44 protein-coding genes and 2 pseudogenes are annotated in these 50,655 nt (G+C 36.7%); 26 read left to right on the top strand and 20 right to left on the bottom strand.

Annotated elements, in window-relative coordinates; all coding sequences use genetic code 11:
* Positions 1-368: 368 nt before the first annotated feature.
* A complete protein-coding gene (locus tag IQ237_RS20110; RefSeq protein ID WP_194058405.1) occupies positions 369-2,573 on the top strand; it encodes a DNA phosphorothioation-associated putative methyltransferase in 2,205 nt (734 codons plus the stop codon).
* A 174-nt stretch (positions 2,574-2,747) separates the two neighbouring features.
* Here the strand turns inward: IQ237_RS20110 and IQ237_RS20105 are convergent, their stop codons facing one another.
* From IQ237_RS20105 to IQ237_RS20090, 4 genes are all read right to left on the bottom strand, one after another.
* Positions 2,748-3,164 (bottom strand): type II toxin-antitoxin system VapC family toxin, encoded by a 417-nt coding sequence (locus IQ237_RS20105; RefSeq protein WP_194058396.1) that lies wholly within the window; start codon positions 3,162-3,164, stop codon positions 2,748-2,750.
* Positions 3,161-3,418 (bottom strand): hypothetical protein, encoded by a 258-nt coding sequence (locus IQ237_RS20100; protein ID WP_194058394.1) that lies wholly within the window; start codon positions 3,416-3,418, stop codon positions 3,161-3,163. The genes IQ237_RS20105 and IQ237_RS20100 overlap by 4 nt, the downstream gene beginning before the upstream one ends.
* A 329-nt stretch (positions 3,419-3,747) precedes the next feature.
* Positions 3,748-4,347: a Uma2 family endonuclease gene (locus tag IQ237_RS20095; protein WP_194058392.1), complete on the bottom strand. Its 600-nt coding sequence runs from the start codon at positions 4,345-4,347 to the stop codon at positions 3,748-3,750.
* Positions 4,348-4,557: 210 nt separating this feature from the next.
* Positions 4,558-5,136: a hypothetical protein gene (locus tag IQ237_RS20090; RefSeq protein WP_194058390.1), complete on the bottom strand. Its 579-nt coding sequence runs from the start codon at positions 5,134-5,136 to the stop codon at positions 4,558-4,560.
* Positions 5,137-5,366: 230 nt separating this feature from the next.
* On the opposite strand from IQ237_RS20090, the gene IQ237_RS20085 reads away from it, so the two are divergent.
* From IQ237_RS20085 to murI, 4 genes are all read left to right on the top strand, one after another.
* Complete coding sequence (locus IQ237_RS20085; RefSeq protein WP_194058388.1) at positions 5,367-6,770, top strand: cation:proton antiporter; 1,404 nt, start codon at positions 5,367-5,369, stop codon at positions 6,768-6,770.
* A 783-nt stretch (positions 6,771-7,553) separates the two neighbouring features.
* The gene (locus tag IQ237_RS20080) at positions 7,554-9,413 is read left to right on the top strand and encodes an N-acetylmuramoyl-L-alanine amidase (protein ID WP_194058386.1); all 1,860 of its coding nucleotides are present in this window, start codon (positions 7,554-7,556) and stop codon (positions 9,411-9,413) included.
* Positions 9,414-9,904: 491 nt separating this feature from the next.
* Positions 9,905-11,827: an N-acetylmuramoyl-L-alanine amidase gene (locus IQ237_RS20075; protein WP_194058384.1), complete on the top strand. Its 1,923-nt coding sequence runs from the start codon at positions 9,905-9,907 to the stop codon at positions 11,825-11,827.
* Between the two features lie 145 nt (positions 11,828-11,972).
* Positions 11,973-12,830: a glutamate racemase gene (murI, locus tag IQ237_RS20070; protein WP_194058382.1), complete on the top strand. Its 858-nt coding sequence runs from the start codon at positions 11,973-11,975 to the stop codon at positions 12,828-12,830.
* A 220-nt stretch (positions 12,831-13,050) separates the two neighbouring features.
* Here murI and IQ237_RS20065 read toward each other — a convergent pair whose 3' ends face one another.
* Positions 13,051-13,248, bottom strand: coding sequence for a hypothetical protein (locus IQ237_RS20065; RefSeq protein WP_194058380.1), 198 nt, complete (start codon positions 13,246-13,248; stop codon positions 13,051-13,053).
* A gap of 878 nt (positions 13,249-14,126) precedes the next feature.
* Between IQ237_RS20065 and sds the strand changes: the two genes are divergently transcribed.
* Positions 14,127-15,098, top strand: a complete 972-nt coding sequence (sds, locus tag IQ237_RS20060; RefSeq protein ID WP_194058378.1) for a solanesyl diphosphate synthase — start codon at positions 14,127-14,129, stop codon at positions 15,096-15,098.
* 69 nt (positions 15,099-15,167) lie between these two features.
* Here sds and IQ237_RS20055 read toward each other — a convergent pair whose 3' ends face one another.
* Positions 15,168-15,659: a hypothetical protein gene (locus tag IQ237_RS20055; protein ID WP_194058376.1), complete on the bottom strand. Its 492-nt coding sequence runs from the start codon at positions 15,657-15,659 to the stop codon at positions 15,168-15,170.
* 198 nt (positions 15,660-15,857) lie between these two features.
* Between IQ237_RS20055 and hetZ the strand changes: the two genes are divergently transcribed.
* The 3 genes and pseudogenes from hetZ (at position 15,858) to IQ237_RS20040 (ending at position 20,635) form a co-directional block, all read left to right on the top strand.
* Positions 15,858-17,048 (top strand): heterocyst differentiation protein HetZ, encoded by a 1,191-nt coding sequence (hetZ, locus tag IQ237_RS20050; RefSeq protein ID WP_194058374.1) that lies wholly within the window; start codon positions 15,858-15,860, stop codon positions 17,046-17,048.
* 37 nt (positions 17,049-17,085) lie between these two features.
* A pseudogene (locus tag IQ237_RS20045) lies at positions 17,086-18,020 on the top strand (PatU).
* Between the two features lie 284 nt (positions 18,021-18,304).
* Positions 18,305-20,635 carry a DUF3488 and DUF4129 domain-containing transglutaminase family protein gene (locus tag IQ237_RS20040; RefSeq protein WP_194058363.1) on the top strand — a complete coding sequence of 777 codons (2,331 nt, stop codon included), beginning with the start codon at positions 18,305-18,307 and terminating at the stop codon, positions 20,633-20,635.
* A gap of 452 nt (positions 20,636-21,087) precedes the next feature.
* Here IQ237_RS20040 and IQ237_RS20035 read toward each other — a convergent pair whose 3' ends face one another.
* Positions 21,088-21,657 carry a Uma2 family endonuclease gene (locus IQ237_RS20035; protein ID WP_194058362.1) on the bottom strand — a complete coding sequence of 190 codons (570 nt, stop codon included), beginning with the start codon at positions 21,655-21,657 and terminating at the stop codon, positions 21,088-21,090.
* Positions 21,658-21,827: 170 nt separating this feature from the next.
* Between IQ237_RS20035 and IQ237_RS20030 the strand changes: the two genes are divergently transcribed.
* On the top strand, positions 21,828-22,406 hold the full coding sequence (locus IQ237_RS20030) for a Uma2 family endonuclease (RefSeq protein ID WP_194058359.1): 579 nt from the start codon (positions 21,828-21,830) through the stop codon (positions 22,404-22,406).
* 35 nt (positions 22,407-22,441) lie between these two features.
* Here the strand turns inward: IQ237_RS20030 and IQ237_RS20025 are convergent, their stop codons facing one another.
* From IQ237_RS20025 to fdxB, 4 genes are all read right to left on the bottom strand, one after another.
* Positions 22,442-23,038, bottom strand: a complete 597-nt coding sequence (locus tag IQ237_RS20025) for a heme-copper oxidase subunit III (RefSeq protein ID WP_228020519.1) — start codon at positions 23,036-23,038, stop codon at positions 22,442-22,444.
* Between the two features lie 124 nt (positions 23,039-23,162).
* Positions 23,163-24,815, bottom strand: a complete 1,653-nt coding sequence (gene ctaD, locus IQ237_RS20020) for a cytochrome c oxidase subunit I (protein ID WP_194058357.1) — start codon at positions 24,813-24,815, stop codon at positions 23,163-23,165.
* A 156-nt stretch (positions 24,816-24,971) separates the two neighbouring features.
* On the bottom strand, positions 24,972-25,946 hold the full coding sequence (locus IQ237_RS20015; protein ID WP_194058355.1) for a cytochrome c oxidase subunit II: 975 nt from the start codon (positions 25,944-25,946) through the stop codon (positions 24,972-24,974).
* A gap of 625 nt (positions 25,947-26,571) precedes the next feature.
* Positions 26,572-26,865, bottom strand: coding sequence for a ferredoxin III, nif-specific (gene fdxB / locus IQ237_RS20010; RefSeq protein ID WP_096565798.1), 294 nt, complete (start codon positions 26,863-26,865; stop codon positions 26,572-26,574).
* A gap of 766 nt (positions 26,866-27,631) precedes the next feature.
* Here fdxB and IQ237_RS20005 point away from each other — a divergent pair.
* On the top strand, positions 27,632-29,221 hold the full coding sequence (locus IQ237_RS20005; protein ID WP_194058353.1) for a helix-turn-helix domain-containing protein: 1,590 nt from the start codon (positions 27,632-27,634) through the stop codon (positions 29,219-29,221).
* A gap of 617 nt (positions 29,222-29,838) precedes the next feature.
* On the opposite strand, the gene IQ237_RS20000 is transcribed toward IQ237_RS20005, so the two are convergent.
* Both IQ237_RS20000 and IQ237_RS19995 read right to left on the bottom strand, forming a co-directional pair.
* Positions 29,839-30,201 carry a four-helix bundle copper-binding protein gene (locus tag IQ237_RS20000; protein WP_194058351.1) on the bottom strand — a complete coding sequence of 121 codons (363 nt, stop codon included), beginning with the start codon at positions 30,199-30,201 and terminating at the stop codon, positions 29,839-29,841.
* 269 nt (positions 30,202-30,470) lie between these two features.
* Positions 30,471-30,698 carry a photosystem II protein, Psb35-related gene (locus IQ237_RS19995; protein WP_194058349.1) on the bottom strand — a complete coding sequence of 76 codons (228 nt, stop codon included), beginning with the start codon at positions 30,696-30,698 and terminating at the stop codon, positions 30,471-30,473.
* 538 nt (positions 30,699-31,236) lie between these two features.
* Here IQ237_RS19995 and modD point away from each other — a divergent pair.
* The gene (gene modD, locus IQ237_RS19990; protein WP_194058347.1) at positions 31,237-32,079 is read left to right on the top strand and encodes a ModD protein; all 843 of its coding nucleotides are present in this window, start codon (positions 31,237-31,239) and stop codon (positions 32,077-32,079) included.
* Between the two features lie 194 nt (positions 32,080-32,273).
* On the opposite strand, the gene IQ237_RS19985 is transcribed toward modD, so the two are convergent.
* The gene (locus IQ237_RS19985) at positions 32,274-32,657 is read right to left on the bottom strand and encodes a type II toxin-antitoxin system VapC family toxin (protein ID WP_194058345.1); all 384 of its coding nucleotides are present in this window, start codon (positions 32,655-32,657) and stop codon (positions 32,274-32,276) included.
* On the bottom strand, positions 32,654-32,851 hold the full coding sequence (locus IQ237_RS19980) for a hypothetical protein (protein ID WP_194058343.1): 198 nt from the start codon (positions 32,849-32,851) through the stop codon (positions 32,654-32,656). Before IQ237_RS19980 ends, IQ237_RS19985 begins: the two co-directional genes overlap by 4 nt.
* Before the next feature lie 468 nt (positions 32,852-33,319).
* On the opposite strand from IQ237_RS19980, the gene IQ237_RS19975 reads away from it, so the two are divergent.
* Positions 33,320-33,643 (top strand): nucleotidyltransferase domain-containing protein, encoded by a 324-nt coding sequence (locus tag IQ237_RS19975; protein WP_194058341.1) that lies wholly within the window; start codon positions 33,320-33,322, stop codon positions 33,641-33,643.
* Positions 33,640-34,020: a HEPN domain-containing protein gene (locus IQ237_RS19970; RefSeq protein ID WP_194058339.1), complete on the top strand. Its 381-nt coding sequence runs from the start codon at positions 33,640-33,642 to the stop codon at positions 34,018-34,020. Before IQ237_RS19975 ends, IQ237_RS19970 begins: the two co-directional genes overlap by 4 nt.
* Positions 34,021-34,387: 367 nt before the next feature.
* Here IQ237_RS19970 and IQ237_RS19965 read toward each other — a convergent pair whose 3' ends face one another.
* Both IQ237_RS19965 and IQ237_RS19960 read right to left on the bottom strand, forming a co-directional pair.
* Entirely contained in the window at positions 34,388-34,834 is a 447-nt protein-coding gene (locus IQ237_RS19965) for a type II toxin-antitoxin system VapC family toxin (protein ID WP_194058337.1), read from the bottom strand.
* Positions 34,831-35,073 (bottom strand): hypothetical protein, encoded by a 243-nt coding sequence (locus IQ237_RS19960; protein WP_194058335.1) that lies wholly within the window; start codon positions 35,071-35,073, stop codon positions 34,831-34,833. Before IQ237_RS19960 ends, IQ237_RS19965 begins: the two co-directional genes overlap by 4 nt.
* Positions 35,074-35,580: 507 nt before the next feature.
* Between IQ237_RS19960 and IQ237_RS19955 the strand changes: the two genes are divergently transcribed.
* The 3 genes from IQ237_RS19955 (at position 35,581) to IQ237_RS19945 (ending at position 38,184) form a co-directional block, all read left to right on the top strand.
* On the top strand, positions 35,581-35,937 hold the full coding sequence (locus tag IQ237_RS19955; protein ID WP_194058333.1) for a type II toxin-antitoxin system RelE/ParE family toxin: 357 nt from the start codon (positions 35,581-35,583) through the stop codon (positions 35,935-35,937).
* Positions 35,934-36,263 carry an XRE family transcriptional regulator gene (locus tag IQ237_RS19950; RefSeq protein ID WP_194058331.1) on the top strand — a complete coding sequence of 110 codons (330 nt, stop codon included), beginning with the start codon at positions 35,934-35,936 and terminating at the stop codon, positions 36,261-36,263. Before IQ237_RS19955 ends, IQ237_RS19950 begins: the two co-directional genes overlap by 4 nt.
* A gap of 796 nt (positions 36,264-37,059) precedes the next feature.
* Complete coding sequence (locus IQ237_RS19945) at positions 37,060-38,184, top strand: SUMF1/EgtB/PvdO family nonheme iron enzyme (protein WP_194058329.1); 1,125 nt, start codon at positions 37,060-37,062, stop codon at positions 38,182-38,184.
* A 63-nt stretch (positions 38,185-38,247) separates the two neighbouring features.
* Here IQ237_RS19945 and IQ237_RS19940 read toward each other — a convergent pair whose 3' ends face one another.
* Positions 38,248-38,943 carry a DUF4145 domain-containing protein gene (locus IQ237_RS19940; protein WP_194058327.1) on the bottom strand — a complete coding sequence of 232 codons (696 nt, stop codon included), beginning with the start codon at positions 38,941-38,943 and terminating at the stop codon, positions 38,248-38,250.
* Positions 38,944-39,053: 110 nt separating this feature from the next.
* Here IQ237_RS19940 and IQ237_RS19935 point away from each other — a divergent pair, with 110 nt between their 5' ends.
* From IQ237_RS19935 to IQ237_RS19900, 8 genes are all read left to right on the top strand, one after another.
* On the top strand, positions 39,054-40,643 hold the full coding sequence (locus IQ237_RS19935) for an AAA family ATPase (protein ID WP_194058325.1): 1,590 nt from the start codon (positions 39,054-39,056) through the stop codon (positions 40,641-40,643).
* Between the two features lie 62 nt (positions 40,644-40,705).
* Complete coding sequence (locus IQ237_RS19930; RefSeq protein WP_194058323.1) at positions 40,706-41,080, top strand: DUF1257 domain-containing protein; 375 nt, start codon at positions 40,706-40,708, stop codon at positions 41,078-41,080.
* Positions 41,081-41,153: 73 nt separating this feature from the next.
* Positions 41,154-41,366, top strand: a complete 213-nt coding sequence (locus IQ237_RS19925) for a DUF2997 domain-containing protein (protein WP_194058321.1) — start codon at positions 41,154-41,156, stop codon at positions 41,364-41,366.
* Positions 41,367-41,425: 59 nt separating this feature from the next.
* The gene (locus IQ237_RS19920) at positions 41,426-42,646 is read left to right on the top strand and encodes an AAA family ATPase (RefSeq protein ID WP_228020510.1); all 1,221 of its coding nucleotides are present in this window, start codon (positions 41,426-41,428) and stop codon (positions 42,644-42,646) included.
* Positions 42,643-42,870 (top strand): hypothetical protein, encoded by a 228-nt coding sequence (locus IQ237_RS19915; protein WP_194058319.1) that lies wholly within the window; start codon positions 42,643-42,645, stop codon positions 42,868-42,870. Before IQ237_RS19920 ends, IQ237_RS19915 begins: the two co-directional genes overlap by 4 nt.
* A 119-nt stretch (positions 42,871-42,989) precedes the next feature.
* Entirely contained in the window at positions 42,990-43,268 is a 279-nt protein-coding gene (locus IQ237_RS19910; RefSeq protein ID WP_228020508.1) for a hypothetical protein, read from the top strand.
* 15 nt (positions 43,269-43,283) lie between these two features.
* Positions 43,284-43,835 carry a nucleotide exchange factor GrpE gene (locus IQ237_RS19905; RefSeq protein ID WP_194058317.1) on the top strand — a complete coding sequence of 184 codons (552 nt, stop codon included), beginning with the start codon at positions 43,284-43,286 and terminating at the stop codon, positions 43,833-43,835.
* A gap of 96 nt (positions 43,836-43,931) precedes the next feature.
* Positions 43,932-45,518, top strand: coding sequence for an Hsp70 family protein (locus IQ237_RS19900; protein ID WP_194058315.1), 1,587 nt, complete (start codon positions 43,932-43,934; stop codon positions 45,516-45,518).
* A gap of 196 nt (positions 45,519-45,714) precedes the next feature.
* Here the strand turns inward: IQ237_RS19900 and pcrA are convergent, their stop codons facing one another.
* Both pcrA and IQ237_RS19890 read right to left on the bottom strand, forming a co-directional pair.
* Positions 45,715-48,060 (bottom strand): DNA helicase PcrA, encoded by a 2,346-nt coding sequence (gene pcrA / locus IQ237_RS19895; protein WP_194058313.1) that lies wholly within the window; start codon positions 48,058-48,060, stop codon positions 45,715-45,717.
* Between the two features lie 209 nt (positions 48,061-48,269).
* On the bottom strand, positions 48,270-49,997 hold the full coding sequence (locus tag IQ237_RS19890; protein WP_194058398.1) for an ATP-binding protein: 1,728 nt from the start codon (positions 49,995-49,997) through the stop codon (positions 48,270-48,272).
* A 337-nt stretch (positions 49,998-50,334) separates the two neighbouring features.
* Between IQ237_RS19890 and IQ237_RS26395 the strand changes: the two are divergent.
* Positions 50,335-50,655: pseudogene (locus tag IQ237_RS26395) on the top strand (hypothetical protein); the annotation flags it as partial.

Raw genomic sequence — 50,655 nt, 5'->3', positions numbered from 1 at the left:
TTCTAGAGATTATCGGTTTCATCTAATACTTTTCAAACAACCTCTCAGTTCAGACTCACTTGGTTAATAATAAATCTTATTATTGACACAAAAGACAAAATCATAATTTATTATGGGAGAATTACTCAGGACTTACGCAAAAAGGAACGAAAGTAGGGGTAATTCATGAATTACCCCTACGCAAGAATAAGGTTTTCAGTCACATCTTGCGTAAGTCCTATTACTATCAAAACTAGGTTAATAATTATTTTTGACCAATAATTTCCATAATTTCTGGATTGTCAAAAGCCTACTTAAAATTCCGGCTAATCAATCTAAAATCTAAAATCTAAAATCGAATCACTGGCAGTTTTCTGCTAATGAGTACAATGGTTAAGCCTGAGAACAACTTTAACACCTTTAAAGAAATTTGCCAAACGTCCAAGCAGATAGAATTTAGCACCATCGCTGCTTGTTGCTATAACAGTCAATATGGCAAACTTCTCCCAGATGCTTTTTACATTCATCTTTCTGCGCTGCATACACTGGATGTCCAACTTCAGCAATATGAAAGTCTAGCTCGCAGTGTCGCACCCCAAGCGGAACTGGCAACAATTGTTAAATTTAGCACGAATAAACCCAAGGTTTCTTACTTATTTTATCCTGATTTTGATACCGATGCTCATCCAGCTTTACATTCTAGTATTCAAGTTGATGTAGAAACTCTGACTTTTAATTTCAGAGATTATACAGATACAGATAATCCGCCTATTCTTCACCGTAAGGAGACTTTTGTTGCTCCTGATTATCCTTTGTATGAAGAGTTTGCCAGTTTAACTCGCGCTCAAGTAGCGTTAGGTTTACTCTACAATACTAGGGGTATTGGTACTCGGTTGGGTTGGGAAGAAAAGTTAAAAAGATACGGAGTAGAAATACAGGGACATACTTTAGTTATAAGAAAAAATAACAACACAAATAATAATTCAGCAGATTCAATCCCAACAATACCAAAAATTGAAAGACATAAAGCTGCTATTATCCGTCATGATTTTTCTCGACCTTTACGTTTAGCTTTAGATGCAGGTTTGTTTGGTTCAGAAACCACCTTTTTTGATTATGGTTGTGGCCATGGTGGAGATATGCAGCGCATCGCAGATCAAGGTTATGTCAGTAATGGTTGGGACCCTTATTATTTACCAGACGCTCCGCCCATACCTGCGGATATTGTGAATATTGGTTTTGTGATTAATGTTATTGAAGATCAAGGTGAACGTAGGGAAGCATTAATAAAAGCTTGGGAACTGACGCAAAGAGTTCTGTTGGTATCTGCTCAGGTGTTAATATCAGACTCTCAGAAAGGTGTAATGGCTTATGGTGATGGGGTTATCACTAAGCGTAACACATTTCAAAAATATTATGAACAAGAAGAATTAAAAGTTTACATTGATCAGGTTTTAGGAGTTGATAGTATTCCTATAGCTTTGGGGGTTTATTTTGTTTTTAGAGATCCTGCGGAAACAGAGTTATTTCGCGCTTCTCGTTATCGTTCTCGCGCTACTACTCCGAAAGTGAGAGCTTGTATTCAAAAGTTTGAAGAACATCGAGAATTGTTAACACCTTTGATGGATTTTATGACGGAACGGGGTAGAATACCTGGTAAGGGAGAGTTAGCCCAAGAAGAGGAAATTTGTCAACATTTTAGTAGTTTAAGACGAGCTTTTCAAGTGATTATTAAAGCGACAGACTCAGAAGAATGGGAAGCGATCGCAGATAAACGTCGTCAAGATTTATTGGTTTATTTAGCATTAACAAAATTTAGTCATCGTCCCAGATTATCAAAACTACCGCCAGCAGTTCAAGAGGATGTTTTAGGATTATATAGTAGTTATAAACAGGCGTGTTTAGATGCGGATCAAATGTTAAGGAGTGTGGGAAATACAGAGTTAATTATTAAACGTTGTCAGGAAAGTAAAATTGGGAAAAAATTACCTAATTCTTTGTGGGTTCATATTTCTGCATTACAAGCACTTGATCCTTTATTACGATTATATGAAGGTTGCGCTAGTCGGACTATTGGGAGATTAGAAGAAGCAAATGTGATTAAATTTCACTTGCAAACACCAAAGATTTCCTATTTGTTTTATCCTGATTTTGATCATGAACCTCACCCGACATTATATAGATCAATGAAGGTTGATTTACGGGATTTACAAGTTACATATAAAGAATATGATGTTGATGATGATCCGCCGCTATTGCATCAATTAGAAACTTTAGTAACTCCTGATTATCCATTATATGATAAATTGGTAAAATTAACGCTTCAGGAAGAGGAAAGAGGACTGTTAGAAGATTGGCAAAGTATTAGTCATCTTTCGGGATGGCAGAAATGTTTAAAGGAACATTTTACTGTGATTAAAGGATATAAATTACATTGGTGCAAGGATGCTGATCCTTATAAGTTGAAGTTGTTTAAAAATGCCCTGATTAATCGGAAGAAGGAGCGAGAAAAGGAAATAGAAGTGGTGGAAAACGGTGATGTTGCAGAATCAGATTCACGACTTATTAAAGAAGTCGAGGATCTATCCACGTAGTAGTTGTAGAGTGTGTTAGCGACAGAGTAACGCACCGAATTGATGATATAATTGGGTCGTTACTGTGGGTTTATAGCTTGTTTTATGAAAAATTATCATTTCCTAATATACTCTACAGGTTTTCAAATTTCATGTCTGAATTTAGACAATAATTTTTATTCCTCCATACATCAACTAAATAAACCAATTCTCAATTACCAAACCCTGAAAATCTTGAAAATCTGCCACATTATTGGTTACTAAAATCAAATCATTGCCAAAAGCAATACTAGCAATTTGTCCATCAATAAAAGCAGGTGTTTTACCAATTTTCGATAATCTAACTCTTTCCTGGGCGTGCCATTTTGCAGCATTTAGATCATAATCGAAAACAGGCAAATCTAACACAGAATCTTCAATATATTTCCATAAAGCATCTTTGCGTTTAGAAGGTGGTAAACGCCAACATCCATACAGAATTTCATGAACAACAACACTCGCTACTCCCACCTCTGAACGATAGAGATTTAATTGATCTAAAACCTGAGTATTAGGAATTGGCCGACTCGGTTCTGAGATAATATTAGAGTCTAATAAAAAGCGAATTGTCATAAATCAATCTCCCGTCCGGGACTGCGATCTCTTAAATTAGCAAAATCTTCATCTGTAAATTCTATACCCTCTCTTTCAATTGTTTCTCGAAATGTTAAAACTCCTTGCCAAAAACTATCTCCTTTATTCTGTAATTCCTTTTCCTGTGGTTTTTCTTTTGTTTGTGATAACTGAGATTTAAGTACATTAAAAAGAGAGGTTTTATCTTCTACAGATAAATTATCCAGAGATTTAATTATTTCTTGTAATGTCATTGTCAAACCTCCTCTAAAGGTGATATCAATATTTTACAGCAATTTTCATTTTGAAACCAGTTTGCGCTATTTCAGCGAACTGCTTGCAGCAGCGCTTCGCTATCGCTACAATCTTTAAAAATTGTAAATTGATTGTTTTACAAAAGTTTTTATCTCATGAAATATTAAGATGAGAATTGCTGGCTTTTGAGATTTTAAGTTACTAAATATCTAAATTTATGTTATAATCTCAAATAATCTAAATAAATTAGCGGAGACTTTTATTATGATTCAACTATTAGATGAAGCTATCAATAAGGTTAAAACTTTACCTTCGGTAAGTGCTATATCTAAAAAGACAATTCTTGAAATAAATCTGTCAAAGGAAGATGAAAATTAGGAATTACATCTTCTCCATTAAGACTATCTTCTAATTGTAAAAGCTGTGATGGTTTAGGTTTGCGATAAACTAATACACATTCTTCATCTGGCAATATTACCCATGCTAAACGAGTACCATTTTCAAAATATTCTACTAATTTATTATGAATTTCCTCAAAAGTATTATTAGGAGATATAATTTCTACAGCTAAATCAGGAGCGCCATCAAAAAAACCTTTAGGTAATCGTTTTAAACCTTGTAATCTTGCTTTATCAATAAAAGCCAGATCAGGGGATCTTTTGTTACCATTTTTCATTTTAAACGCAGTGCTAGAATCACAAGTTATCCCAAGTTTATGTTCGCGTACAAATCCTGTTAGAAAATATCCGAGAGTTAGAGCTAAATAACCATGTTCTAAACCTGAATTTGCCACAATTATTAGTTCTCCATCCACATATTCATAAAGATTTCCGTCTTCCTTTAATAACATAAATTGCTCATCTGTCAAAGTTTGATTATTAGCTGAAGGTTGAATTAATTCTATATTTGTGGTTGTAATTTGTGTCATGAGATTTAACTTCACAGTTAATTATTATATCCTTGACTTCTAATTGAGACTATTTCGTAGTAAGGACTTTAGTCCTCAAATGAGGAATAAATTCCTCACTACAAACTAATAAGTCTGTGATTTTACACCATTATTACACTATTTATGCACTAATTCCATTATACTTCACCGAGCGATCGCCCCAAATAATTCCCCTAATTCCCAAAAACATCATATATCCTTCGCCAACTTCACCCAATGTTCAATTCCCTTCTTCGTCGGTTGTCTCACATTCCCAAAAGTCCAAATATCCCGTTTATGCTGCGGTCCATAACTAACATGAATCGGACGATCACTACCATAAAAATACAAAGAATCAAAAGGTAACTTATGCTGTAAAATCCAATCTACCAAACATTCACTAGGTAAATCTGCAATCATAAAATCACAAGCAGCACCTAACCTTTCACAATAATATTTACCATTCTTGTTAATTTCATAACTGATATGCTGATCTAACTTAGGTGCAACCCGACCATTTTTTTCACCCGTTAATGGGTCTTTCTTCTCCAAAAACTTCTTTAAATCAAAAGAACAAAAACCATAAGTTAAAATAAACTTGTTCCTGCCGTAATTATCAATAACAGGATCAATGATCAACTTATTTAAATCTTGTAAAGCCGGAATAGTCTCTAGAATATTCTGAGGGAAAGGGTTGATATATTGAGCATATTTTTGATAAGTCTGAGTACAGGTACAAAAATCTTCTAAAGTCAGGTATTTACCTAGTTTCAGTTCTTTCTCATTCATTCCTAGCACCCTTTAGCAAGTAACATCATCATTGTTTACAGCCACACCCTACATAGACCTATCTAATCTATACAACACAATTTACCCTCTACTGAATTTATATGTTGTATTAGCAGAGTAAATATATTAAATAACTTATCGTTTGTGTTAGGACTGCCAATACATGAAGACCTATGAAATAGTTTCCATAACAAGGTACAAATAACTAAAGAAGGATATTCACAGAACCAATGCAGTTTTTGAACACAATCAACTTTACAGTTCCCCTATTGGCTAATGCCACAGCCACAGAACCCGTAGACAGTTCAATGGTAGTAGCAGCCGTGCTACTGAGTTTAGTAGTAATTTATTTCGCCAGCAAACTGGGAGGCGAACTATCCAACAAAATCGGTTTACCACCCGTTTTAGGCGAACTCGTTGGTGGTGTGCTAGTCGGTACATCGGTTTTGCATCTGTTGGTATTTCCAGAAGGAGGTACAGACAGTTCCAACTCCTTAATTATGACATTCCTGCAAATCACCGCTGGGTTAACTCCAGAAGCAACTCCCCAGGTTTTTGCAGCACAGTCAGAGGTAATTTCAGTTTTAGCCGAACTGGGTGTAATTATCCTGCTGTTTGAAATTGGCTTGGAATCTAATTTAAAAGACTTAATGGAAGTCGGTATCCAAGCTTTTGTAGTCGCAGTAGTGGGCGTAGTAGTACCCTTTGCCGCAGGTACAGCAGGTTTAATGATCATCTTTGGTATCAATGCAGTACCCGCAATTTTTGCCGGTGCAGCTTTGACAGCTACCAGTATCGGTATTACCTCCAAAGTGCTATCAGAAATAGGAAGATTAAATTCCAAAGAAGGCCAGATAATTCTCGGTGCAGCGGTAATAGATGACGTATTGGGAATCATCGTTTTAGCCGTAGTTGCTAGTTTGGCCAAAGATGGCGCAGTAGATGTAAGCAACGTCATTTATTTGATCGTGAGCGCCACAGCTTTTCTTATTGGTGCAGTCATCCTGGGTAACGTTTTCAATAAAACCTTTGTAGCGATCGCCGATCTACTCAAAACACGCGGTGGAGTAGTTATCCCAGCATTCATTTTCGCCTTCATCATGGCCTACATTGCTGATGTCATCAACTTAGAAGCAATTCTGGGAGCATTTGCAGCAGGTTTAGTTCTTGAAGAAACCGATAAACGCAAAGAACTACAAAATCAAGTTCTACCTATTGCGGATATGCTAGTTCCAGTTTTCTTCGTCGCCGTCGGCGCAAAAACCGACTTAGGAGTATTAAACCCAGCAATTCCCACCAACAGAGAAGGTTTAATTATGGCAATCTTCCTGATCACAGTCGCCATTATTGGTAAAGTGATCACAGGTTTAGCCGTATTTGGTCAACCAGGTATTAACCGTTTAGCCATCGGTGTGGGTATGATTCCCAGAGGTGAAGTAGGTTTGGTATTTGCCGGTGTTGGTACAGCTAGTGGCGCTCTCTCAAAATCACTAGGAGCAGCAATCATTATGATGGTAATTCTTACTACCTTCTTAGCTCCTCCTTTGTTAAGATTCGTTTTCCCCGAACCAAAAACCGCTGCTACCGTAGATGGTGCTACAGATCCATCATTAATCGGGAGCAACAGCAAATGATGGCAGAATGGAACTCACCTCAAATTCTCAGGAGAGTCTGAATAAGTAAAAGCAGTCTTTGTCCGGTTTGTACTTGTCCATAATTACCTATGGACAAGTATATTTTGGCCAATTTTTTCCATGACGGAAATTTCCATAACTGGTTCTTTTTGGGAACTCTACCTATATATAGCAGTCTGATTTAATTCATGAACACAGCTTCTTTTCAAACCGCACACACAAAACCTGTATTTAGAGTATTAATACTTAACAGAAACTTATATTTCTCGATCACCGTCTTCTGCGATAGTCAAATTTCTTTGGTATTTCGGTTTTTATAATCTTGCTGATGATGTTGGTTTCTACTTGTCCTTCACTCACCTGTTATATTCTCAATATTTATCCAGTAATTATGGATGAGCATCCGGCAACTTAACTTCATCACTTGATAATATTGGGTATTTTCCAAGATGAGGATTCAATAACACACTTAAATATGATTGTTATTTCCAGAAGCACAGAGAAGAGATCACCGGGAACTAGGTACAATTAAGAACCAGCAAAGTCCAGGGAGAGGTTAATCATCTCATGACCACAGACAACTAACTGACCATTGACTAAAAAAAAATTTTAATATCAAATATTAGCGGCTGAGAATAACCTGGTATTAGAGAATAGTAATCGAAAAATCCCCAATTAAAAACCAAATTATTATCAGTGGTGACAGTATGCAGATTTGCCAAAATTGTGGAATTGAGATATTGATGACTTTACTTTTATAAATGTAACTCAGGAGAAATAACTTTGAAACTACACTACTTATTGCCCGGTACTGTTGGCACAGTTCTTTTACTATCTTCCCCCACCTTAGCCGCCAAATTAGAATCTTGGCGATTTGATAAAAATCTCAACCGCCTAGAAATTAATACTTCTGGTGCTGTACAACCCCAAGCAAAACTAATTTTTAACCCCACACGCTTGGTCATTGATTTACCAAACACTCAATTTGGGCGATCGCAAACCCAAGCCATAGGCGGAGCTATTAGATCAGTACGGATTGGACAGTTTGATCCACAAACAACCCGCCTAGTTATAGAACTCACCCCCGGTTATACCCTCAACCCCCAAGAAGTTAAATTTGTTGGCATAAATCCCCGACGCTGGACAGTACAACTACCCAAGCCAGAAATTGAACAACTACCGCTCACTGCTAGTAATAATACATATAATTTAGCCACCATCGATTCCCAAAGTTCCCCAACTCAACCGGAATTTTCCACAGCAGCCAATATCACACCAGGAACTACTCAAATTCAGAGAGTACAAACAACAGGAGATGGGTTTTTTATTCGTACCAGTGGCGGTAATCCTCAGGTTAAGGCCAATCGTAGCCTTGATCGCACCACCATATTTATGGATATTGCCAACGCTACCCTATCACCAGAACTGACACAAAAAAATTTAGCCATCAATAAGCATGGTGTCAGCCGCATTGAATTTACCCAACTGCGAACCACTCCCAGCAGTGTCCGCATGACATTACGGTTAGACAAAAATAGTTCCGATTGGGAAGTAATAAGCAGTAGTGCTGGCGGCTTGGTTCTATTACCAACTAAAGGTGCTGTTCGCTTACCTCAAAGCATTGAACCATCAACACCTGTTTCCACCCCTAACAAACCTATAGTTGCTAATAACTCCCCAGCCACTATCGAGTCTGTAGAATTAGCTGGTAATGGCACACAATTACTAATTAGAGCCGATCAAAATTTATCCGCTACTGGTGGCTGGGATAGAAGCTCTGGACTATATCGCATCACCATCGAAAATGCTAAATTAGCTCCCAGAGTCCAAGGACCATCCCTAGAAGCCAATAGCCCTGTTCTGAGAGTCAGGTTGCAACCCCAAGCCCCCAACACCGTAGTTATTTTTGTCCAACCAGCATCAGGAGTCAGAATTGGCGAACTAAACCAAGTCGGTAACGAACTTTTAGCTTTACAATTAGAAAGATATCGTCAAGTTAGACCCCCCATTAGCCTACCCCCCTTACCATCTCCCAACAGCGGGCAATTACCAGATCCAAATATCAAGAATCCCCAGCCACGTCCCCGTCCCTCCGTTCCCAAAGGCAAATTATTAGTGGTTATTGACCCTGGACATGGTGGTAAAGACCCCGGAGCAATTGGTATTGGTGGAACACGAGAGAAAGATATAATTTTACCTATTAGCCTGAGAGTAGCAGAAGTTTTACAGGAAAACGGAGTACAAGTAGTATTAACAAGGGATTCTGATTATTTCGTCAGCCTCCCCGGACGAGTACAAATGGCAGAAAGAGCCAATGCTGATGTATTTGTCAGCATTCACGCTAATTCAGTCGGTCTCAGTCGTCCCGAAGTTAGTGGTTTGGAAACTTATTATTATGACAATGGCTTGGGCTTGGCTCGTGCCGTTCATAATAGAATTCTCCAAAGTGTCAATGTTAGAGACAGGAGAGTGCGAAAAGCTAGATTTTATGTACTGAGAAAAAGCTCGATGCCATCAATTTTAGTAGAAACAGGTTATCTCACTGGTAGGGAAGATATTGCTAAACTGAGAAATCCAACTTATCAAAGGCAAATGGGTGAGGCGATCGCTCAAGGTATTCTTCAGTACCTGAGACAAAGATAAGTAGGGGTTGCTGAGAAAGTCTTGTCGTGATGACAGGTGACAGGTGACAGTTTCAAGAGTTGGATAGGAACAATTTTTCCTTTGAGTAGGAATTAAATGCAAGGTTTTTAAGTTTCCACCCCGTAAAAGCTTGCACTTTTTTAACTTCCAGCAGGCTAAGACCCTTTACCTGTAATCTCTTCATGTTTATTCAGCAAACCCTAAGTAATTTTTCAGAATTCAGTAGGGGTTTAGCATGACGCTTTACCTTACAGATTCGACATATTAACAACAATATCAAGCACGATACTCAAAGTCTGATTTCTTCCGCATTCTCTTTTCTCCTGTATCAGTTGAGTATCTCTTTTTACATCTGAAATTGATTAGCCTCACCATATGACACAATCAAGCTCCCATGCTCCCGTTGAAGTAGAAAGTAAAGTCTAGTTTTGTCTAGGTTTTATATAGCAGATATTTACAGCTTCCATGAATGCAAATCAGGAGAAAGGACTTTGAAACTACAGTGGTTAATACCCAGCACTGTTGGCACTATCTTATTAGTATCATCGCCAGCAACGGCCGCAAGATTAGAATCTTGGCGATTTGATACCAATCAAAACAGACTAGAAATCAACACATCTAGTCCTGTACAACCCCAAGCGCAACTTATTTTTAACCCTACTCGGTTAGTAATAGATTTACCAGGGACTAGCTTTGGTCGTCCCCAATTAACCCAACAAATAGGCGGAGCAATTCGCGCTATCCGCATTGGACAGTTTGACCAACAAACAACACGGGTAGTTGTAGAACTGAATCCTGGTTATACTATTGACCCCAACCTAGTCAAATTTACACCCTCTACTGGTAGTCGCTGGATAGTACAATTACCAAATCTAGAAGCTGATGTAGTCCCTGTCACCGCTTCTGCCAATCAACCCCCAGGAGAAACACCTACACTCCTATCCCCTTCATCTCCATTTACTCCCACACTCGCCCCTATAAATACTTACAATGTTGTGACAAAAACTGCTGCCAGCATACCTAATCAAGACATAGCAGTCAACACCACTGGGGGAATAGTTCAGATCGAAAACTTACGAATTACAGGAGATGGTTTTTTTGTTGATACCAGTGGTGGTAATCCCCCCCCAAAAATCTTTAAAATTCAAGTTAATCGCAGCGAAGATAACCGCACTATAAATGTTGACATTGCTGGTGCAGCTTTATCACCAAATCTAGAACAACGAGATTTGTTAATTAATCGCTATGGTGTCAAACGCATCCAACTGACCCAACTGCCAAATAAACCGCCTACTGTCCGCATGATCTTACAGGTGGATAGTAACAGCCCCGACTGGCGGGTAACAACCGGCAGTAATGGTGATTTTGTGGTATTACCTGATCGTCTTGCCGATCTGGCCAAAATTAAAGAAAATCAATCCCCTGTACAAAATGTTAGCAATTCCCCAGCCACTATTGAGTCTGTGGAATTAGCGGCTAATGGTACACAATTACTCATTAGAGCCGATCAAACTATATCCGCTACCAGTGCTTGGGATAGAAGTTCTGGTTTATTTCGGATCACTATTCCTAATGCTAAATTAGCTGGTAAGGTAAAAGGACCTGCTTTTGATGCTAATAGTCCTGTGCTGAGGATACGCCTACAAACACAAGCGCCTAACAATGTAGTTGTCTTGGTTCAACCTGCATCCGGTATACAAATCGGCGAACTTAACCAAGTGGGAGAGCAAATTATAGCTTTGCAATTACAAAGCTCTCGTCAGTTACAACCGTCTATTACTCTACCTCCTTTACCTAGAAACCAAGGACAGCTACCAGACCCAGTTATCGAAAATCCTCAACCACAACCTCAGCCACGCTTCTCAGTTCCCAAAGGGAAAGTTATAGTAGTGATTGACCCCGGACATGGCGGTAAAGATTCGGGCGCTCCCGGTTTGGGCGGTTTGTTAGAAAAGGATGTCATTCTGCCAATTGGTAAGAGAATAGCAGCAATTTTGGAGCAAAATGGCGTACAAGCTGTAATGACGCGAGATGCTGACTTTTTCGTAGAACTACAAGGAAGGGTAGATATAGCCAATAGGGTAAATGCGAATTTATTTGTGAGTATTCACGCCAATGCAGTTGATAATCGTCCCGATGTCAATGGCTTAGAAGTATATTATTACGACAGTGGTTATGGTCTGGCGGAATCTGTTCGCACGACTATTCTGCAAGATATTAGTACCATCAAAGATAGAGGCACACGTAAAGCCAGATTCTATGTGCTTAGGAAAAATTCTATGCCCGCAATTTTAGTTGAAACAGGTTACATGACTGGTCGTGAGGACAATCCCCGTCTAGGATCACCAGTATACCAAAATCGCATGGCTGATGCGATCGCTCGTGGTATCCTCAAATATCTGCAACAAAGATGAGGTGATTGGTAATTGGTGATTGGTGATTGGTGATTCTGGGTAAAATTATTCCCCATTCCCTATTCCCAATCATTAGTAGTCAATAAGCAAATTGTCTGCTAAATTCTGTATTTTAAAATAGCAACATCTAAATCAATATTTGCCTGTGTTTTCATCTTCCATTTTTGAAGGTAATCTTGACGATTTTTCAGAGCAGGAAGCTCAACGCTCTCCCATTGGGGTGTTTGACAGTGGTGTAGGTGGGCTGACGGTACTGCGACAATTCTATAAGCAACTTCCCAATGAATCAATTATTTATTTTGGGGATACTGCTCATCTTCCCTATGGTATTCGTTCACAAGCAGAGATTTTACAATATGTGAGGGCAATACTGAACTGGATGCAGCAGCAACGGGTGAAAATGGTGATTATGGCTTGTAACACTAGTTCTGCTCTAGCACTAGAAAATGTCCGTCAGGAATTTAACTTTCCTATCCTGGGTGTAGTCCTACCAGGAGCAAAGGCCGCAGTACAAATGGGTAAGCGAATAGGTGTTATTGCTACCCCTGCTACTGCTAAAAGCAATGCGTATCGTCAGGCAATGATGGAAATTAAACCTGATGTCCAAGTCTGGCAAGTTAGTTGTCCAGAATTTGTCCCCCTAATTGAACAAAATCGGATTCACGATCCTTACACCGCTGAAGTTGCTAGTGCTTATCTTGAACCTTTACTTAAACAGGAAATTGATACTTTAATTTATGGCTGTACTCATTATCCACTTCTAGCACCTGTATTACGATCGCTCCTCCCTGCTCACGTCAAGTTAGTTGACCCTGCTGTTCATGTTGTTACAGCTTGCGCTCAAGACTTAGACTTATTAAACATCAGGAATAATCACCTACCAATGCCTACTCGCTTTGCTGTCAGTGGTTGTCCTCAACAATTTGCTCAGTCTGGATTACAGTGGTTAGGTTATACCCCTCTGGTAGAACAGGTATATTTGACTGATGCTACTGTCTCCTAAGTCATTAGTCATTAGTCATTAATCATTAGTCATTAGTCATTAGTCAAATAATTTTAGATTTTAGATTTGTGTTAGCGAAGCCCAGGCCGCGCATATATTATTTTAGATTAATTGTTGTGTATTTCTTCTTTTTATAACAAGCTTGCTTGTGAATTAGGAATACCAAACAACTTTCATCCAAAATCCAAAATCCAAAATCTAAAATCCAAAATCTAAAATTTCATTGACTATTGACTACCTCACTCACTTTTGTTCTTAATCCTCTTTCCTGCTGGTGTTGCTCCTGAATAACCGCAGTCCCACTTTTAATAACACTATTTCTACCTGTTCGCTTTGCTAGTGCTAATAATAAGTAGACTGTAAATAAATATCCAGCAGCTAAAATAAAGATCATCATAGGCATATTTCCATAAATCATTGTTCTACCAACTCAACTTTCAAAGGACTATAAAATTGCATACACAAATAGTAGAACTTCAGCAAATCAAGCACATCCTTGATTGCTGTAGTAGGCTATGCAAAGCCGACCAGTAGAGTTTTACTTCTCTCTGGTTAAACAATTTATTATTTGATTAAGCTTTTCACATACCACACATCGAACAGCAGTTAATTTGCTACATAGCAACTTAAAACTGCGCTCCTCAGCAGTCTACCTAGTCTGCCTTATTCACCCTCACACCAATCAAGCAAGAGCTACACTTATGATCAACGTTAGCTGAGGATGTGTAGTGGCTTTCATAAGAGAAAGCATATCATCTAACTCAATAGGATTGCTGCCGCACAGCAAATTGTTAGGAATCATTTCCTTCATTCTGTCGGCGACTTGTTATTTTAGACTCACAAATCCAATGAGTAAAATCACCTATTAATGAGTAAAATCACTTATTGATGATTAACTGTTTTTTGGAAGTGAATATCTGAAAAATTTAAAATTCCTACACATTAGCGTAACACAACAGACCCGGATTTTCAGCTACCTTCTGGACTAAATTTCAAATTTTCTCAATGTTGACAGACAAGTTTTGCTGAATTTTCCTATCAAGGATAATTATAGTATGATTTTTGACAATTGAAATATGTAAAAAATGCGTTTTACTGAGTATTGCTTCATTCTCCTGTTTTCGCATCTTCCTTGACTCCTGGGCTTTTTTCCAGGATATAAGAAAAGCTACTTGTGCTGATCCGAAAAGTATGGTTTGGGATTCCTGGATGAAAACTTGGCGCTGGATATGGTTTATCTTAAAATGAGTAAAGGATATGTAAACTTTCGTAACCAAAGTCAGAGTCCGCCCATCCATGACCCCAGCCACCTCCCTGTTTACCCCTGTGGAAGCAGACCTGCAAATACTAGCAGATAACCTCACACAGCTAGTTGGAAACCGCCACCCCATCCTCTATGCAGCAGCCGAACATCTATTCGGTGCTGGGGGCAAGCGCATTAGGCCAGCCATTGTGCTGCTGATATCGCGGGCAACCATGCTAGAACAAGACATTACGCCGCGTCATCGACGATTAGCAGAGATTACGGAAATGATCCACACAGCCAGCTTGGTACATGATGATGTAGTGGATGAGTCAAATGTACGCCGTGGCGTTCCTACGGTTCATAGCTTGTTTGGCAATCGTATTGCCGTACTGGCAGGAGATTTCCTCTTTGCTCAATCTTCCTGGTATTTGGCAAATCTGGATAATTTGGATGTAGTTAAACTGCTTTCAGAAGTAATCATGGATTTGGCCGCTGGGGAGATTCAACAAGGGCTAAATCGTTTTGATACTAATCTTTCTACGGAAACTTACCTCAAAAAGAGTTATTACAAAACAGCCTCATTAATTGCTAACAGTTCTAAAGCTGCGGGAATATTGAGTAACGTTTCCCCAGAGACTGCTGAAAACTTGTATAACTACGGTAAGCATCTGGGTTTAGCCTTCCAAATAGTAGATGATATTCTAGATTTCACTGGTTCAACAGATACTTTGGGTAAACCAGCGGCATCGGATCTTAAAAGTGGTAATCTAACTGCACCAGTGTTATTTGCTCTAGAAGAACAACCTTGCCTGGAAGCGCTAATTGACAGAGAGTTTGCCCAAGAAGGGGATTTAGAGCAGGCACTGAAGCTGATTGCTGATAGCCAAGGCATACAACGGGCTAGAGAATTAGCCGCTCATCATGCCAAGGTATCATCTGAACATATTGCCATCTTAGAACCCTCAGAATCACGGCAAGCATTAATCAACATGACCGATTATGTATTAAGTCGGCTTTATTAGGCATTTTGGATTTGAGATTTTAGATTTTAGATTCTATCCAAAATCCAAAATCCAAAATCCAAAATTGATTCAGGCGATATCTGGAGGTACTTGCTTGATAGGTATATGTTCTTGCAGTTTCTGTTCAATCATCTTTTGCAGGTCAGTGCGCTCCACTTCCATAGCGTTGGTAGTAGTGCCGGGAGTCTCAAAAAAAACTATACTATCTACTGGTTCTAATGCTACCAGTTGAAACAAAATATGAATTACAGGCATAGGTTTAGCCACTGTTTGAGGGTCTAGCCCAACAGATGAAACCAGGGAAACATCCTGTAATCTAGGAAAGGCGTAAACTACTCGCTTTTCCCCTGTTGTTCCTTTTGGGGCTGCATTAGCCTTGTGCTTCAATGTAGTTAAAACCCAGCGTTCCTGCAAATTTTGGAGAATATAGTATTGAGAGTGTTGTAACTTTTGAGCGATCGCTCTCAAAACAGGCGCAATATTCGCCACAAGTTGTGGTGTCACACCATCTTGGGGTGCATTATCAATTAACAGTTGAATTTGTGCTTCTAAATTTTTCATGGCCTATAAATGGTTCCTGATTAATGTCCAAAATATTCAAGCAGGGAACTGGGGACTAGGTTATTAACTGCTCCCCTGGCTCCTTCTTTGTCACCTGTCACCAATAACTGGTAGCTTATAAATAACATCTATCAAACTAACAGCCACGGCCTTACAGGTTGTGTTTAAGTATGTTAGGTTATTTTGAAAATTCCGACTATGAATTCGCCCGCAACCGCAACTACTCAGGGAGATAAGTCTATCGGCGTAGAGATTATCTTTCAATTTCTCTTGCAGGAACTACAGCAGTCAACAAAGGCAGCAAAAAAGAATTGTCGAGATGTGGCATTGCGAATTGCGGGCGAAGTCCTGCGTATTTGTAATGAAAGTAAACGCATTCAAGCTTCTGGAGACATAGAAAGCTCTGCAATGACCCTCGCCCGACATCGGCTACAACAATGTCTTCGTTATTATCAGCTAGGTTCTAATCGGGGTAGGGTAGAATTACACAGCACTTTGAGCGCCATCATTTATCGCTATATTAATCCTCCTCAAAAGCAATTGAGCTATCAGGGGCGGTTGACTATCATAGAAGATTTTCTCCAAAGTTTTTATTTGGAGGCTTTGAATGCTTTTCGTCGGGAAAATCAACAACCATCCACCTATCGTCCCCAAACCCTAATAGAATTAGCCGAATATATGGCATTTACCGAAAGGTATGCTAAACGTCGCATTCCCTTACCAGGCAGACAACAACAGTTAATTATCCTGCGAGCGCAAACCTTCTCACAACAGCAGCCTCCAGAGACGAGCGTGGATATTGAACAAGCTGCTGAAGGTAGTAGTGGTGAAACTGATGGTTCTTGGGAAGAACCAGCCATACAACAATTGCGTGCTGCTATGGCTATGCAAACTGAACCAGAACCAGATGAAGATACTTTGCGCTCCGTGGTGATTACGGAATTGATGAATTATCTAGAACAACGACAACAGTCCGACTGTGCTGATTATTTCTCTCTTCGTCTTCAGGATTTGTCAGCACAGGAGATTGAGTCAGTTTTGGGTTTAACCCCACGTCAACGAGATTACTTGCAACAACGCTTTAAGTATCATTTAATTCGGTTTTCCCTCTTGCATCGTTGGGAATTGGTGCATGAATGGTTAGATGTGTCTTTACCTACTAATTTAGGGTTAACATCCCACCAATGGCAACTGTACACAGGCAAATTAGATGATCAAGATCGGTCTTTATTAGATTTGAAGCAACAAGGAGAAACTGACGAAACCATTGCCAAAACTTTGGGATTATCAATGGCACAACTACAAAAACGGTGGTTTAAGATTTTGGAACAAGCGTGGGAAATTCGTAACTCAATTGTGTCCGGATCTAGTGCATCTACCCATGAATAGTGACTCACAACCCTTACAATACTAGTGGCTCGATTGGTTGTTGGCAGATAATGTCAAACCGGCGAGCATCCCTGGGTAGAGTGTGAGAAAATTGATGGGGTAGAAGACCCTCTCTTGGCAGCATCTACATTATCAAGTAGTCAGCCAGATCAAAGAGGAAAATCCCAAACTTTTGAACTAGGAGAAATTCCTACTGTGCAAGAACGTTTCCAAGCTGTCCTTAAACGTCGGCTACAAGTCGAAATCCAAAACCACCCACCTTTATTCCCTTGGGAAAGTCAATTAGTAGAATATCCAGAATTTGTGGAAGAGCCAGCGATTGCTTTAGTTCCTGCCTGGGGGTGGTTGGCACAGCAATCTAAGCTCAATCTGCCAGTTTCTCTGCCAGATAACATTTTTCAGCAATTGATGGATCAGTGTCAGTTGTTGCTGACTTCCTCCCTGCCATTGGGTCCTAAGTTGGTTCAAGCGGTAGAGAGCTTGTTCCCAGAAGATTACCAGTTAATTAATGATTTAGCTGGGTTGGTACTGAGAACTTCTTATCGTTCTGTAGATGCTCTGGAGACAATACCCAACATTGAGAAGGATTACTCAGATTTACAACCGCGTCAACAAATGGCGTTGTCGTTAATGGCAGCTAAACAACTGCTGGAAAATCTGACTCTGCCTGTTTCTTTAGCCAATCCGGTGATAGAACAACAATGGCAAACTAATGCTGGTACTCTGATAATCAGAGTAGAATTACATTTACTGGGTCAGGTAATGAAGTTATGTGTTCATAGTGAGTTACCCACTATCGGCGTGTTGAAGTTGGAAGGAAATGGTACTCAAGCAGTTGCGTCATCTGGGAATGGAAATAAAGCCAGTTTAGAATTAGACTGTCTACCTACTAACCAAACTTATACTTTAGTAGTTGAATTTCCAGAAATAGAACAACAGCCCTTGTTGTTGGCAATTAATCTGACTATTTAATTGCAATTAACACTGCTGATACTTTCCATTGATAAACGCCGATAAAAAAATGATGATCCTGGTTTTCCAACTTACTCATCTTGGCAAAAAACAATAATTAGGTCTTTGATAGTAGGTAACTATGAGCAGGACACTTGGAAAAAATGCGTAGTTTCCCTTAGATGTCCCCAGGGCTTCTAAAGCTACGATATGGTGAGGCTAAAATTGAAGACAAGGTAATCAGTTTTTGCCCCTCATTAACATTGTGTCCTTAGCGTCTACATCATAGTTCTACTTACCTCAAAATGTTAAATTTATCCAGGATCAATCGGTTTTGGCGCGTACCCGTAGGTAATGGGCGACAAAGTAAACAGAGGTCTTCTTTAGCAGAAGTGGAAGATTCTATCGCCTTGCGGGTGCTGGTGCTAGGACTGGTAGTTTTAGGAATAGTGGCGACGGATATTGCGTCTGAGACTACCTTTAGTCTTTGGGCAGTCCCTCTAAGTACAGTGGGTACAATTTGGAGTTATTACCGTCGCCGCAATGCTAATATTCCAGTCAAGTTTTGTATTGCTATAGGAATGTTAATCGCTCTGGGTGCTTTCTTTGGGCGGTTTATCGGTCAGTTGAATGATACACGATTAAATCTGGCTCAGTTGTTAATTGAGCTTCAGGTGCTGCATAGTTATGACACACCGCGACGTAAGGATTTAGGCTATTCGATAGTTATTGGTTTAATACTTTTAGGTGTGGCGGCAACATTAAGTCAAACTATGGCGTTTGCTCCTGTGTTGCTGGTATTTTTGGCTGTGGCTCTGCCAACTTTGGTTCTAGATTATCGCTCACGTTTGGGTTTAAAACCATTAAAAAAAGAAAAGTTAACCAAAAAGAATTTTACCAGTGCTAATTTTAAAGTTTTAATTGTCAATTTTTTGGTGATTTTAGGTTTAGGACTGGGACTTTTTGCTGTTTTACCTCGTTTTCCAGGTTATCAATTACGTTCTTTTCCTGTGAGTACGCCAATTCAGTTACAAGGCGAGTTTACAGGACGCAGTATCATTAATCCTGGTTATGTTCGAGAAGGCAATGGTGGTGGTGATGGTAATGGTGATGCTGATGCTACAGGACAGGGAAGCAGTGGTGAACCAGGAACGGTAGATAGTAATTTCTATTACGGTTTTAATAGCGAGATGAACCAAAACCTGCGGGGGGAAATGAAACCCAAGGTGGTGATGCGGGTGAGGTCCCAAGCGGAAGGTTTTTGGCGGGTTTTGGCTTTTGATCAATACACTGGTAAGGGTTGGAAAATTTCTCGTAATGATGATGTTACTACTTTAAGACGTTCATCTTGGTCCTACAAAATAGACTTGGATCTACCATTAATCAAAACTCCTACTAGAGAAGTTGTACAAACTTATAATGTGGTATCAGATTTACCTAATTTGATACCTGCTTTGTCTTATCCCAAGGAAATATATTTTCCTGGTCCTGTGATCGCTGTGGATCAGGAAGGGGGTTTGCGATCGCCTGTACAATTATCGGAAGGTATGACTTATACTGTACTATCGGAAGTCCCATACCGCGATCGCACTTTGTTGGGTAAGGCTGATACTAAATACCCCAAGGAAATTAAGGATTATTATCTACAAATACCGCCGGAAATTGCTGATAAAGTCCGCCAAAAAACGGAAGCAATTCTCGCTGATTATAATCGTCAACGGGTTTCCCGTACTGAAGATGTCAGAACTCTTAATTCAGTTTACGAAAAAACACTTTATCTTGCTCAGTATCTCAAACAAAATTACTCTTTTCCAGAAAACCCTCTCGGACTACCTCATCTAGATAAAAATGATGATTTGGTAGAGTCTTTTTTATTCAAACATCAAGGCGGTTATCCAGACCATTTTTCTACTGTTTTAACTGTGATGTTGCGTTCTATAGGCATTCCTGCACGGTTGGTAGCTGGTTTTGCTCCAGGGGAATTTAATCCGTTTACGGGGATGTATATTGTCAAGAATACCGATGCTTACGCCATGACAGAGGTGTATTTTCCTAAATATGGCTGGTTTGCGTTTGATCCTATTCCCAATCATCCTTTAATTCCGCCTTCCATTGAAGAATATCAAACTTTTAGCGTATTACGTCAATTTTGGAACTGGATAGCTGGTTGGTTGCCTTCACCGGTTACTGGTTTGTTAAATGGTTTATTTGGTACATTATTTAGATGGTTGTTTAGGGCGATCGCTTGGTTTTTCTCTTTATTCTCTCAAGGTTGGATAGGGATTTTCACTGGTTTAATAGTAGGAACAATAACTGCTTTCTTTGGGTGGTTAAGTTGGGTACAGTGGAAAAAATGGCTTAACCGTAAGTGGTTGAAGAAGTTACCGCCTATGGAAAGTCTGTATCAACAAATGTTGCAATGGACAGCGGAAAAAGGTTTAGGTAAACATCCAGCGCAGACACCTTTGGAATATGCTCAGGTATCATATAACCAACATCCCAGAGAAACAGCACAAGTAATTGATGAAATTTGTCAAGCTTATGTGAGTTGGCGTTATGGTGGGAATAGTCCTAATTGGCAAGAATTACAGCAACGGTGGAAAGAGTTGCAAAAGATGAAAGCTATTAGTAGGTGACAGGTGATAGGTGATAGGTGATAGGTGATAGGTGACAGGTGACAGGTGACAGGTGACAGTTTTAGCAAGTTGGTATGTCAATGTAGTTTACTTAGGGCTTGCTGAATAAATGTAAAACCCAGATATATCAAGGGTTACAGGTTGATAAAGAGGAAAAAAGTGCAAGGGTTTTCAAGGGTATACCTGAAAAACCGTGCATTTTTTTGGATTTATAGCCCACATTCCGCACCCCCCAGTGTCACAAGCGGTAATTTCGGATTTTTGAATACCTTTGATGATAATTTTGATACAAAATGTTCTAAATCTTAGGTGGCGATAGCGAAGCGCTGCTGCAAGCAGTTCGCCAATCTCAAATCCCCAAACGACCAATTTTCGTTGTGTGACAGTTTAGGGTGCGGAAGGTGGGATTAAATAAGATGATTAATCTAAGAAGTCGGGGATCTGAATATTGCTTATTCAAAAACAACACCGCGATAAATTTCTTTTATTGGTAATTCAACCCCAATTGACTCTAAAGAAATAGATGTTTCTAAATTATTAAAATCACTGAATAACCAACCTTGAGACAGTTTACTATATTTTTCTATAAAAACTTCGTCTTGTGCAACTAATAAATATTCACAAAAACTGCTAATTGAACGATACATTCTAAATTTGTCTTTGTGGTCATATTCTGCTGTAGAAGGGGATAATACTTCTATTATTAAGGTAGGATTTAAAACTTCATCATTGCGATTTTCATTTAATTGTGGTTCACCATCAAAAACCATCACATCTGGATATAATCCGCGTTTATATTCAGGAATCCATAACCGTAAATCACTATTAATTGGCTCAAACTGACTATCACGGAGCAGAAATTTTAGAAATGCAAAAATATTACCACCGATACGGCTGTGGTTGAGTGATCCTCCTGGCATGGGTATAATTTCTCCATCATGATACTCATTGCGTGTTTCAGCTTTTTCTTCAATAGCGCGATATTCGTCTAAACTATAACGACGCTCAACAGTGGTAATCATTATGCTGTCACCGATTATATTGAAGTCATTATAATTATAGCAGAATTACGGCTAATTGTCAGAATCAGGATGTCCAGGATTTAAAGATTTACAGGATGTGATTGGATGATTGTTGTAATACTTATAAATAATGTTAAAATTAAACCATCAGTAATCATGGAGTAATTGTCATGGTACAGACTAAGCAGAGATTTGCCAGTTTTGAGGAATATTTAAACTATGATGATGGCAGTGATAAACTCTATGAATTATACAACGGGGAATTAATAGAAATGCCACCAGAATCAGGAATGAATGTACAAATTGCTAACCGTCTTTTTCTTGTATTTGCATTATTAATTGGAATAGATAGAGTTAGAGGAAATGGTTTAGAATTGGAAGTGAGAGGAGAACCCAGAAACCGCTTTCCTGATTTAACTATACTGAGAGAAGAACATATTAAATTATTGGCAAATCGAAACACTATTCGTTTATCAATGTCACCACCATTGTTAGTAGTAGAAGTTGTCAGTCCTGGAGAATTACAAAGAGATAGAGATTTTGTAGCGAAGCGGTTACAATATCAAGATTGTGGTATCCCTGAATATTGGATTATTGATCCAGAAAATCAAAGTATTTTAGTTGTAGAATTAGTAAATCAAATTTATGAAGAAATGGGGATTTTCACTGGTAATGATTTAGTGGTTTCTCGTCAATTTCCTAGTTTAAATTTACCAACATCACAGATTTTTGATGTTGAAAATGGGTAGGGTTTTAGCAATGCTAAACCCTTACATTCAAGAATTTAAACAGCATTCATGAGATAAACCAAAGTAAAAAGAATAATCCAAATTATGTCAACAAAATGCCAGTAAATTTCCGCCATTTCAATGCCAGTATGTTGCATGGAATTATAATGATTGGGATCGAAAGAACGCACGAAAACACCTAAAATTAATAACAGTCCTACAAATACATGAAGTCCGTGAAAACCTGTCATTAAATAAAAGCAGTTAGCAAAAACGTTGGTGGTTAAACCATAACCTAAGTTCATGTATTCATAAACTTGTCCTACTAGGAATACAGCACCCATTAAAAAAGTGATGAAGTACCAAAAACGCATCCAACCAACGCTATTTTTTTTGATTGCTTTATCACCAAAATGAATGACAAAACTGCTAGAAATGAGGATGATGGTGTTAACTGTGGGTACTAATAATTCTACTTCTGTTCCTTCTGGTGGCCAGACTGCGGTAGTACCTTTAAAAAATAAGTAGGTGGCAAAAAATCCACCAAACATTAATGATTCGGAAATTAAAAAAGTTAGTAGTCCCCAAACTCTTAAATCTGGGTGTTGTTCGTGTGCTGTTGTGTGATGTTCGCTGGTTGTAATTGCTGTCATGATATTTATTGGTAATTGGTGATTGGTAATTGATAATTGGTAATTGGTAATTGGTAATTGGTGATTGGTGATTGGTGATTGGGAATAAATAATTATCTATTCACTGTCACCTGTCACCTGTCACCTATTCTTCTCTATGGCCATAGTCGTAGGGTCCATGAGTGACTACGGGTAAAACTTCCCAGTTTTCAATTATTGGTGGGGAACTGGTGGTCCATTCTAAGCTCAATGCTTCCCAGGGGTTATCTCCTGCAAATTCTCCTTTTAGCCAGCTATTAATGATGTTGTAAGCGAAGGGAATGACGGAAATACCCAAAATAAATGCGCCGATGGTGCAAAGTTGGTTTAAGCTGGTAAATTGGGGGTCATACATGGCTACTCGGCGTGGCATTCCTTGTAATCCGAGTTCGTGCATGGGTAAAAATGTTAAGTTTGTGCCGATTAATGTGAGAGCAAAGTGAACTCTTCCCCAGTTTTCGTTGATCATTCTGCCGGTGATTTTGGGAAACCAATGATAGATTCCAGCGTAAATTCCAAAGACTGATCCACCAAATAAAACGTAGTGGAAATGAGCGACTACATAATAGGTATCGTGAACGTGAACATCAAAGGGTGCTGTTCCCATTGTTACGCCGCTTAAACCACCCATGACGAACATTGATAATAAACCAATGGCGAATAACATGGCGCTGGTAAAACGAATTTTTCCTCCCCATAAAGTTGCTACCCAACCGAATATTTTGACTCCTGTGGGAACGGCTACTATTAATGTGGAAATGGTGAAGAACATTCGCATCCATCCGGGTGTTCCACTGGTGAACATATGGTGTACCCAAACGAATAAACCAACGACGCAAATAGCAACGCTGGAATAGGCGATCGCTTTATATCCAAATATCGGTTTTCGTGCATGAACGGGAATTACTTCTGACATGATCCCAAAAATTGGCAGGATCATTAAGTAAACTGCGGGGTGGGAATAAAACCAGAATAAATGTTGGTAAATAATGACGTTACCACCTGCATCTGGTTTGAAGAATGATGTGCCAAAGTTAATATCAAAGAGCAGTAAAATTAATCCTGCTGCTAAGACTGGTGTAGATAAAAGTGCCAGGATGGATGTTGCTAAAATTGCCCAACAAAATAAAGGAATTTGATCCCATTTCATGCTGGGAACTTTCATCATTAAAATGGTGATGACGAAGTTTATTGATCCTAAAATTGAGGATGTTCCTACTAAGACTATCGCTAATATCCACATTGTTTGTGCGGTGTTAGCGGTGATTAAACTTAATGGTGGGTAAGCGGTCCATCCAGATTGAGAACCACCGAAAAAGAAGCTACCTAATAATAATAATCCTGCGGGGGGGTTTAACCAAAAAGCAATGGCATTTAATTTGGGAAATGCCATATCTCTAGCACCCACCATTAAGGGTACTAAATAATTACCAAAACCCCCAATAGCACTGGGAACAATCCATAAGAAAATCATGATTGTTCCGTGATTTGTCATGAAGGCATTATACAGATTTGGATCAAGTAAGTCGGAGTCTGGTGTGGCTAACTCGGTGCGGATAGCCACGGCCATCAAACCACCAATTAAATAAAATATAAATGCTGTCACCAAATATTGAATACCAATCACTTTGTGATCAATATTAAAGGTGAAATAATCATACCATTTCCAAGCTTGGAGATGTTGAGTATGGGCAACCAGTAAAGTCTTTTGTTGACTATTATCTGGTGGTATGTTGGGTGAAAATTCTGTTTGGGTCATGGGATTTTGGATTTTGGATTTTAGATTTTCAGGAGTCAGGAGTTCCAGAAGTTCAGGAGTATGGCTTCGCCACGCTTCGCCACGCTTCGCTATCAGGAGTCAGGAGTCAGGAGTCAGGATAAATATTACTAATGACTAATGACTAATGACTAATGACTAATGACTACTAACTAATGACTGAATATTTTCTGCACTGATTCCCATTTCCTGAATATAAGGTTCAAGAAATTCAGCAGTTGTTAAATTAGCAGGATTGACTGCTATAATTTGCAGTGGTTCTTGTTTTTGTGCTACCTGATTTTCGGTTAACCAGTTATTAAAATCTTCTGGACTGTGAACTACAACTTGTGTCCGCATTGAACCATGATAACCACCACATAATTCTGCACAAACTACGGGATATGTTCCTGGTTTTGTGGCTACAAATCTTAATTCTGTGGGTACACCAGGAATTGCATCTTGTTTTAACCGAAATTGGGGAACCCAGAAGGAATGAATTACATCATCTGCGGATAAATTTAACTGCACATCTGCACCGACAGGAACATGAAGTTCTCCCGCAGTTATACCAGTTTCAGGATAGTTAAATAACCACGCAAATTGTATTCCTTTAACATCAACTACCAAGTCTGCTGGGTTATTTTTAGTTTGGGGACTTGCACCGATGCCAATATTAGGAGCAGCTAAAGATTGAGATTGAGAATTATCATTCATACTAGCTGCCATTGCAGTACCAGAAACATGGGCAATATGATGAGGATGAGTACCTGGTTCTAAACCTCCCATTTGGTTATAAACATCCACACTGTAGATACCTAAACCAATGACAATGACGCTAGGAATAGCTGTCCAAAATATTTCTAATGCTAAGTTGCCTTCTATCGGTACACCATCACTATTGTCTCCAGTACGACGACGGTAGACAAATAGGAAAATTAAGATTGTGCCTTCGACTATTAAAAATAGTGCGATCGCAATGGTAAACATGACATTAAAAAATCCGTCTACCAAAGGCGCTTGTTGTGATGCTTGCTCTGGTAATAAATGATGATGTTGACCTATCCAAATACTAATAGGAGCAATGAACATCCCCGCTAACAGTGTCCACAATGACACAGGAACTTTTTGCATACTACCCACTCTTTATCAATTAACAATTATCAGTGGAAGTCGGGTGTCGGGTATGGGTCTTAGAAGAAGAAAAATTCATTCTTAAACATGAGATACCATTCTCTTCTTACTGTCACCTGTCACCTTTTTTCCTGACTCCTGACTCCTCAATTTTTACTTATTACCGTTCTAACTTGTAAGTCATCAAAATTGGGTAAACTTCCAGATTTTTTCACATCTTTCTCACAAATATTACAAAAATATTACAAATTATATTTTTTCTCCTGTTTACCTTGACTCAAAAACCCAATTTATATACAATTAGCCTTCTTGATGATTAATTATGGTAACAGAATTAATCAGTCATGGGATTTTGGATTTTAGATTTTAGATTTTGGATTTTGGTTAACTTCTCATTAAAATCCACATAATTTTATCATTAAGGTAATGAACCCTAACAATTTTAAATCTATGTTTTTGTTAATCCTAAAATTTTTAATATTTTTTTAAATAATTAGGTAAAGTTAGGTAAGGATTGAGTATTCCCCTCTAAATGAACTTTCATCAATCAGTGATGCTGATGTAAGGAGTTAAACAATTTCTCTTCTCCTTGTAACTTACTGACTGTAGTTGATGCCCATAAGTATTACTGGTCTAATGTTGTATGGGAATAACAATTTTTGGGACAAATACGAGAACAAGCTTCACAACCAATACAGTTCTCTGGGTGAGCGACTACCATCACCTTGCGTTCAATTTCTTCATCATCTTCATCTTCCACAAATTCACCTTCTTCATTCAATGCCATCAACCCTAAAACTGTGTAACCACATACTTTAATACATCTGCCACAACCAATACATTTATCCTTGTCAATTTCTGTAACAAATTTAGGTGTCCAAGACTTACCGCCAAATGTCAATCCTGTTAATGTTGCCATGAATCTAACCTCAGCAATTTCGCTTACAATTTTCTTGGTGATTTACTCTTAATAGTAGCCTAATATTTTGGCATTTTGCTGATAAAAATTAACTTTTTTATCAAGTTTTGCTGACTTGAAAAATCATGTCAATTTATCTCGAATAATTTTCTAGGCTAGATGCAATTTTTTATTAAAAAATCTCTACTCGATCCTTAGTATTCAAAGAGAAAATCCAGTTATTTTTCAGATAAATATAATTTATATCCTGATATTTTTATTGATAGGTTTTCGCAAAAATCAACAATTAGAAAATAGTCCATAAGGTGAAAGTAAGAATTTTGACAGTATTTGCAGATACTAAATAATCAACAATCAGAAGTAAACAGTTAGTGAACAGGAATTTAAACATTAACTAATTAAAAACAATTTTCAGTTTTTCAGATGTTATTAAAAAACAGTTTTTGTCAAGATTTCCTGTGAAAGCAGAACACAAATATTAAAAAAAATCTCCAAGCTCATTATGAACAAACTTAGCGAAATCTTTATGAAATGTATAGTTAATGAAGAAGCAATGAAGCCTGACTTTCAAAGTCCCAAAGAGGTGACAGGTAAAAATCAACAGTGAACAGTGAACAGTCAAAGACAATAACTGTTAACTGATAACTGTTAACCAAATAACTGATCTTGTCATGGAGATAATTTGGTAGCAAGTTATGAATCAAGACGAGACATCGAGGGTAGACTTGAGCCAAACATCTCAGCAATTAGACTAGGAAGCAGCCTTATGCCTTATACAATTCCTAACAAAAATTGCGATGGATGTGATAACTGCCGCCCCCAATGTCCTACGGGTGCAATCAAAATCGAAAATAACGAATATTGGATTGATCCTTGTCTTTGTAACAATTGTGAGGGTTATTATCCAGAACCGCAATGTGTAATTGCTTGTCCTACAAATTCCCCCATACTCTGGCAAGCAAAAAAAGGCAGATGCAAAGTTGAAGTGCGAGAACCTACCAGTCCTAATTTATTTTCTAATGGCAAGAATCATCCCTTTGCTTCGGCAATAGTTATTTGGGAAGCTTGCAACTTACTAGCACAACGTAAATCATTACAATGGCAAACAGATGCAACAGGTAATTTACACTATAGCCGACAAGTTAATCAAGGTCGGGGTGCAATTTCTTTTCAGCTTCAGGACTCATTTCAAGTTAGTAACCGGGCTAAAAATTTACCAACAATTGAAAATCTTGATCTTCGAGCCGCTTGTATTCATCTGATTTTTGCTGCCTATGCTACAACTTTAGATCAACCCTGGGAACAGGAGTTTTCAATTGATGAGCGACAATTTGAAGCATACTTGGGATTAGAAAAACGTAAAGACCTTAACAAAATCACCAAGTTATGTTTAATCAAAAACATCGTTCAACAAGCTTGCTCTCTGGTTGTTTCTATTGACTGGCAAGCAAGAGGTAAAGTTCCCGGTTTTTCTGTTACAGAAAGTCCTTTGTGGCATTTAACAGATATTCATCATCATTTTCAGGAAGATGAACAGGGATGTAAATATTTAGTTGGGTTGACATTTAAAGTGAAAGCCGGTCTTTGGGCGCAGCATTTTTTAAATAAACAAGGCTGTAAAGAACGGACTGGTTTCTATCAATATGGTACTTTGCCGAAAACGCTGTTAACTACAGTGATGAGTCTGTGGCAGCAACATGAAGGCGCAGTCAGATTGATGTTATGGTTACTTTTTAAAACCAAGATGGGTAGAGAACAACGCATCACTGTTCCTACTTTACTGCGTGTTGCTTATGGTGAGGAAAAAATTAACTTAGCTTCCAGATTACGAGATGAAAGAAAGCGGTTATTACGAACTTTTGAAAATGATTTGGAAGTTCTCAATCATTCTGGAGTTAAGCCAATTTTTGATCCTGTTACCTACCCCATAGAAATCCAACCTTTATGGGCGAAATTAGTTGATATTCCTGAAGATCCCGATGAGGCTTTAGAGTTTTGGATCAATGACGGTGGTGGTGATCATCGTCTTACAGATAGTGGTCCCCGTGGTAAGTGGAATATGTTGATGAATGCCCGGATTTTATCTTTTGAATTACCACCAGAATGGGAAAATATCAGTGCAGATGCTGAGAAAAAAAAGCGGCGTAATGTGAGAAGTAAAAAAACCGTCAAAACTACGGATAATTTATTAGCTGAACAAGTATCTCAAGCCCGCAAAAGTATCAATATCTCCCAAAGAGAATTAGCAAAGTTAACAGGTAAAAGTCAAAGTTGGATTCGTGATGTAGAAAATGGTCGTCTGAAACCTAAACCTGAAGATCAAGCTTTATTAAGGAGGGTGCTGAATATTCTTTAACAGGGTAATTCATGAATTACCCCTACCTAAGAATTAGGTTTTTAGAACTAATACCCAGATCCCCGACTTCTTAGAGAAGTCGGGGATCTATTGGTAGGTAAACTGCGATCGCTATTGGATTTTAAATAATAAAATCTTATCAAAATCCATAAAATGATTGAAAATCTGTAATTGACTACATTTTTCCTTTATATTTTCTTAACATTTAATTGAGAATTATTTTTATTTATCAACGAGCTTGCAATACTTTCAGCTATCTGCTATGATTTAGAAGAATTTGTAAATTGCCTTATTGTGCCTATTTTAAAAATGTATCTTTTAGCACAAGTTCACAAGCCTTGACTGATAAACGCTTCAGGAATAGCCAAAAAAAGAAATAACCCCTAAAATCAAAAATTTATCAAGAAATCCTGACACGAGATTTACCAAAATTACCTGCTTTTGTTTGCGGGTGAGAAATAGGGGGATTGACAAATAAGACAATTTATGGTAATGATATTAAACCTTGAATGAAACAATTGTCAATTTTCAATTGATAAGCGCCCAAACCACAACAGCCTGAGCGCCTAAATAGGTTGCAGATAAATTGATAATAGTTAATCTGCTAGTTATTCTAATTAAGCACGTGCCATTTGCATGGATCGGCAAGTTTCCGCACATCTACGACAAGCTGCGGCGCAATCTCTCATTTTGCTGTCATCACCGATGGTTTCACAAGCAGCAGCACAGCGATCGCACATTTCCGCACACAGCATACAAGTGCGTCCCATAAATTCAGAACCACTCATCATCATATTTGTACACATCATGCACATTTCAGAGCAATCGCGCATTATGCTCATCATGCCCATATCCATGTACCTACCACCTTTGCTCATGCAGTAAGTCATGGTTTCCAAGCAGATTTTATGACATTCCATGCAAGCATTCATGCAAGTTTGCATTTCCGTAGTCATGGATTCAGTCATCATCATCATCATAGCAAATACTCCTGATTTTTTGATGCGTATTTATAGTCATGAATTAGACTAATAACCACATTAATTACCGATGTTTCCAGGGTAAATAATAGGGGAAGCCCTGAATTGATCAGCCGATAATTCCGACAATGAATACTAACAACAAAATCAGAATCTTTCTTGCTACTTTGGCAGTAATTTCTATTTGAAAAGAAAACCTTTGAATATTCCAATCCCCGACTTCTTGAAGAAGACGGGTATCTCTGCACTTTGATGAAGCGTTTTTACTACTATTGGGGTAGAGTGCGGCTGGCATAAGCATCCATCGCATAAGCAGGAGTGCGATCGCTGTAATCAATTTCCATGCCAGTAATAGACTTAGCCAATTGTTCAAAAGACTCAGAACGCCAGTTCCGTTCATGGATAGGCTTGGTTTGTTCACCCATGAAGTAAGCCAGAGAACCAATCACAGAAACAGCAACCCAACCTACAACTAATAATGCAACTAAGATAGTCATCCTTAACCTCGTGTTTTAATTATGTCTTAACTTTACTTTCGTGTCTTAAACATTTATTGCTTTATGTAAATAAATGTAACAGATTGTTTTCCAAATTGTCAAATGTTCCCCAGTTGTGCTAACCGATGTTTGTGGTAGAGTATTCCACACTCTCAGACTAAATACATTACTATATTACTATATAGTACGTTAGTGTATCAATCAGATCAATTGCTGGTTAGAGAGTAGCTGAGTAATTATCTCTGCGTTCATGGGGAGAGTAATAAAGATGTAATTGCGATCGCAATTCAACTAGGAGCAACAGTATATGATAGTGATTGGTGATTGGTGACTGGTGATTGGGTTATTTACCTCCCCATCTCCCCTTCTCCCTCCTGTTCCCCCCCCAAACAGATATGTTCCCTATTCCAACGGACAAAATAAATGATATCAAGTCCAGTTAATTACTGATAATCAACTTTCTCCTCTTCACTCTTGCCTCTTGCCTTTTGACTACCCTCACAGATAATATAACTATTCCAACGGAAATAATATGAGAATGTTCTTTTCTGATGAAGAAATAGCACAATTAATTGCAGAAGATGTCCCATTTCTCGATTTAACTACCTATGGATTAAATATAGGTAAAGAATTAGGAGAAATTGAATTTTCTACCCGTCACACCATGACTATTTGTGCGACGGAAGAAGCAGCAAGAGTATTTGAAAAATGTGGTGCAAAAGTTGAATATTTACTAGAAAGTGGAACTTGTTTAACAGCACAGCAATTAATTCTCAAAGCTAGTGGTTGTGCGGAAGCTTTACATATTGGTTGGAGAGTGGCGTTAAATTTAATGGAATACTCTTCTGGTATTGCTACCCGTGCAAAAGAATTAGTTGATGCTGCTAAAAATATAAATTCTGATGTGGCAGTTGTCACAACTCGCAAATGCTTTCCTGGTACAAGAATTATTTCTATGAAAGCAATTTTAGCTGGTGGTGCTACTCCCCATCGTTTAGGACTTTCAGAAACAGTTTTGATTTTTAAACAACACCTATTATTTATAGATAGTATTGCGGAAATAAGTGAGCGAATTAATCAACTGAGAAAACGATTTCCAGAACAAAAAATTGCTATTGAAGTGGAAACAGAAACCGATGCTTGGATGGTGGCTGAAGCAGGAGTTGATTTAATTCAATTTGATAAAATTCCTACTGTAGAACTTAGTGGTTTAGTTGCAGAATTAAAGCAGAAATATCCAGGTTTACAATTAGCAGCAGCAGGTGGAATTAATTTAGAAAATGTCAGGAATTATGCCAGCACAGGGGTAGATATTTTGGTGACAAGTTACCCGTATTTTGGTAAACCTGCTGATATTGGGGCGAAGATGAAACGGAGGTAATAATTGTCTGAATGAGGATGTCCAGGATTAAAGGATTTTCAGGATTGTTATTTGGTGGTTAATGGCTGTTATTTATGTATTTATTCTTACATCTCACATCATAAATATTCACTTTTATCCATACTAATCATCAACAAACAAGTAATAATTAAACAATCACATCTTGTACATCCTCACAATTATATTTAATATAATCAATTAGCAAAAGGATTGACTATTTTTAATTCTGTAATTGCCTGAAAATCACTAATATTTCTTGTCACTAAAATAGCGTTTTGATTTATTGCTGTAGCAGCGATAATTGCATCAGGAAGTTTAATTTTGTAATTTCGCTTTAATTGTATGGTTTTATTTTCAATCTCTTGTGATAATGGAACTACAGTAAACTGAGATAACAAATCTTCAATACATTCTTCTTCTTCCTGTGACAAACCAGCAAAACTCAGTAATTCAATACGGATAATTGGTGAAAGTAGAATTTCGTGTACATTCACAAATTCTTCTGCAAACCATGAATCAACTATTATATCATCGGCTAAATAGTAGATAAAAATATTTGTATCATAAAGATATCTCATTTATCCCACTCCTGACGCAGATGAGATAAATGAGCTAACATAGCTGATTTTCTATGTTTTAAACTTCCTTTAGCTTTACTAATTTTTTCATAGTCTTTTTTCCAATTTAATAGCATTGATTCAGGTACATCTACCGTAATTGAATCTTCATCTTGAGATACAAGATAATGTCTTGGTATTTTGATTAATGGCATAGTTTTATGCTCCTGTTTCTCTCACTTCAGATTGTAACATAATGACGATATTATACATAATATTATACAATTGTCTGAATCAGGATACCCAGGATGATAGGATTTTCAGGATGATTATTTGATGATTACTAAATGTGAATGATGTATTGATTATTATAGTCATTTCCTCAAAATTAACCTTTTGTCTGAATCAGGATACCCAGGATTAGAGGATTTTCAGGATAATTATTTGATGATTACCCAAAGTAAATAATGTATTGATTATTGCAGCTATTACTTAAAAATAATCAACACCTAACCAATAATTAAACAATCACATCCTGTACATCCTTAAATCCTGGACATCCTGATTCTGACAATATTAAAATTATCTAAACAACCAGCAAAATTACCCAAATATGCTATATTAAGTACAGCATATACCAACAACACAGGTTAATTATTGTTCATTCACTCTTAATTAAAATTATGCTAAATCAACCTATTTCCACAGTTTTAACCCAAGTACAGCAAAAGTTAAAACAACTTTATGGAGAACAGTTAGAAAAACTAATTCTATATGGTTCACAAGCCAGAGGAACAGCACAACCAGATTCAGATATTGATATTTTAATTGTGTTAAAAGATGTTTTTAATTATTCTCAAGAGAGTGAAAAAATTAGTCAAATAATTGCTGATTTATGTTTAGAATACAATGTGTTAATTAGTTGTGCTTTTGCTAATAGAGAACAATTAGAAAATTATGAGAGTGGTTTTTTTCGTAATATTAGAAAAGATGGTTTAATAATATGAATGATGAACAAAAAAGACTTTTAGAAAAAGCTGAGAGGAGTTTACAAGCAGCAGTAGAACTTAACCAAAAAGGTTTTGCTGAATTTGCTGTTTCTCGTGGTTATTATGCTATGTTTTATATTGCTACGGCTTTTTTAGAAAGTGAAGGACTTGCTTATTCTAAACATTCAGCCGTTATTGCTGCTTTTGGAGAAAAATTTGCTCGCACAGACAGAGTTCCTCGTGAATTTCATCGTTATTTAATTGATGCAGAAAGAACTCGTTTAAGGGGTGACTATAATACTGATCCTAATATTACTGAAGCTGATGCGGATCTGATTATTCAAAGAACTATAGAAATCCTAGATTTTGCGAAAGCGAATATTGATTGTTTATGAATTGAGGCTATTTTGTCTGAATCAGGATACCCAGGATTAGAGGATTAACAGGATAATTATTTGATGATTACTAGATGTGAATAATGTATTGATTATTGCAGTTATTTCCTCAAAATTAACTTTTTGTCTGAATCAGGATACCCAGGATTAGAGGATTAACAGGATAATTATTTGATGATTACCCAAAGTAAATAATGTATTGATTATTATAGCTATTACTTAAAAATCATCAACAACCAACCAATAATTAAACAATCACATCCTGTACATCCTTAAATCCTGGAGATTATCTCGACTTACTTCGACTTCGCTCAGTACAAGTCGCTCGATAACCACCTGATTCTGACAATAATATTGTACTATATTCTTAGCTACTAATATTTTCAGGGTGAATAATTGTAATTTCAGGAACAGTTATAAAATCTTTGGGATTTAAAGTTAAAATATGGCTGATATGATGAGCAAGCATCACGGCTAATATGTGTATATCGTGAGTGCGTTTACCAGAAATATTATATGTTGTTACTAAGTTCAACCAAATAGAAAATACATCTGGTGTTTCTTCTAGTAAATCAAATTGATTTATTAGCATTTGTACTGCTTGGGTTGTTTGTGCTACAGTCCACCCTAATCCATTAACATTGACAGGACGAGTAGCAACAACCCAAAATTCAATGATTACTTGAGAAGTAATAAAACATTGATGATTATTAGATATTAAATATTTAATTGTTTTATCAACTAAATGAAAATCAGGAGATGTGATATCTCTGGAACGTAAAAGAATATTGGTATCTAATAGGTAATTACTCATCTTCCTCTGTCATCATAAATGTTTTCTCGACGTAGTGCTTCATCAGGAAGATTAACAGAACTTTGAGGAGCTTTTTCTATCCACTCTTGCCAAAGTTTTAATTTTTCTTCAGATGTTAAAGGTTTTTTAGTTTGTTGGTGGAAATTTTGATAATTCAGCCTTTCTTGGAAAAGTTGTTTTTCTTCGGGAGTTAATTTTAACACAATTTCTACTAAGGAATCAATAAGTTGTACATTCATAATTATTTATCTCATTTACTAGGTCATGGGCAAGATTACATTCTATTATAAACTCTAAACTGTCATAATCAGGAGATCCCCGACTTCTAGCAAGATTTTCTGATTTCACCACAAATTTACTACAGAAGTCGGGGATCTGATTCTTCACCTTCTAAACGTGAATAATGTATTGATTATTACATTCATTTTCTCAAAATTAACCTTTTGTCTGAATCAGGATAACCAGGATTAGAGGATTAACAGGATGATTATTTGATGATTACTAAATGTGAATAATGTATTGATTATTACATTTATTTTCTCAAAATTAACCTTTCTCTATACTAATCATCAACAACCAACCAATAATCAAACAATCACATCCTGGACATCCTGATTCTGACAATATTAAAATTATCTAAACAACCAGCAAAATTACCCAAATATGGTATATTAAATACAGCATACACCAAACTAACTATTACCCAAAAGTAAAGGAAATTAAGATAAAATAAGTTAAGCGGATTTATGGAATGGAATATAATATTTGATCCAGATTTTAGAATTTGGTTTTATCAACAAGAACAGGGATTTCAAAATGAAGCATTTGCAGTATTAGGTATTTTAGGAGAATTTGGACCGAGTTTAGGAAGACCAAGAGTTGATACTTTAGAAGGTTCTAATTTCAGTAATATGAAAGAACTACGTATTCAATATCAAGGAGAACCTTGGCGGATTTTATTTGCATTTGATCCCAAAAGACAAGCGATTTTATTAGTTGGAGGTAACAAAACTGGTAATAAAAAGTGGTATAAAGAAAATATACCCATAGCAGATAAAAGATATCGAGAATATTTGGAAACACTCAAGGAAGAAAAATTATGAAAAAATATACAACTTTATCGGAAGAGTTAAATCAACTTTCTCAAGAACGAAAAGAAATAATTGCTGCAAGAACTTCTGAATTAAGATTAGCAGAAATTACGCTGCAAAATTTACGGGAAAGATTGGGTTTATCATCATCAGAATTAGCTGATAGTTTGGAATTATCAGAAATAGAAATATCTGATTTAGAAAATCAACCAAGTTTAGAATTAAATACAATACGTAATGTTGTTAATGCTTTGGGAGGAACTATGGAAATTATTATTAAACTTCCTAATAAAGAACCTATTATGATGAATTTGTCTGAATCAGGATACCCAGGATGATAGGATTAACAGGATGGTTATTTGATGAATTTGTCTGAATCAGGATAACCAGGATTATAGGATTTAGAGGATTGTTATTTGATGATTAGTAGAAGTGAATGATATATTGATTATTACGGTTATTTTATAAAAATTAGCCTTTTGTCTGAATCAGGATAACCAGGATTATAGGATTTAGAGGATTGTTATTTGATGATTAGTAGAAGTGAATGATATATTGATTATTACGGTTATTTTATAAAAATTAGCCTTTTGTCTGAATCAGGATAACCAGGATTATAGGATTTAGAGGATTGTTATTTGATGATTAGTAGAAGTGAATGATATATTGATTATTACGGTTATTTTATAAAAATTAGCCTTTTGTCTGAATCAGGATACCCAGGATGATAGGATTTACAGGATGATTATTTGATGAAAATTAACTTTTTGTTTGAATCAGGATAACTGGTTACTGAGCGAAGTCGAAGTACAGGATTAGAGGATTTTCAGGATAATTACTTGATAATTAACCAATAAAAATAATGTATTGATTATTACGGCTATTACTTAAAAATCATCAACACCTAACCAATAATTAAACAATCACATCCTGTACATCCTCAAATCCTGGACATCCTGATTCAGACAACCACAACATCAACACCTAACCAATAATCAAACAATCACATCCTGTACATCCTCAAATCCTGGACATCCTGATTCTGACAATATTAAATTTATCTAAACCACCAGCAAAATTACCCAAATATGCTATTTTAAATACAGCATACATCAAACCAACCATTAACCAATCATGAATAATCCACAACAACCAGGAAAATACGATGCTGTGCTTGGTGGTAATACTCCATCCCTAGAAGGTGCGGCGGTTTTAGGAGGAATTGAAGGGGTAAAATTGCGGTTACAAAATCCAGATTTAAAGGTGAGAATTGCTGCACTTGAGCAAGCATTGAATTATGGAGAACAGGGTTTAGATTTAGTAATTGCAGGTTTAAATGATGAATATTGGGAAGTTCAAATCGCGGCTTATTTAATATTAAATAAAAGAACAGAAACAAGAATTAAACAAATATTACAAAAGCCTAATCACGAAGGTTTAAAACTAGAAAAAATTGAAGTAGTAACAGTTAATAAATTTGGGGAAATCATTCAGCGTCAGCCTCGTTTAGCCAGATATTTCATAGAAGATTTGGGTGATGGTGTAACTTTAGAAATGGCTGCAATTCCTGGTGGTACTTTTATGATGGGTTCACCAGAAAATGAAGCGGGAAGACGAGATAATGAAAGTCCTCAACACCAAGTTACTGTTCCTAGTTTCTTTATGGGAAAATATCCGGTAACACAGGCACAATATCAAGCTATCACGGGAAATAACCCTTCTCGTTCCAAAGGTAGTAATCGTCCTGTTGAGTTCTCTAATTGGAATAATGCGGTGGCTTTCTGTGAAAAGTTAAGCCAAAAAATCGGAAAAACCTACAGACTGCCAAGTGAAGCGGAATGGGAATATGCTTGTAGAGCAGGAACTACCACACCATTTCACTTTGGAGAGACGATTACAACGGATTTAGCTAACTATTATGGTTACTCTACTTATGGACAAGAACCCAAAGGAGTTCATAGAAAAGAAACAACAGAAGTAGGGAGTTTTGGAGTAGCCAATAACTTTGGATTATACGATATGCACGGCAATGTATGGGAGTCGTGTCAAGATCATTGGCATAGTAACTATGAAGGTGCGCCGACAGATGGAAGCTTATGGCTAGATATTGAAGAGAATATTACCAAAACACTGCTGCGCGGTGGTTCATGGAGCAACGATCCTGACTATTGCCGTTCTGCTTTTCGCTACATCGACCGCCCCATCCCCTTCAACAACTTTGGTTTTCGGGTTGTATGTGGTGGTGCGGCGAGGACTTAATAGCCATTTATACTGTTACTCTTTTGCGCTTTAGCAATTAGTAATTGTAACTTTAGAGAAAATTTAAAGCTCCATAACAGTCTTTTCATCTATTTTTTTCTTTTCTTGTGTTAGATATTCAAATTGTCTATTTTCCTTAATTTTTCTAAGTCTCCGCTCTAAGGAGTATTCAATCAAATATCCTGTCAAATCTATAATATTTTGGGCTATAAGTTCACTAAGCTCATGATAATCATGTGTTGCTTGATTTCCAAAAAATCTTATAATCTCTGCCCAATCAAATAAAGTTTTATCAAAATATCCCTTTTCCTTCATGACTAAAATACTCTTCTTTAAGTTATCTTCTTTTATTTTAAAATCTAAACATAGTGCTTCTAATGCTTTTCTAGATTTACTAATACTTTCTTCATATGATTTAGATTTGAACAATTGTATCGCTTCCTGATATGTATCAGGTGATTTAAAGTGTTTGTATCCCATGCCAAACTGTTTAATTTGGGGATATAATAATTCTGTTGAAACTTCGGGTATGTAGGAAAATTCCCTAGTTTCTTCATCATAGACTTCCTCTATATTTTCACTTGAATATGATTCTTGAATAACACTTACTTGCTTGCAGTCGTTACAGAATAAAATCTTCCAACAATATTCTTCCCAAACATTGGACTCAGAATGATTAATAGTAGGAGATTTGCCTTCTGTTATTTTTATTAAGGTCTTTTCATTACAATGAGGGCATCTTTCTTCATTATTAGACATATCTGTTATATGTTATGGGTTGACTTTTTATTATGATAATATAAAACTATCTTGTTTATTAAAAAAACTAAAAAATTGATACATTAACAACTACCCCCTATTTATACATAATGAATAACCCCCATCAACAACTACTCCAACAAATAGACTTAATGCTTCGCGCCCGCTATCCCCTACTATATATAGTCGGAGTCGAAGAAGAACCAATAGAACAAGTCCTCCAACAACTCACCCAAATATCCCAGACACCACGACAACTATTATTATGGGATATCGTCACCGGTTGGGATGACAACGGAACTGATAAAGGTTCAGTCATGGGTGCATTATCAAGAATTACCAAAACCCCAGAAAATACAACCACAATATTTGTATTGCGAGACATACATTTTATCCTCAAAAACCCCGAAACAGAAAAAAATGCTCCCGTAATTCGGGCTATAAAAAACCTCACCCGTCAACTCAAACGCACACGCCAAACCCTCATTCTTACCAGTCATACATTAACCATTCCTCCAGAACTACAAGAAGAAATTACAGTAATTGATTTTCCCTTACCCAACATCCAAGAAATTGATTATTTAATTCATCAATTAATCGTACCCGAAAAACTTAACTTAAATGGACTAGGAAAAGAACAATTAATTAAAGCCTGTCAAGGATTAAGTCGCGCCAGAATTAGAAGAGTATTAGCCGCCGCCTTAGCAGCAAAAGGACAAGTTAATGAAACAGATATTGATAGAGTTTTAGAAGAGAAAAAACAAGCAGTTCGCCAAACCGGAATATTAGAATTTTATACATCCAATGAATCATTAAAAAACGTCGGCGGATTAGAAAATCTTAAACAGTGGGTAAGAATGCGACAAGATGCTTTTACCGAAGAAGCAAGACGTTATGGAATACCCAACCCCAAAGGAGTTTTATTAGTAGGAATACAAGGAACAGGAAAATCATTATCCGCCAAAACTATCGCCCATGAATGGCGTTTACCATTGTTACGTTTAGATGTGGGAAGATTATTTGGGGGCATAGTCGGAGAAAGTGAAAATCGCATTCGCCAAATGATACAATTAGCAGAAGCAATATCACCCTGTGTATTGTGGATAGATGAAATAGATAAAGCATTTGGTAATATTAATAGTGGGGTTGATGGTGATTCGGGAACATCGCGCCGCGTATTTGGAACATTAATAACTTGGATGCAAGAAAAAACCAGTCCGGTATTTATGGTTGCTACTGCTAATAATGTGCAAATATTACCAGCCGAGTTGTTAAGAAAAGGGCGATTTGATGAAATTTTCTTTATCAATTTACCTACCGAAAAAGAACGCCATGATATTTTTAAAGTCCACCTGCAAAAAATCCGTCCTTCCCGACTGCGAGATTTTGATTTACCCAAACTCGCCAGAAATACAGAAAATTTTAGCGGTGCTGAAATTCAACAAGTAATTATTGATGGTATGCACCGCGCTTTTGGTAGTTTGATTGCTGGAAATAGGAGGGATTTTAACACGGAAGATATTTTAGATGCGGTATCGGAAACTGTGCCTTTGGCGGCTATTGCTAAGGAACAAATTACATTTTTAAAACGTTGGGCGGCGGAAGCTGGCGCAAGAACGGCTTCTATTGATACACTATTAATTGAGGAGTTGAAGGTTTATTCTCAGCAGCAAGGTTTGGGTCCTTTGGAGGTGGATTAAATAATTGATAATTGACAATTGATAATTGATAATTCATGAATGAAAAAAGGAGTTGATTTTTTATGTCTCATTTTACAAGTATCAAGGTGCAAATTAAAGAGGGTGAAGTGCTGCTTCAAGTATTAAAGGAGTTGGGTTATCAGGTTGAGTTAAATTCTCAGGTTCGTGGTTATAGGGGTGATACTACAAGTGCTGAATATGTGATTAAACAAGCTAATGGTTATGATTTGGGTTTTCGTCAGCAGGGGGGAATTTATGAGTTAGTTGCAGATTTTTGGGGTGCGAAAATTAATCAACAAGATTTTATTAATAAAATTAGTCAAAAATACGCCCATAAAACTTTGATGGAAACTATACAAACTGAGGGGTTTAATGTGGAGGAAGAGGAGGTTTTAGCAGATGGTACTGTGCGGGTTGTTGTTGGTAAATGGGTTTAAATTCTTCAAAGTCCCCCTTTTTGGGATTTAGGGGGATCTAAAATGTTAACATTATTAAAAAGGAAAAATTCTCATGGCAGAATATCAAAAGATAGAATATCGCATTGGTAAAGATGGTAAAATTGTGGAACGGGTTTTAAATGCCACTGGTTCTAGTTGTGTGGAAAATACAAAAAATTTAGAACAATCTTTAGGAGAAATAGAATCTCAGGAATTATTACCTGAATACTATCAAGATGATGAGATGATTACAACTTCTGAAAATCAAACCTTACAACAACAGTAAACTTAGATACCGGACTTCTTTAAGAAGTCGGTTATCTGAAGACTGATAACGAGAAATATATGGCTTACGCCACGCTTCGCTATCAGAAATTACTGTATAATCGTTATATACCCAGACAAAATTATCCATTATTTTCTACTTTTAGGAATGGCTGTATTATGCTTCAAAGATTATATGTAAATAATTTCCGATGTTTAGAAAACTTTGAACTGAAAATAAAAGATATACCATCTGCTCTCTTGATTGGCAAAAATGGTACAGGTAAATCAACTATTGGTAAAGCATTAGAGGTTCTTCAAGCTATTGCTAGAGGTACAAATAGATTGCGGGATCTGGAAAAAAATAATCTTATTGGACGAAATGATTTTGCTTATAGCAAGTTTGAAGTTCCCATTCGCTTAGAAATAGAAGTATTATTGAAAAATCAATTATATCAGTATATTCTCGCGTTAGAGTTACCAGAAAATTTTCAAGAGCTGCGAGTTTTTGAAGAACAGCTTCTAGTTGATGGAAATCCAATTTACTCTCGAAAAAATGCTCAAGTTACTATTCATAGTAATACCCAAAATAAAGAAGCTCAGTTTTCTGTAGATTGGCATTTAGTAGCTATGCCAATAATTAGTAATGATAGTCTTTATGTTTTAAAGAATTGGCTGGCTGAGATGATTATTTTAGCACCAATTCCTAGTTTAATGACTGGAGATTCTCACGGGGAAACTTTACAACCAAAAAAAGATGGTACAAATATTGGAGAATGGTTTTCTGGTTTACTGGGTAGATATCCTGCGGCCTATAGAGAAATTGACAAATATCTCCGAAAACCTATGCCAGACTTTCAGGATTTTGTTAATGAAATTATTGCTAAAGACGTGAAAAGTCTCATCGTTAGATTTGCGAAAAATCAAGCTACTTTAGATGTTAATTTTCAAGATTTATCAGATGGTGAAAAATGCTGTTTTCTTTGTGCTGTGGTATTAGCTACTAATCAATTCTACAGTCCGGTTTTCTGCTTTTGGGATGAACCTGATAATTATCTTTCTCTATCGGTAGTAGGTCATTTTACTATGTCTTTACGACGTTCATTTACAAATAGTGGACAACTTTTAGTAACTTCTCACAATCCTGAAGCAATCAAAAAATTCTCTGATGAAAATACCTTTTTTCTTGATAGAAAAAGTCACTTAGAACCAACTTTAATTAGGTTGATCAGTGAGATACCTGGTCTTGGAGATCAAGTTGATCTCATTGAAGACTTAATTTGTGGAGATATAGAATTATGAGTTCAAATGAGTATAGACCACATCTTCTAATTTTATTAGAAGATAAAGCTCATAACGATATTGTTAACGGATTTTGTCTAAATTTAAACGTAGATGAAGATCAGATTGAACGTCTACAAAAAGCGCGTGGATGGGTAAACGTCAAAGATAAATTTGAAAAAAAATATATTCCCAAACTGCGACAAAATGTTAATAAACATATAGCAATCCGATTTGAGTTATGAACAAATAGTACAAATGATTTGGTAAGGTTAGGATACTCAAAGTCTTAATCTAGTTCGATTTACGCCAATAGTAACTATGATCTAATCGTTCTATAATCATTTAGGATTGCTATATTTTATTGATTATTGATCGGGATATCTATCAAAATAGAGGCACTTATGTACAAGAATGTATTCCTGAAGATATAAAAAATAGGGTATTTATTTTGGTTTTCAACCCTAATCCAGAAATTCTTAGAAATGATACTAAAAAAAGTTTTGAGAATATTGGAAAAGCACTTGCTAAAGCTTGCTATGAAAATCAAAATGGACTATGGGAACATCCTGTTCTTGTAGATAATAAACCTGAGTTAGAACGAATGATTTTATCTGTTAAACCATTTCTGTTTACCAATTAGCCTAAAAAAAATAATATGCTAGAACAAATTAATCATATCGGTTTTGCCGTCATTCTCACTATTATCATTTATATGATTCTGCGTTTCCTATTTCCCGAAACCCAGGAAAATACACCAACTAATTATCAACCTATCACCTCAACAGATACAGAACAAAAAATTAAAGATTTAGAATTACAATGTCAACGACTGCGGGAAGAATTAAAACAACAATCTCAACAACTACAAACCGATTTCCAAACTGAAACCTTTACCCAATTACAAACATTATTAACCAACTATCCCACAGTCAAAAAAATGGCTTTAGCTAAACCTGACTTACCCGCTAAAAATCTGGTTTCCCTATTTACATCTTTAGATAATTTAATTACCAATTGGGGTTATACTGTAATAGGGGAAACTTGGGAACAGGTTAATTATAATCCCCAAATACATCAAGCTGATAGCGATGATATTCAAGAAGGTGATTTAGTTTATATTCGGTTTATTGGTTATCAAAATGGCGATCAAGTTCTCTATCCTGCAAAAGTTAGTCGTACTTTACCTGGAGGTTTTAATAATAATTGAATTTTAGTTTCGCGCAAAGTCGCAAAGAAGCAAAGACGCAAAGAAATCCAAGAGAATTATTTATTATTCTGACTCCTGACTCCTGACTCCTAAATTATGACTACAATTGCAATTGATTTTGGTACAAGTAATACTGTAATTAGTATTTTAGAACCTGATACTCAACAACCTAAAAGTTTACGTTTCCCTAATTTATCCCGCGTCTTTGTGGGTGTAAATTCTCAAGGTGAAAGGTTAGAATTTCCCGTTATTCCTAGTTTATTATTTATTAAATCACCCAATAATATTATATTAGGTGAAGGTGTAAGAAGTCAACGTTTAGGACTTTCTCAAAATTATCCCCCAGAAAGATTATTTAAAAAATTTAAACGTGATTTAGCTGAAGATTATCAACCACCACTACGTCAAATTGATGGATTTACTTATAATTCTGTTACTGTTTCTGAGTTGTTTATTCAAACTATTTGGACAGAAATTCAACAGCAGAATATAGAACCCAATCATTTAGTTTTTACTGTTCCCGTTGGTGCTTTTGAACGTTATTTAGACTGGTTTAGAGAGTTAGGTAATAAATTAAATGTTCCCCAAGTTTCTATTATAGATGAATCTACCGCAGCAGCTTTAGGTTATGCCGTAAAATCTCCCGGTAAATTAATTTTAGTGGTTGATTTTGGTGGGGGAACTTTAGATTTAAGTTTAGTGAGAACTGTTAATAATTCTCATCAGAATAATGATTTACGTGCTGAGGTTTTAGCAAAATCTGAAGCTTATGTAGGTGGTGAAGATATTGATGTTTGGATAGTTGATGATTATTTGCGATCGCAAAATCTCACACCTGAACAAATTGGTAAAATCAGTTATCAAAATCTCCTAGAAATTGCTGAAGGTTTAAAAATTCAACTTTCTAAAAATCAAACCGCTTCCGAAAGTTGGTTTGATGATGAATCTTTTATGTCTTATGAATTAACAATTACCAGGGAAAAATTAGAAGAAATTTTAGAATATCGGCAATTTTTACAACAGTTAAGGGATGCGTTAGATGAAGTTCTAAATTTTGCTTTAAGAAAAGGTATTTCTAAAAATGATATTGAACAAGTTTTATTAGTAGGAGGAAGTTGTTTAATTCCCGCAGTTCAACAATTAATCATCTCTTATTTTGGTAAAAATAAGGTGAAATTAAATAAACCCTTTGATGCAGTATGTCATGGTGCATTAGCAATAACCCAAATTACAGAAATAGATGATTTTTTGCGTCATAGTTACGCGATTCGTTTATGGGATAATTTCAGCAAAAGTTATATTTATCATCCTATATTTACCAAAGGTACAAAATATCCTTGTCAAAGTTCCCAATGGTTAACCTTACAAACTGCAAATAATGGACAAACAGAGATTCGTTTAGATATTGGAGAAGTAGGTGATATGACACAAACAGAAATCGCTTTTGATGCTTCAGGTAGAATGACTTCTAGCACTCTCCAACATCAAGAAAGTTATCGTTCCTTAGATACCCAACATCAACAGGTATGTGTAGCAAAACTTAACCCTCCAGCAGCAGCAGGATTTGATAGAATATCTGTGTTATTTGAGGTAGATTCTCGACGAATTTTATTAGCAACTGTCAAGGATTTATTAACAGCAGAGATATTAGTTAATAGAGGTGAAATTTATAAATTAATCTAAAATTTTCTTCCCCAGTCCCTTTTATCAATTGATAATTGACAATTGAAAATTGACAATTGTTTCATTCAAGGCTTCCGCCGTGAGCGTCAGCCGATAGCGTAGCGTGGCGTATGACTCCTACGTCGTCACGCAAGCTATAGCCATACGGTTTAAAACCTCCCCTTTCAAGGGAGAGGTAATTGTCAATTGTTCATTGTTAATTGTCAATTATTGAATCCATCCTTTGCAACTGCGCTACTTTCGGATCAATGATTTTTTGACCTAAACTAGCAAATTTAATCGCTACAGATATCTTATTACCCGTCCCAAAAACATGAGTAATTTCGCCGATTCCGAAAGTTTTATGCAATACTCTTTCGCCGACTCGCCAATTTTCTGATGCGCCTTGATTATCAGGGTTTGCAGATGTTGACTTAGTAAAAGTACGGGTGTTTTTCTTTTTGGTGGTTAATAAATCTGGGGGTAGTTCATCCAAAAATTGCGATCGCAAAGCTGGTTCTCTACTACCATACAACCTTCTTTCTCTAGCATGGGATAAATACAATCTTTCCTTAGCGCGTGTTATCCCCACATAACACAAACGTCGTTCCTCCTCCAACGATGCAGGATCTTGTAAGGAACGATAACCAGGAAATAACCCCTGTTCTAACCCAACTAAAAATACTACAGGAAATTCTAAACCTTTAGAAGCGTGCAAAGTCATTAAAGAAACTGCTGTTTGTCCTTCTTTTAAATTATCTAAATCAGAACTTAACGCCGCACTTTGCAAAAATGCTTGTAATGAAATATCATCACCTTTATTGTCATCTTCAAACTGAGTGATAGCGTTAAACAATTCTTTGACGTTACTGATTCTATTATCAGCTTCATCCGTTCCCTGTTCCATCAAATCCCGAATATAGTTAGAATCATCCAAAATTCCTTCTAAAATTTCAGAACCGGGAATTTTTGTAATTTGTTCTTGCCATTTCTGAATTATACCAGCAAAACCATTCACAGACTTGGCAGCACGTCCAGCTAAAGTATTTACTGATGTTTGATCACTTAATATTTCCCATAAAGTTGTACCTAATTGTTGGGAAGCATTCATCAAAGCGTCAATAGTAGCTTTACCAATTCCCCGACGAGGAGTATTAATAACTCTTAATAAACTAACTGTATCCGCTGGATTATTAATTGCTCTTAAATAAGCGACAACATCCTTAATTTCTTTGCGGTCATAAAACTTCATTCCCCCAACAACTGTATAAGGAATTTGATATTTTACTAATAATTCTTCAAAAGGTCGAGATTGGGCGTTAGTGCGATAAAGAATAGCAAAACTACCCCAATTTAATTCCGGGTTTTGATGTTCTAAAGTGCGAATTTGATTAATCACAAAATCGGCTTCTGCTATTTCATCATCAGCTTTATAACAATAAATTTCTTCCCCTGCATCTCTTGTAGCTCTGAGAATTTTATCAATACGTTGGGTATTATTTTCAATTAGTTCATTAGCAGCTTGGAGGATATTTTCACAAGAGCGATAGTTTTCTTCTAATTTTACCATTGTTCTGGTATCATCATCCTCTAAACCATCACCAAAATCTTGTTGAAATTCTAGTAATATGGTAAAATCAGCCATTCTAAAACTGTAAATTGATTGGTCAGCATCACCCACCACAAACACAGACCGATTTTGCCAATCCCACTCACTCTTTCTGTTTTCACCATTAGTTACTAACAGACGAATCAATTCATATTGAGTGCGGTTGGTGTCTTGATATTCATCTACTAAAATATGACAAAATTTCCGATGCCAATACCCTAAAACTTGTTCATTTTGTTGAAATAATCTTGTAGGAATTAAAATTAAATCATCAAAATCTAAAGCGTTATTTTGTGCTAATCTATCTTGGTAAAGATTATAAACATCAGCAATTACCCGACCACGATAATTTGGCTGTTCTCGTTCAAATTCCTGGGGTGATAAACCTTGGTTTTTGGCATTACTAATAGCGTAACGCACAGATTTAGGCTCAAATTTTTTACTATCTAAATTAAGTTCTTTAGTAACAATTTCTTTGATTAAACTTTGGACATCAGACTCATCAAAAATAGAAAAGTTTTTATTCCAACGTCGTCCTTTTTCATCTTGATATTTTTCGATATCAAAGCGGAGAATGCGAGAAAAAAGACTATGAAAAGTGCCACACCACATATTTTTGATAGTAGTGCGATAAACTTTAGATATCAGTTGAGTTTGTTCGTATTCTGGTAATAAATCAAACTTGTTACCGTGTTGAGAAATAGCTAATTGTTCAGCAAATAACCTTTGAATCCGGTCTTTCATTTCCCGTGCAGCTTTGTTGGTGAAAGTCACCGCTAAAATATTTTCAGGGTTAACACGGTTTTGCAGAATTAAATTAGCGATACGGTAAGTAAGCGCACGAGTTTTACCAGAACCCGCACCAGCGACAACTAATAAAGGTCCGCAATAGTGTTCAACTGCTATACGTTGACTGGGGTTAAGATGGCTAAGAAAATCTATATTTGTAGTCATAGGTGTGTGAAATAGCGATGCAATAATATTTATACAGTAGGGAACAGGAAGATTGAAAATCTTTTAGTACATAGCTTTTTTTATTAACTACTCCCTGTTAAGTGCAATATTACCTATCTTATTCTCTTATTCTCTTCTTCCTTCGTTCCTTCGTTCCTTCGTGGTTCATTCATATCATAATAAAATTAAACCAACTTAAACCCAATCACCTATTCCCTATTAGCTTTCAAAGGTAAATTTACTCTAAAAGTAGAACCAACACCAAGCTGACTTTTGACAATAATCTCACCCCCCATCATTTGACAAAAATGACGGCTAATAGCCAATCCTAACCCAGTACCGCCATATTTCCTAGTAGTGGAATTATCTCCTTGAGTAAAAGGTTGAAATAGCTGCTGCTGCTGACTAGGGGACATACCAATACCTGTATCAGTGACAGTAAAACTAATTATACCTAAAGGAGCATCTTTGAATAAGTTGGTTTTTTCATGTTTAACTGTCAATGTGATTTTACCGTTTGTAGTAAACTTAGCAGCATTGCTGAGTAAATTTAGCAATACTTGTCGCATTCTTTTTTGGTCAGCATACATATTTCCCAAATTTTCATCACAGTCTACCACCAAGTTATTACCATTTTTTTCCATAGCTGGTTTAACGGTGAGAACAAGATTATTAATCAAATTTGTAATATCAAATATTTCTGGGTAAAGAGTCATTTTCCCAGCTTCGATTTTTGACACATCAAGGATATCGTTAATCAGTTCTAGTAAATGTCTACCAGCGGAATTGATAGTTTCTAAATCAGTAATAAAATCAGGAGAAGCACCTATATCAGCAGCATCATCTTGCAAAAGTTGACTTAAACCAATAACTGCATTTAACGGTGTGCGTAGCTCGTGACTGACATTAGCGAGAAATTGACTTTTTGCTGTGCTGGCAGCTTCAGCTAATTCTTTGGCTTGTTCTAGTTGTTTAGTGCGTTCAGATACTCGCTCAATCAAGCGATTGAGAGATTTAGCCAGCAAGCCAATTTCATCATCAGTAGTGATGGGAGCGCGTAAATCAAAATTAGATTTTTTTGCCACTTGTTCAGCTACTTGAGTGACAGTAATTACAGGTTCAGCGATCGCCCGACTCGTACGCCAAGCCATCACCGCTGCAATAGCTACCGATACCAGCATACTAACTATCACAATTGTTCTTTCCACAAATCTGGCTTGCTCTACATCATGTTGCCTCTCCTGCTCTTGTAGTTGAGCCGTTCTTAAAATTCTCGTCAACTTCTCTGATAAATTATCTAGCTCCTCCACTGTATTACTATTCACAATTGCCAGTAACTGCTTTCGCGCTAAGTCCACTTGTTCTGTCTGTAAGCTTGTAGTATCAAGTCGCTGCAATATGTTTTCTATTTGATCAATATAAGTTTTTAAGTTAGTCGAGTAATCTAATAATAAGGTTTGTAAAGTGGCGCTGTTTGCAGCTAAGGTTTTGGGCTTTTTGCTGATATAGTTACTAATTTTTGTTTCTAATTTTTGAGTTTCAGTAAAAGAATTCAGTAATTCAGCTTTTTTTCTGTTGCGATTTTGTGTATTTTCCAATACGGCAACTAAGTTAAAACTATGCAACTGTGTTTCAAATATGGCATCTTTATAACTGTTTAGTAATTGTGCTTGCTCATTAGCCTGATGGAACTGCCGAACTTCTCTTCCTCGGTAATAGCTGGCCAGCACCAACCCAGTCAGAGAGCCGAAAAAGCCAATTCCAATAGCTACAAAGTAGCCATAGCCAATTTTTTGATGGATACGCCATGAACTAGCTTTAAGTTTCCCACGGGAGGGAAATTCTATTGTTGGAAGTTCATCTATTTTTGACTCTTGAGTTGACACTTTCTTGCTTTCCAAACTTTTGTCAACAAGGGTAGGCTTTTGATCTGGTATCCCAGCATTTTCTTAACCTTCCTACAAATATCACCAACCAAGTTTAACCTTGATCATGACTTTAAATATGATTAAATTTTCATTTATCCTCTTTGATAACAGGATTAAATCATTCTTTTCCAGATAATAGCATGGACTTATAAGAAAATCGAGTGAGCCAAAACCACGCCCGATAAATTATCGGAACTTGGTGGAGATACTTTATCGTACTTTAGGCAGTGGATGTAGGCAACGGCTTGCCCCTTTAGGGGCAGTCATAATCCTGACTGATCTGCTTAGGAATTGACAGTTTCCCTAAATAATGCTATTTTTGCAACAGGTCGAGATGGTAATAAACATGATTGTTTTTGAGTTCAAAGCCAAAGGCACAAAACAGCAATATCAAAGAATTGATGAAGCTATACGCATAAGCCAGTTCATTCGTAATAAGTGCCTACGGTTTTGGATGGACAATCAAAATGTTAAACCCTACGACCTGAATAAGTATACTGCTGTATTAGCGTCAGAATTTGATTTTGCTGAGAAATTAAATAGACATATCCGAAAAAGAATCAAATTATGGTATAACAGGATAAAATCGTGTACCTACCCTGAGATTATGAGCAACATAGTTGAGTACATTCATAACAATCCTGAAGAATCACAACGGTTATTAGGG

This window comes from Sphaerospermopsis sp. LEGE 08334 (genome assembly GCF_015207205.1).
Taxonomy (GTDB): domain Bacteria; phylum Cyanobacteriota; class Cyanobacteriia; order Cyanobacteriales; family Nostocaceae; genus Sphaerospermopsis.
Note: the sequence above shows the minus strand (reverse complement) of the source record. Positions and strands in the feature narration are given on the sequence as shown.

Coding starts and splice junctions, on each gene's coding strand:
- IQ237_RS20110 (WP_194058405.1), top strand. CDS start 369: ATGGTTAAGCCTGAGAACAACTTTAACACCTTTAAAGAAATTTGCCAA.
- IQ237_RS20105 (WP_194058396.1), bottom strand. CDS start 3,164: ATGACAATTCGCTTTTTATTAGACTCTAATATTATCTCAGAACCGAGT.
- IQ237_RS20100 (WP_194058394.1), bottom strand. CDS start 3,418: ATGACATTACAAGAAATAATTAAATCTCTGGATAATTTATCTGTAGAA.
- IQ237_RS20095 (WP_194058392.1), bottom strand. CDS start 4,347: ATGACACAAATTACAACCACAAATATAGAATTAATTCAACCTTCAGCT.
- IQ237_RS20090 (WP_194058390.1), bottom strand. CDS start 5,136: ATGAATGAGAAAGAACTGAAACTAGGTAAATACCTGACTTTAGAAGAT.
- IQ237_RS20085 (WP_194058388.1), top strand. CDS start 5,367: ATGCAGTTTTTGAACACAATCAACTTTACAGTTCCCCTATTGGCTAAT.
- IQ237_RS20065 (WP_194058380.1), bottom strand. CDS start 13,248: ATGATTTATGGAAATATGCCTATGATGATCTTTATTTTAGCTGCTGGA.
- sds (WP_194058378.1), top strand. CDS start 14,127: ATGACCCCAGCCACCTCCCTGTTTACCCCTGTGGAAGCAGACCTGCAA.
- IQ237_RS20055 (WP_194058376.1), bottom strand. CDS start 15,659: ATGAAAAATTTAGAAGCACAAATTCAACTGTTAATTGATAATGCACCC.
- hetZ (WP_194058374.1), top strand. CDS start 15,858: ATGAATTCGCCCGCAACCGCAACTACTCAGGGAGATAAGTCTATCGGC.
- IQ237_RS20040 (WP_194058363.1), top strand. CDS start 18,305: ATGTTAAATTTATCCAGGATCAATCGGTTTTGGCGCGTACCCGTAGGT.
- IQ237_RS20035 (WP_194058362.1), bottom strand. CDS start 21,657: ATGATTACCACTGTTGAGCGTCGTTATAGTTTAGACGAATATCGCGCT.
- IQ237_RS20030 (WP_194058359.1), top strand. CDS start 21,828: ATGGTACAGACTAAGCAGAGATTTGCCAGTTTTGAGGAATATTTAAAC.
- IQ237_RS20025 (WP_228020519.1), bottom strand. CDS start 23,038: ATGACAGCAATTACAACCAGCGAACATCACACAACAGCACACGAACAA.
- ctaD (WP_194058357.1), bottom strand. CDS start 24,815: ATGACCCAAACAGAATTTTCACCCAACATACCACCAGATAATAGTCAA.
- IQ237_RS20015 (WP_194058355.1), bottom strand. CDS start 25,946: ATGCAAAAAGTTCCTGTGTCATTGTGGACACTGTTAGCGGGGATGTTC.
- fdxB (WP_096565798.1), bottom strand. CDS start 26,865: ATGGCAACATTAACAGGATTGACATTTGGCGGTAAGTCTTGGACACCT.
- IQ237_RS20005 (WP_194058353.1), top strand. CDS start 27,632: ATGCCTTATACAATTCCTAACAAAAATTGCGATGGATGTGATAACTGC.
- IQ237_RS20000 (WP_194058351.1), bottom strand. CDS start 30,201: ATGATGATGATGATGACTGAATCCATGACTACGGAAATGCAAACTTGC.
- IQ237_RS19995 (WP_194058349.1), bottom strand. CDS start 30,698: ATGACTATCTTAGTTGCATTATTAGTTGTAGGTTGGGTTGCTGTTTCT.
- modD (WP_194058347.1), top strand. CDS start 31,237: ATGTTCTTTTCTGATGAAGAAATAGCACAATTAATTGCAGAAGATGTC.
- IQ237_RS19985 (WP_194058345.1), bottom strand. CDS start 32,657: ATGAGATATCTTTATGATACAAATATTTTTATCTACTATTTAGCCGAT.
- IQ237_RS19980 (WP_194058343.1), bottom strand. CDS start 32,851: ATGCCATTAATCAAAATACCAAGACATTATCTTGTATCTCAAGATGAA.
- IQ237_RS19975 (WP_194058341.1), top strand. CDS start 33,320: ATGCTAAATCAACCTATTTCCACAGTTTTAACCCAAGTACAGCAAAAG.
- IQ237_RS19970 (WP_194058339.1), top strand. CDS start 33,640: ATGAATGATGAACAAAAAAGACTTTTAGAAAAAGCTGAGAGGAGTTTA.
- IQ237_RS19965 (WP_194058337.1), bottom strand. CDS start 34,834: ATGAGTAATTACCTATTAGATACCAATATTCTTTTACGTTCCAGAGAT.
- IQ237_RS19960 (WP_194058335.1), bottom strand. CDS start 35,073: ATGAATGTACAACTTATTGATTCCTTAGTAGAAATTGTGTTAAAATTA.
- IQ237_RS19955 (WP_194058333.1), top strand. CDS start 35,581: ATGGAATGGAATATAATATTTGATCCAGATTTTAGAATTTGGTTTTAT.
- IQ237_RS19950 (WP_194058331.1), top strand. CDS start 35,934: ATGAAAAAATATACAACTTTATCGGAAGAGTTAAATCAACTTTCTCAA.
- IQ237_RS19945 (WP_194058329.1), top strand. CDS start 37,060: ATGAATAATCCACAACAACCAGGAAAATACGATGCTGTGCTTGGTGGT.
- IQ237_RS19940 (WP_194058327.1), bottom strand. CDS start 38,943: ATGTCTAATAATGAAGAAAGATGCCCTCATTGTAATGAAAAGACCTTA.
- IQ237_RS19935 (WP_194058325.1), top strand. CDS start 39,054: ATGAATAACCCCCATCAACAACTACTCCAACAAATAGACTTAATGCTT.
- IQ237_RS19930 (WP_194058323.1), top strand. CDS start 40,706: ATGTCTCATTTTACAAGTATCAAGGTGCAAATTAAAGAGGGTGAAGTG.
- IQ237_RS19925 (WP_194058321.1), top strand. CDS start 41,154: ATGGCAGAATATCAAAAGATAGAATATCGCATTGGTAAAGATGGTAAA.
- IQ237_RS19920 (WP_228020510.1), top strand. CDS start 41,426: ATGGCTTACGCCACGCTTCGCTATCAGAAATTACTGTATAATCGTTAT.
- IQ237_RS19915 (WP_194058319.1), top strand. CDS start 42,643: ATGAGTTCAAATGAGTATAGACCACATCTTCTAATTTTATTAGAAGAT.
- IQ237_RS19905 (WP_194058317.1), top strand. CDS start 43,284: ATGCTAGAACAAATTAATCATATCGGTTTTGCCGTCATTCTCACTATT.
- IQ237_RS19900 (WP_194058315.1), top strand. CDS start 43,932: ATGACTACAATTGCAATTGATTTTGGTACAAGTAATACTGTAATTAGT.
- pcrA (WP_194058313.1), bottom strand. CDS start 48,060: ATGACTACAAATATAGATTTTCTTAGCCATCTTAACCCCAGTCAACGT.